Consider the following 54319-nt stretch of genomic DNA (forward strand, 5'->3'; position numbering starts at 1 on the left):
CTCATTCCCACGACCCTGCTCACCGGCTGCGCCGCCGTCCTCCTCGCGGGGGTGCTGCTGCCACGTCAGGAGGAGGCCCTGGAGGCGGCGGCGGCCGCCGCGGCGGGGACCGGTCCCCGCCCCGCGCACGACCGGCGCGACGGCGCCCGGCTGGCCCTGCTCACCGGTGTCTTCAACCTGCTCTGGGCCACGGTCACCGTTCTGATGATCATCAGGCCCGGATCCACCACGGGAGCGTGAGAGCGCCGCAGCTCCCGTACCGGGATCGTCGCTCGGGGGACCGGCGGGGCGGTGGCCGAGGAGAGGAGCACCGGATCACCGGTCGGGCCCGCCCGACTCCCGCGGACTTCCCGCACCCCGGCCCCGCACGGGCCGGTCGCCCCATCCGGCCCGCGCGATCAGGTCGTACCAGTCGGGCAGCGCCCCCGGCGGCAGATGGCGGCGGACCAGTTGCCCCGGGAACGAGAGCGGAACGGCCGTGCGCGGATTCTCCAGACACCGGTCCACGATCGCGCCGGTCAGCGCGTACGCCAGATTCTCGCGCGGCAGTTCCCGGTGGACCCGGTCCGCGAAGCCCGGGGGCAGCAGGTCCCTGTCCTTCCCCAGGACGTCGGCGGCGATCCCGGCATGGCAGAGCATGACCTCCGGTCCCTTGCGGGCACCGATACCGTCGAAGGTGTGCAGCGCGACCGCGTCCCAGACGAGGGCGACCCGGTCCTTTGGCATTCCGCGCTCGCGCAGGAACCGGGCGGCCAGATCGGCGCCGGCGATCTCGAACCGATCGTCGCCGCTGTCACCGACGCCGAGGTCGTGCAGCACACTCGCCACGAACATCAGCTCGTCGTCGTAGTCGCCGCCCGCCGTCAGACCACGTGCCCCGCCGAGCGCCCGCCCGAACAGATAACCGCGCAGGCAGTGCCGGAAGACGACGGGATCGGTGTGTTCCCGGGCATGGTCCAGGGCCGCGACGGCCAGTTCAGTGCCCGGAAGCCCGAGACCGGCGTACGACAGGGGAGACGGAGTTGGCACAGCGATACGTCCTTACCGTGAAGTGCCCCGGGACCCGGCCGGGGCGAGGGACCGACACGCCGATCCTGTCGCCCGCGGCCACCCCTCGACAGTGGCCCGAATGACGGTATGCGCTAGGTTCTGGCCATGACTGTTGTGGCGATCCTGGCACTCGACGGCGTCGTACCGTTCGAGCTGTCCGTACCCGGGCAGATCTTCGGCACGGCCAACGAGGTCGCGGGCCGGAACCACTACGTGATACGTGTCTGCGCGCCCGGCCGGAGAGTGGCGACGGCCGACGGCTACGGAGGGCTCCGGCTCAGCACGCCCTGGGGGCTCGACGGTCTCACGGACGCCGATGTCGTCGTGGTCCCCGGCCATGCGAACTTCCTGGGCGAGCACCCCGCCCCCGTACTCACCGCCCTCCGTGCGGCGGCCGGACGCGGAGCCCGGATCGCGTCCGTCTGTGTCGGCGCTTTCACCCTGGCCGCCGCAGGGCTGCTGGACGGCCACCGCGCCACCACGCACTGGCACCACGCGGCCGAACTCGCCCGCCGTCACCCCGCCGTGCACGTCGACCGCGACAGTCTCTACATCGACAACGGAGCCCTGATCACTTCGGCGGGTGTCGCCGCCGCCCTCGACCTCTGCCTCCATCTGGTCCGCCGCGACCTGGGCGCCGCGCTCGCCGCCACCACGGCCCGTCACACGGTGATGCCGCTGCAGCGCGACGGCGGCCAGAGCCAGTACATCGAACACCCCGCCCCCGACGGCGCCGACACAACCATCCAACCCACCCTGAACTGGATGGAGGCCCATCTCCATCAGCAACTCACCCTCGACGACATCGCCCGCCGCGCCGCGATGAGTGTCCGCAGCCTCAACCGTCACTTCCGTGCACAGACCGGTACCACTCCGCTCCAATGGCTGCTACGGGCCCGGGTCCACCGCGCCCAGGAGCTGCTGGAGACCACACTCATGCCGGTGGAACGCATCGCCGACGAAGTCGGGTTCGGCTCGCCCGCCGCCTTCCGCCAGCACTTCGCCCGCCGGGCCGGGGTCTCGCCCCAGGCATACCGCGCCGCCTTCGGCGCCACCGCGCATCTCACGGCGACCGGGCGGGCCGGCTGATCTCACGGCGGCCCGCGACCGTCGAGCCCGATGCCCCGCCCCGGGCCGCCACCGCGAACTCAGCCGTCCCGCCGGTACACGGCGCGGGGGCCGACGGACGAGCCGCCCGCCCGGGCGACCCGCTCCCGCAGCCCCCGGTCCGCCGTCACCACCACACAGGGCCGCAGCCCCGACTCTGCGGCCACCAGCTCCGCGATCCGGTCGTCGCCGCTGCCGGGTGCCTCGTCGACCCGGACGCCCGGCACCGCGGCGACCCCGCGGGCCGCGCCCTCCACGACCAGCACCACCTCCAGCGGCCCCGGACGGCCCGCCACGCCCTCGGCGGCGTACCGGACCAGCCGGTCCCGCAGCCGTTCGGCGGCGCCGCGCCGGTCGCGCCACCAGCCGTCGGGCACCGAACCCACGACATTCGCGCCGTCGACGATCAGCAGAGTCACCATGCGGGTCCCATCGGGATCGGGAAAGGGGCCGTACGGAGAGTCTCCGTACGGCCCCTTGGTACACCACGTCAGGCGGGGACGCTCGCCACTCCCGGAGCCAGGAACGGCTTGCCGTTGACCCGCTCGGAGACGCCCGCGCGGTCCAGATACGGGGTGATACCGCCCAGGTGGAACGGCCAGCCCGCACCCGTGATCAGACACAGGTCGACGTCCTGCGCCTCGGCCACCACGCCCTCGTCGAGCATCAGCCCGATCTCCTGGGCGACGGCCGCCAGCACCCGGTCCCGTACCTGCTCCTCGGTCAGCACCGAGTCGCCCTGCACCAGCAGCGCCGCGACCTCCGGGTCCAGCTCCGGCTTCCCGGAGTCGTAGACGTAGAAGCCCCGCTTGCCCGCCGCGACCACGGCCGCCAGGTTCGGCGAGACCGTGAAGCGGTCCGGGAACGCGCGGTTCAGGGTCTCGGAGACATGCAGCCCGATCGCCGGGCCGACCAGCTCCAGCAGGACCAGCGGCGACATCGGCAGACCCAGCGGCTCCACCGCCTTCTCGGCGACCGGGACCGGGGTGCCCTCGTCGATCACATTCTGGATCTCGCCCATGAAGCGGGTCAGGATCCGGTTGACCACGAACGCCGGGGCGTCCTTGACCAGGACGGCCGTCTTCCTCAGCTGCTTCGCCACCGCGAACGCGGTCGCCAGCGACGCGTCGTCCGTCCGCTCACCGCGGACGATCTCCAGCAGCGGCAGGATCGCCACCGGGTTGAAGAAGTGGAAGCCGACGACCCGCTCCGGGTGCTTCAGCTCGGCCGCCATCTCGGAGACCGAGAGGGAGGAGGTGTTGGTCGCCAGGATCGCGTGGGCCGGGGCGACCGCCTCCACCTCCGCGAAGACCTGCCGCTTGACGCCCATCTCCTCGAAGACGGCCTCGATCACGAAGTCCGCGTCGGCGAAACCTTCCGCCTTGTCGAGGACACCGGTCACCAGGGCCTTCAGCCGGTTGGCCTTGTCCTGGTTGATCCGGCCCTTGCCGAGCAGCTTCTCGATCTCGGCATGGACATACCCCACACCCTTGTCGATCCGCTCCTGGTCGATGTCGGTCAGCACGACCGGCACCTCCAGACGGCGCAGGAACAGCAGCGCCAGCTGCGACGCCATCAGACCGGCACCCACCACACCGACCTTGGTGACCGGCCGGGCCAGGGACTTGTCCGGCGCGCCCACCGGGCGCTTGCCCCGCTTCTGCACCAGATTGAAGGCGTAGAGACCGCTGCGCAGCTCACCGCCCATGATCAGATCGGCCAGCGCCCGGTCCTCGGCGTCGAACCCGGCCTGGACGTCGCCGTCCTTCGCGGCGGCCAGGATGTCCAGCGCGCGATACGCGGCGGGGGCGGCGCCGTGCACCTTGGCGTCGGCGATCGCCCGGCCCTTGGCCACGGCCGCGTCCCACGCCTCGCCCCGGTCGACCTCGGCGCGCTCCACCACGGTGTCGCCCTTGAGCACCGAAGCCGTCCAGAGCAGCGACTGCTCCAGGAAGTCGGCCCCGTCGAAGATCGCGTCGGCGATCCCCAGCTCGAAGACCTGCGGGCCCTTCAGCTGCCGGTTCTGGTTGAGCGCGTTCTCGATGATCACCTTCACCGCGCGGTCGGCGCCGATCAGATTCGGCAGCAGCGCGCAGCCGCCCCAGCCGGGCACCAGACCGAGGAAGACCTCGGGCAGCGAGAAGGCCGGGATCGCCCGGGAGACCGTACGGTACGAACAGTGCAGACCGACCTCGACACCGCCGCCCATCGCCGCGCCGTTGTAGTAGGCGAAGGTGGGGACGGCGAGCCCGGCGAGCCGCTTGAAGACGTCGTGGCCGCTCTTCCCGATCGCCAGCGCGTCCTCGTGGCGGCGCAGCAGCTCGACACCCTTGAGGTCGGCGCCGACGGCGAAGATGAACGGCTTGCCGGTCAGCCCGGCACCGACGATGGAACCCGCCGCCGCCTCGGCCTCGACCTGGTCGATCGCCGCGTCCAGATTGGCCAGCGACCGGGGACCGAAGGTGGTCGGCTTGGTGTGGTCCAGCCCGTTGTCCAGGGTGATCAGGGCGAACCGCCCGGCGCCGTACGGCAGCTCCAGATGGCGTACGTGCGCGCTGGTGACGACCTCGTCCGGGAACAACTCGGCCGCGCCCTTCAACAGTTCGGCGGTGGTGCTCACTTGTCCCCCTCGAAGTGCGGGTTCTCCCAGATGACGGTCGCGCCCATGCCGAAGCCGACGCACATGGTGGTGAGGCCGTAACGGACCTCGGGCCGCTCCTCGAACTGCCGGGCCAGCTGCGTCATCAGCCGGACACCGGAAGAGGCCAGCGGGTGCCCGAACGCGATCGCGCCGCCGTACTGGTTGACCCTCGGATCGTCGTCGGCGATGCCGTAGTGCTCCAGAAACGCCAGTACCTGGACCGCGAACGCCTCATTGATCTCGAAGAGACCGATGTCCTCGATCGACAGACCCGCCTGGGCCAGCGCCTTCTCGGTGGCCGGGATCGGGCCGTAGCCCATTACCTCCGGCTCCACCCCGGCGAAGGAGTACGCCACCAGACGCATCCTCACCGGCAGCCCGTGCTCCCGGGCGAAGTCCTCCGACGCGACGATCGCGGCGGTGGCACCGTCGTTGAGCCCGGCGGCGTTGCCCGCGGTGACCCGGCCGTGGGTCCGGAACGGGGTCTTCAGCCCGGCCAGGTTCTCCAGGGTCGTCCCCGGACGCATCGGCTCGTCCTCGGTCGCCAGCCCCCAGCCGGTCTCCCCGCCCTCGGGGCTGGTCCGGCGGATCGCGATCGGCACCAGATCCTGCTGGATCTTCCCGTCCGCGTACGCCTTGGCCGCCTTCTCCTGCGACCGTACGGCGTACTCGTCGGCCCGCCGCTTGGTGATCGACGGGTAGCGGTCGTGCAGGTTCTCCGCCGTCATCCCCATGAAGAGGGCGGACTCGTCCACCAGCTTCTCCGAGACGAACCGCGGATTGGGGTCGACGCCCTCACCCATCGGATGCCGCCCCATGTGCTCCACACCGCCCGCGATGACGGCATCGTACGCGCCGAAGGCGATCGACCCGGCGGTCGTCGTCACCGCGGTCAGCGCCCCCGCGCACATCCGGTCCACCGAATACCCCGGCACGGACGCCGGCAGCCCGGCGAGGATCCCCGCGGTCCGGCCGATCGTCAGACCCTGGTCACCGATCTGCGTCGTGGCCGCGATGGCGACCTCGTCGACCTTCGCCGGATCGAGGGCGGGATTCCGGCGCAGCAGCTCCCGGATGGCCTTCACGACCAGGTCGTCGGCGCGGGTCTCGTGGTAAATGCCCTTGGGGCCCGCCTTGCCGAACGGGGTGCGGACGCCGTCGACGAAGACGACGTCCCTGAGGCTACGAGGCACGATGGCTCTCCTCCAGGTGCGGGATGGCACTGCTGCGGGGCGCGCGACTGAGCGTGCGCTTGGGCCCCATGCTACTTGCGGGTAACTCAAGTGCCCAGCCCCTGCCCTGCGAGCGGCGTCACATTCCCCCGAAGCGCCGACGGCCTGCGGCCCGCCTGTGGTTGTTCGCGCGGTTTCTGCCCCCCTGTGGCTTCGGCGGTGGGGGACCCCCAGCGCCCTTGGCCCTCCGGGTGGGACCCGCCACTACCGGGCCGCGCCCGGCGCCCTGGTGTTGTTTGCGGTCTGCGGACCGTGGCTGGCTTGTCGCGCGGTTCTGCCCCCTATGCCTTCGGCAATGGGGGACCCCCAGCGCCACCTGGTGGCTTTCCCGACCGTCCTCGGGACGAGTGACGCCCTCCGGGCGGGATGGGTAGTGCTTCCTCCGGAGGAGTTTCGACCGCGCGCTGTCGTGGGCTTGTCGCGCAGTTCCCCGCGCCCCTAAGTGCTCTCCCCCTCGCCGCCCCTGTGGAGGAGACGGGCCCTTCTTGGGGGCGCGGGGAACTGCGCGACAAGCCACCCACCCAGACGCGGGAGGACCGACAACACCAGGCCGCACCCATCCCCTCCCCGGGACGGGCTCCGGCCCCAGGAGACAAGACCAGTCGGCGTGGTCGGGGGGTGCAGGGTCGCCCCCGCAACGGATGGCGGAAAAGAGACGGGTCTGCCTCCCAGGAAACCCCACTTCCGCCGTCCGTGAGGAGGTGAGCCCGGAGGCCACCGACCCTCCCGCCACAAGACAAGACCGCCCGCATACCGCTGGAGCAACGGTCACAACTTCAACAGCCCCTTGGGGGTCCCCCCAAAGGCAGCTTTGGGGGAGCCTGAGGCGCGAAGACCCCCGCACGCAACGGGGAGCCCCACACCAGGCGCCCGGGGCGCGAGCCGCGAACGGCCCCGCACGCCGCGGGAAACCCCGCACCAGGCGGGGACCCCACAGCGGGAGGCGTTCGTCAGGGCGAGGTGAGCGCCGTGGTGAGCGGAGGAGTGACCAGCGTCGTCTGCCAGGGCCGCGCGCCCAGTGCCGTCAACGCCGCCGCGACCGTCTCCGGGGTGATCTCCCGCGGCGGCTCCCAGCAGACCCGCCGTACCGTGTCCGGTGAGATCAGGTTCTCCTGCGGCAGGTTCAGTTCCTCGGCCAGCGCCGTGATCGCGGTGCGCGCGGCGGAGAGCCGGGCGGCCGCCGCCGGGTCCTTGTCGGCCCAGGCCCTCGGCGGCGGGGGGCCCGCGAGCTGCTGGCCGGGCTGCGGGAGTTCGGAGTCGGGGAGGGCGCGGGCCCGGTCGACGGCGGACTGCCACTGTTCGAGCTGGCGTCGGCTCATCCGGCTGCCGAAGCCCGCGACCCCGGCGAGGGCGTGGGCGTTCGGCGGCAGGGCGAGTGCCGCTTCGACGATGGCGGCGTCGCCGAGGACCTTGCCGGGGGATACGTCGCGTCGCTGGGCGATCCGGTCCCGGGTGTTCCAGAGTTCCCGTACGACGGCCATCTGGCGGCGGCGCCGTACCTTGTGCATTCCGGAGGTCCGGCGCCAGGGGTCCTTGCGCGGCGGGGGCGGCGGTGCCGTGGCGATGGCGTGGAATTCCTGGTGGGCCCAGTCGAGCTTGCCCTGCCGGTCGAGTTCTTTCTCCAGGGCGTCGCGGAGGTCGATCAGCAGTTCGACGTCGAGGGCGGCGTACCGCAGCCAGGGCTCGGGGAGCGGCCGGGTGGACCAGTCGACGGCGGAGTGGCCCTTCTCCAGGGCGTACCCGAGGACGGATTCGACCATGGCGCCGAGTCCGACCCGGGGGAATCCGGCGAGCCGGCCCGCCAGCTCGGTGTCGAAGAGGCTGGTGGGGACCATGCCTATCTCGCGCAGGCAGGGCAGGTCCTGGGTGGCGGCGTGCAGGATCCACTCGGTGCCGGAGAGTGCCGTGCCGAGTACGGAGAGGTCGGGGCAGCCGACGGGGTCGATCAGGGCGCTGCCCGCGCCTTCGCGGCGCAGCTGGACGAGGTAGGCCCGCTGTCCGTAGCGGTAGCCGGACGCCCGCTCGGCGTCGACGGCGACGGGGCCCGTCCCGGCCGAGAACGCGGCCACGACGGCCGCGAGCGCGTCGGCGTCGGCGACCACCGGGGGGATGCCCTCGCGGGGCTCCAGCAAGGGGGTGGGCGTCTCTCGGGGGTCTTGCTCGGCTGCGACGCCGGCGTCCGGGGGAGCGCCCCCGGCGGTTCGCAGTGCGGTCTCTGCTGCGGGGTTATGGGCGTCGGTCACGTGTCAAGGGTATCCGTGAACGCGGCGAGCCTGTCGCCGGAAACGATCCGTCGACAGGCGCGCGCGGGAGTGAAGGGGTCAGTGGATGATGCCCGTGCGCAGGGCGACCGCCACCATGCCCGCCCGGTCGCCGGTGCCGAGCTTGCGGGCGATCCGGGCCAGGTGGCTTTTGACGGTGAGGGCGGACAGGCCCATGGAGACGCCGATGGCCTTGTTCGACTGGCCCTCCGCAACCAGCCGCAGGACCTCGACCTCGCGGCCGGACAGTTCGCGGTAGCCCCCGGGGTGGCTGGGGGCGCCCGGCGGGCGGCGGTGCCCGAGCCTGGCGGCGGCGGCGCCGATGGGCGCTGCCCCGGGCCGGGTGGGGTGGCCGATGTTGGTCCGGGTGCCGGTGACGACGTAGCCCTTGACGCCACCCGCGAGGGCGTTGCGTACGGCGCCGATGTCGTCGGCGGCGGAGAGCGCGAGGCCGTTGGGCCAGCCCGCGGCGCGGGTCTCGGAGAGCAGGGTGAGGCCGGAGCCGTCGGGCAGGTGGACGTCGGCGACGCAGATGTCGCGGGGGTTGCCGATCCGGGGGCGGGCCTCGGCGATGGACGACGCCTCGATGACGTCCCGGACTCCGAGCGCCCACAGGTGGCGGGTGACGGTGGACCGGACGCGGGGGTCGGCCACCACGACCATCGCGGTCGGCTTGTTCGGACGGTAGGCGACCAGGCTGGCGGGCTGCTCGAGAAGGACGGACACCGGGCTCCTCCTGGGGGGAAGGTGCAGGGACGGGGCCGGCTCGGGGATATAGCCGGGGCGTTCCGTGAAGTTAGGGTCATTGACCTCTTCGGCAGCCCGTCCGGTGTCCTTTAGGAAATGATCACGATCCAGTGAGTAAATTGGTGCAATTCGGACGGGCGTCCGATCGTGAACGGGGGCGATGCGCCGTGGCCTCCGGCGCGCCGCGTGCGGGCTGCGCCCGGCGATCGGGTGTTGTCGGAGGTCTGTGGCTCGTCGCGCAGTCCGGCCCTCTCCGGCTGAACGCCATACCCCGGAGCCTGTGGGGGCTCGCCCTCCCATGCCGACCGCGCGCCGTCTGTGGCTTGTCGCGCAGTTCCGCCCCCTATGCCTTCGGCAATGGGGGGACCCCCAGCGCCTTGGCCCTCCACCTGAACGCCTCACCCCGGAGCCTGTGGGCGGTCCCCACCCACCATTGCCGACCGCGCCACCGTCGTGGTTGTTCGCGCAGTTCCCCGCGCCCCTGAATGCCCTCCCGGGCATCGCCCCCGGGAACGGGGCCCGGCTCTCCGCAAGGGCGGCGAGGAGGGCAACCCAGGGGCGCGGGGAACTGCGCGACCAGCCGCGCACGGTCCGCAGACCGCCAACGGCCCGGGGTCGCAGAGCGGAGCCCGGGTTGTCGGGCGATGCCGGGAGGGGCAAGGCGCTGCGGCCCCCGGGCAAGGCGCGTCAGCGGTGCTGGGGTCCCCGGCGCTGGGGGAGCGTCACCACGCCCGTGACCGTCTCCGCCCCGCCCACCGGCACCGGCGGCAGGCCCGCGATCTGGCAGAGCAGGTCGCACCAGGCCGCCAGGTGCGCCCGGGTGTCCGGTACGCCGCCCGTGCCCTCGCGGGGGGTCCAGGACGCCCGGATCTCGATCTGGGTCGCGGGGCGGCGCTCGGAGAGTCCGCCGAAGTAGTGGGATCCGGCCCGGGTGACGGTGCCGCTGGGTTCCCCGTACGAGAGGCCCCGCGCGTCGAGCGCGCCCGTCAGCCACGACCAGCAGACCTCGGGGAGCAGCGGGTCCGCCGCCATCTCCGGTTCGAGTTCGGCCCGGACGAGTGTGACCAGGCGGAACGTGCCCTGCCAGGCGTCGTGGCCCGCCGGGTCGTGGAGCAGGACCAGCCGGCCGTCGGCCAGGTCGTCGCCGTCGTCCACGACGGCCGCCTCCAGGGCGTAGGCGTGCGGGGCGAGCCGCTGCGGGGGCCGGGCGGGGTCCACCTCGATCTCCGGGCGCGGCCGGGCCGCCCGCAGTGCCTCGACGGCGAGCCGGAACGCCCGCGGGACGGTGTCGTCCTCCGCGCCGTCCCCGGTCCCCGCGCCGTCCGGATGTGAATGTTCAGCATGATCGGAAAAACGTCCCTGAGCCGCAGCCATGCGGGGAAGACTAGGCGGAACGCGGCCCCCTCGCAGGGAAGGACACCCGGCGGGGCCGCCGGTTTTCCGGGCCGTGCGAAGATTTGGGGCGTGAGCGCCAACGACCGCCCCTCGGGCCAGCCGCCGAAGACGTACGATTCCGCCTTTCTGAGGGCCTGCCGCCGGGAGCCGGTGCCGCACACCCCCGTCTGGTTCATGCGGCAGGCGGGGCGGTCCCTGCCCGAGTATCTGAAGCTCCGTGAGGGCATTCCGATGCTGGAGTCCTGCATGCGGCCCGAGCTGGTCAAGGAGATCACTCTCCAGCCGGTGCGGCGGCACGGCGTCGACGCGGCGATCTACTTCAGCGACATCGTGGTCCCCCTGAAGGCGATCGGGATCGATCTCGACATCAAGCCCGGGGTGGGCCCGGTCGTCGCCGAGCCGATCCGGACCCGGGCCGATCTGGCCCGGCTGCGCGATCTGACGCCGGACGACGTGGCGTATGTCACGGAGGCCATCGGGCTGCTCACCGAGGAACTGGGCGGCACGCCGCTGATCGGTTTCGCGGGCGCCCCGTTCACCCTCGCCAGCTATCTCGTCGAGGGCGGCCCGTCCCGGAACCACGAGCACACCAAGGCGCTGATGTACGGCGACCCGGAGCTGTGGGCGGAGCTGCTGGACCGGCTCGCGGAGATCACCTCCGCCTTCCTGAAGGTCCAGATCGAGGCCGGGGCGAGCGCCGTCCAGCTCTTCGACTCCTGGGTCGGCGCGCTGGCCCCCGCCGACTACCGCCGTTCGGTCATGCCCGCTTCCGCGAAGGTCTTCGACGCGGTCGCCGGTTACGGGGTGCCCCGGATCCACTTCGGTGTCGGTACGGGCGAACTGCTCGGCCTGCTCGGCGAGGCCGGGGCGGATGTCGTCGGGGTCGACTGGCGCGTCCCCCTCGACGAGGCGGCCCGCCGGGTCGGCCCCGGCAAGGCGCTCCAGGGCAATCTGGACCCCGCCGTGCTGTTCGCCCCGCGCGAGGCCGTCGAGACGAAGGCCCGGGAGGTGCTGGCCGCCGCGGAGGGGCTGGAGGGCCATGTCTTCAACCTGGGCCACGGGGTGCTGCCCACCACGGACCCGGACGCGCTGACCCGGCTGGTGGAGTTCGTCCACACCCAGACCGCCCGCTGACCGCCCCCGGCCAGGGGACGCGAGGACCGGCCGGTACGGGGACGCCCCGTACCGGCCGTACGCCTTACCGGGACTCCACGGCCCGGACCGCCTTGCGGGCCGCGACCAGGACCGGGTCCCAGACGGGCGAGAACGGCGGGGCGTACCCCAGGTCGAGCTGGGTCATCCGCTCGACCGTCATTCCGGCGGTCAGGGCCACGGCCGCCACGTCGACCCGTTTCGCGGCGCCGTCACGGCCCACGATCTGGAGCCCCAGCAGCCGTCCCGAACCGCGTTCCGCCAGGATCTTCACGGTCATGGGGGCGGCGCCCGGGTAGTACCCGGCCCGGCTGGTGGACTCGACGGTCGCCGTGACGTACTGGAGCCCGACCGCCTTCGCGTCCTTCTCCCGCAGTCCGGTCCTGGCGATCTCCAGATCGCAGACCTTGCTGACGGCCGTGCCCACGACGCCGGGGAACGTGCCGTAGCCGCCGCCGATGTTCGCGCCGATGATCTGGCCGTGCTTGTTGGCGTGGGTGCCGAGCGGGATGTGCCGCTCCCGGCCGGAGACCAGGTCCAGCACCTCGACGCAGTCGCCGCCCGCCCAGATCGCGTCCTCGCCCCGGACCCGCATCGACAGATCGGTCAGCAGTCCGCCGTACGCCCCGGTCGGCAGCCCCGCCGCCCGGGCCAGCGCCGTCTCCGGCTCCACCCCGATGCCGAGGACCACCACATCCGCCGGATACTCGGCGTCCGCCGTCGCCACCGCCCGGACCCGGCCGTCGGCGCCGGTCAGGACCTCGGTGACCTCGGCCCCGTTGACCGTGGTGATGCCGAGGCCGTCCATCGCCTCGTGCACCAGCCGCCCCATGTCGGGGTCGAGGGTGGCCATCGGCTGCTCGCCCCGGTTGAGCACGGTGACGTCGAAGCCGCGCAGCAGCATGGCCTCCGCCATCTCCACCCCGATATAGCCCGCGCCCACCACCACCGCGCGCCGTGACCGGCCGCCTTCGCCGGGGCCGAGGGCGCGCAGGGTGTCGAGGAGGGCCTGGCCGTCGCCGAGGTTCTGGACGCCGTGGACCCCGGGCGCCTCGATCCCGGGGATCGGCGGCCGGACCGGCCGCGCCCCGGTGGCGATCACCAGCCGGTCCCAGCCGGTCCAGGACTCCGTACCGTCGTCGAGGTCCCGGGTCCTGACCCGGCCCCGGTCGGTGTCGATCTCGGTGACCTCGGTCCGCGTCCGCAGCTCGATCGCCCGGGCCCGGTGCTCCTCGGGCGTTCTGGCGATCAGTTCGTCGCGTTCCCCGACCTGCCCCCCGATCCAGTACGGGATCCCGCACGCCGAGTAGGAGGTGAACCGGCCGCGCTCGAAGGCGACGATCTCCAGCTCCTGCGGCGGGCGGAACCTGCGCGCCTGCGACGCGGCGGACATACCCGCCGCGTCGCCCCCGATGACCACCAGTCGTTCCGTTGTCATGGGCCACACGCTACGCGGGGGTCCGGCCGGACCCGGCGGCCCCGTGCCCGTCGGGTCCGGCCGGACCGGTCACGGGCGGGCCGTGGTGCCGGGATCTCCCGGAACCTCCTGATCCGGGCCGGTAGCGGCGCCCTTCGGTCCGGCCTGATCACCGGCCCGGCCACCGGCGGGACCGGCCGCGGCCCGGGACTCCGTACCGCCGTCGACCCCGGCCGACCCGTCGCCGCCGCCGCCGTCCCGGTCCGGGCCCGCGGCCCAGTACGTGGCGCTCCTCCTGGGCACGGCCCCGCGCCGCAGGGCACGCCGCCGCAGCGCCCACCAGATCGCGGCGCCCAGCCCCAGCGGCAGCAGGAACGGCAGTACGGCCCCGATCACGACCGCCGTCCAGCGGACCGTGGACACCAGCGCGTCCCAGCCGCCTTCCACCGCGTCCCCGACGCCCGGACCGTCGTCGTCCTTCGGCTCCGCCGGCCGCTCCTTCGGCGCCCGGTAGTCGAGCGTGATCGTCGACATCGCCGACCGGTTCCGCAGCGACGACCGCTGGGCCAGCAGTGACTCCAGATCGGCCTGCCTGCGGCCCAGTTCGGACTCCAGTGTCACGATGTCCGACAGCTTCTCCGCCCGGTCCATCAGCTCCCGGACCCGGGCCACGCTCGCCCGCTGGCTGGCGATCCGGCTCTCCACGTCCACGACCTGGTCGGTGACGTCCTTGGCGTCCGTCTTGCGGGAGAGGACCTTGCCGCCGCGCGCCAGCGCCGTGAGGGTGGCCTCGTACCGCTCCTGCGGTACCCGGATCGTCAGCACCGACCCGCCGGACGCGATATCGCCATCGCCGGTCGTCCTGGTGGGGTCGGGCTCCCGGGCGAACCCCGAGGACTCCTCGCCGACGTAGCCGCCCTGCGCCGCCGTGATCCGGCGGGCCTCGGCGACCGCCTTCGCCACATCGGCGACCTCGATCCGCAGTTCGGCGGTTCTGATCACATGGACCGCCGCCGCCGGGAGCGGTTTGCTCGTACCGCTCGCGTTCGCCCCGCCGGTGCCCGGTGTCGAGGCGGGCGGTGCCGCCTTCCTGGTGCCGGTCTCCCGGTCCGCCTGCTCACCGGTGTCCGGTTCCCGCGCGGTGTCCCCGGCTCCCGCGCCGTCGTCCGGGGCCGCCCTGTCCCCGTCGGTTTTGGTGCCCGCCTGCGCCGCTTCCGACGACGCCTTGTCGCCGTCGCCGCCCGCACTGCAGCCCGCCAGGGTCAGCCCCCCGGCCAGTACGAGCGCCGCCCAGGCCCGCCGGGTCCTCGCAGCACGCATCTCCGTCACCCCCCTCGGCGCGGTACCGGTCGCCGGTGCCGCGCGCGGTGTTCTCGGTCGTCCGTCGTCACTTGGACGCACCGGAGCCGCGTACCGTTTGCCGCGCGCGGTTCCGAACCGGTCACGTTCGGGACTCGGAACGGCGTTTGAGAGAGTGGGGACATGGATTCAGCGCACTCCGGCGCAGTCGCCGACCCCGACCCACGTCCCACCGCCGACCGCGGCACCGCCCCGGGAGGCCCCCCGGGCCGTGCCGTCGTCGTCGGCGGCGGTATCTCCGGCCTCGCCGCCGCACACCGGCTGACCGCCGAGGGCTGGCGGGTGACCCTGCTGGAGGCCGCCGCCCGGGTCGGCGGCAAACTCCACGCGGGCGAGCTCGCGGGCGTCCCCGTCGACCTGGGCGCCGAGTCCGTGCTCGCCCGCCGCCCCGAGGCCGTCGAACTGGCCCGGGCCGTGGGACTCGGCGACCGGCTCCAGCCGCCCGCCACCGCCACCGCCGCAGTCTGGACCGCGGGAGCCCTGCGGCCGATGCCCAAGGGCCATGTGATGGGCGTCCCGGCCGGCTCCGCGTCCCTCGCCGGACTGCTCAGCGCCGAGGGTCTGGCCCGGATCGACCGCGAGCGGGAATTGCCCCCCGCCGACCTCGGCGAGGACGTCGCCGTCGGCCGCTACGTCGCCGACCGCCTCGGCCCCGAGGTCGTGGACCGGCTGGTGGAGCCGCTGCTCGGCGGGGTCTACGCGGGGGACGCGTACCGGATCTCGATGCGCGCCGCCGTACCCCGGCTGTTCGACTTCGCCCGCCGTACCCCGTCCCTGCTGGACGCCGTGCGCGCCGTCCAGGACGAGGCCCGGGACCGGCGGCAGGACGGGCCCGTCTTCCTCGGCGTCGACGGCGGGGTCGGCACACTGGCCACCGCCGTCGCCGACGCCGTCCGCGCGGCCGGCGGCGAACTGCGGACCGGTACCCGCGCCCTCGGCCTGGCCAGGACCGCCGACGGCTGGCGGGTCCGTACCGACCGTGACGAGACGCTCACCGCCGACGCGGTCGTCCTCGCCACCCCCGCCTGGTCGACCGCCGAACTGCTGGCCGCCGAGTGCCCGGCCGCCGCGGCCGAGATCGGCCGGATCGAGTACGCCTCCATGGCCCTGATCACCCTCGCCTTCCGCCGGGCCGACGTCGAGGGCGTCCTGCCCGGCGGCAGCGGCTTCCTCGTCCCCTCCGCCGACGCCCCCACCATCAAGGCGTCCACCTTCTCGTCCCGCAAGTGGCGCTGGGTGGACGAGGCGTCCGCCGCCGACGGCCTCTTTCTGCTCCGTACCTCCGTCGGCCGCTACGGCGACGAGGACCACATCCACCGCGAGGACGGCGAACTCGTCGACGTCTCCCTGCGCGACCTCGGCACCGTCACCGGGCTCGCCGCCCGGCCCGTGGCGAGCACCGTGACCCGCTGGATCGGCGGACTGCCGCAGTACCCGGTGGGCCATCCCGCCCGGACCGCCCGGATCCGTGCCGAGATCGCGAAACTCCCCGGCCTGGAGCTGTGCGGAGCCGCCTACGACGGCGTCGGCATCCCCGCCTGCATCGCCGACGGACGGCGCGCCGCCGACGCGATCACCGCGATGCCGACCCGGGCGCGGGCCGCCGGTGAGGACGCGGGACAATAGCCTCATGAGTGCGCCAGAAAAGATCCCCAACGCCGGCAAGAAGGCCAAGGACCTCAACGAGGTCATCCGCTACACGCTGTGGTCGGTCTTCAAGCTGCGCGACGTGCTGCCCGAGGACCGCTCCGGCTGGGCCGAAGAGGTCCAGGAGCTGTTCGACAAGCTCGCCGCCGAGGACGTCACGATCCGCGGTACGTACGACCTCTCCGGGCTCCGGGCCGACGCCGATCTGATGATCTGGTGGCACGCGGAGACCGCGGACGAGCTGCAGAACGCGTACAACCTGTTCCGCCGGACCCGGTTCGGCCGGACGCTGGAGCCGGTGTGGTCCAACATGGCGCTGCACCGCCCCGCCGAGTTCAACAAATCGCACATCCCGGCGTTCCTGGCGGACGAGCGGGCCCGCGACTACGTCAGCGTCTACCCGTTCGTACGGTCGTACGACTGGTATCTCCTCGCCGACGAGGACCGCCGCCGGATGCTCGCCGACCACGGCAAGATGGCCCGCGGCTACCCCGACGTCCGGGCCAACACGGTCGCCTCGTTCTCCCTCGGCGACTACGAGTGGATCCTCGCCTTCGAGGCCGACGAACTCCACCGCATCGTCGACCTGATGCGCCATCTGCGCGCCTCCGAGGCGCGGATGCACGTCCGCGAGGAGGTCCCGTTCTACACCGGCCGCCGCAAGTCCGTGGCGGAGCTGGTGGCGGACCTCGCCTGACGAACTCGGCCCGGAAAGGCGGTCGCCGTCACGGTGACCGCCTTTCCTCTGAGAAGATTCTCCGCGGAGGAGGTCCGGGGGCCGCGTCGTCCCCGGCAGTGAACCGGAGGCGGGTCCGCGCGGGCCGCCTCCGTTGGCCCGGAAGATCAGAGGGCGGGACGCGGCAGCACCGGCTGCGGCAACCGTCGCTCCAGCGACACCGGGTCGGGCTCCGGGTGCGGCGCGCACGACGCGCGCCGCACCGGCGCCTCGCCGCGCACCAGATAGTCCTCCAGATACGCGTTGACGCAGTCGTTCGAGCCGCCGCCGATGCCGTGGGTGCCCGCGTCCTCCTCGGTGATCAGGACCGCGCCCTTCAGCCGCCGCGCCAACTCCTTCGCCCCCTCGTACGGGGTCGCCGCGTCCCGCTCCGCGGCCAGGATCAGTACCGGCGGCAGCGCGCCCCAGCGGGTCCGCACTTCCAGTGGCCGCTGCCGGGGCGGCGCCCAGAACGCGCACGGCAGATTCATCCAGGCGTTGTCCCAGGTCTCGAACGGCGCCTCGCGGGCCAGGGCGTCGTTGTCCCGCTCCCAGACCGCCCAGTCGGTGGGCCAGGGCGCGTCGTTGCAGAGGTTCGCCGTGTAGACGGCCCGGGAGTTCTCCGACTCCGCCGCCCACTCCCTCTTCGGCGCCGCCTGCTGGACCAGCGGCTTCTCGTTGCCCCGCAGATACTCGGAGAGCGCCTTCGCCCGCGCGGGCCAGTAGTCGTCGTAGTAACCGGCGCCCAGGAAGGCCGACTGGAGCTGCGCCGGGCCGACCAGACCGCCCGCCGGTTCCTTCGCGAGCCGGGCCTTCACCTCGTCGTAGCGGCGGGCCACCGCCCCGGGCGTGGTGCCCAGGCCGAAGACGTCGTCGTGCCGGGCGACCCAGGCCCGGAAGTCCGCCCAGCGGGCCTCGAACGCGAACGACTGGTCGAGATTGCTGCGGTACCAGATCTTCTCCACGCCCGGGTGCACCGCCGAGTCGAAGACCATCCGGCGGACGTGCGAGGGGAACATCGTGGCGTACAGGGCGCCGAAGTAGGTGCCGTAGGAGGCGCCCATGAACGTCAGCCGCTCCTGGCCGAGCGCCGCCCGCAACACATCCAGATCGCGGGCGTTGTTGAGGGACGTGTAGTGGCGCAGCGCCGGGCCCGAGCGGCGGACACAGCCCTCCGCGTACGCCCTGGCCTCCGCGACCCGCTCCCGCTTGAACGCCCGGGAGGGGTACGTCTCCGAAGCCGACGGGGCCTTGATGTGCGCCGACGGCTCCTCGCAGGAGATCGGCGCCGACCGGGCCACCCCCCTCGGGGCGTAGCCGACCAGGTCGTAGGCGCGGGCGATGCCCTTGAACGCGTCCAACTGGCCGACCAGCGGGAAGAACATACCGGAGCCGCCGGGGCCGCCCGGGTTGTAGACCAGCGCGCCCTGGTGCTCGGCTGGTTCACCGGCGGCGGCGATCCGGCTGACGGTCAGGGAGATCCGGGTGCCGTCCGGGTCGGCGTAGTCGAGGGGGACCTCGACCGTGCCGCAGCCGACGGTCTCCGGCAGGCCCTCGGAGTCCGGGCACGGCCCGAACACGATGCCCTTCGCGGCGGCCCGTTCGGCGGCGACCGCGGTGCCCAGGGTCTCCGGGTCCGGCGGGCCGACCCGGAGACCGGCGGCGGGCCCGGTGGCCGTACCACTCGCGGCCGGAACCGTCAGCGCCGACAGGGCCAGCGACCCCAGGGCTGCCACCAGCCCGTATCCCACCCCTCGTGTCCTCACGTCCGGTATCCCTCTCCGCCGACGGTGTATGACATACGGTCAAGGGATTTTTCGGGGTATGTGTCGAGCTGTAAAGCACCTTTGTCCGGTGTCGCGGCCAATGACCCCGATGCGCCGTACGGTGCGCCGCGCGCCCCTACCTGCCGCCGTCGAGCGCCCGGCGCAGCAGCGGATCGTCGAGGGTGCCGGGGCCGCCGACGGCGAGCGCCGTGAGCCGCTCCCGCTCGGCGCCCTCCGGTGCGGCGATCGGCCCCGAAAGCGCCGTCCGGCCCTCGGGGGACGCCCAGTCGAGATAGGGCCGTACCTCGATCCGGCCGATCAGCAGGGCGCTGAGGGTGAGCAGCAGCGGCAGGGCGAACCAGGCCAGCACCGCGGGTCCGGGCGGCCCGCCGCCGCCCGGCAGCGCCAACGCGGTCACCGCGAGGGCCGGTACGGCGAAGGCGGCGGTGCGGATGCCCCGTACCGCCGCGGCCGAGCGGGTCCTGGCGGTGTCGGGGACGGCCAGTCCGGCGCCCGTCAGCCGGTCGGCGATGGCGCGCACGGCGTCGGCGGATCCGGCGGCCCGGCGGACGGCGTCCGTCCTGGCCTGGTGACCCGCCGGTCCTATCGCCCGGATCACCGAACGCTCCAGTACGTCGTCGGTCCTGGCGTCGACGACGGTGGCCCAGCCGGTATGGGCGAGCAGCAGCGCCCGGCGGCGGTGCATCGCGACCAGGGTGACGTCCATGACCCGGCCGGGGCCGCCGGAGAGGAAGGCGGCCTCGTGGAGGGTGAGCGCCCGCGGCGGGCGGAGGGCCCGGCGGGCCGGGGTCCGGGCGGCGGCCACGGCGGCGGCGCACAGCCGGGTACAGGCCACCGCGGCGGTGGCCCAGGCGGCGACGAGCAGAAGGATCCGGAGCATTGGCGTGTTGTACGCGACGAGGGGCCGGGGTCGCCACGGGTTTTCACCCAGTGGACGCCTCGGCTTCAGACGCTCACGGAGGCGCAGGCGGAGCCGCCGCCGCCCCCGCCGCAGGAGGAACCTCCGCCGCCGGACGACGAGCCGCCGCAGGAGAATCCGCCGCCGCCACTGCTGCCGCCGCACGAGGACCCGCCGCCTCCGCCGCCACTGCCGCCTCCGCAGGCCGAGCCGCCTCCGCCGCAGGAACTCCCGCCGCACCCCGAGTCTCCGGTGTCACCGCCGCACCAGTTGACCTCGCCCGCGCCGCCGCCACCGGATGCCCCCGCGTCGACGGCGACCCCGGCGATGGGGACGGCCGCGGCGGCCACCATCGAACTCCGGATGGTGGAGCCGGCCGCGCGGGGTCCGTTCAGCGCCACCCCGGCTCGTCGGCCGAGGCCGGGCTCGCGGACGTACCTTCGCAGCGCCCGGCGCCCGGCGGGGGTGATCCTGCCGCGGGTCAGCACCGCGCAGCGATGGGCGACTATGGCCGCCGGAATGAGGACGGGCAGCGTCAGAAAGAGGAACGGTACGCCCGCGATCTCCATACCGAAGGCGGTGACGAAGGTCAGGACGAACGAGACGGGAAGGCAGCACAGCAGCCCGGCGTGCTGAAGCCGGGCCCAGCGATTCACGACGCGGCGGGCCCGTGACGGGCGGGCCAGGAGTCCTCGGGCGGCGAGGTCGTCGCCGATGGCCTGGACGGCCGGGGAGAGCGCGACGGAGCGGCGCAACGCGGCGAGGGGCAAAGTCTCGGCGCCGTCGGCCTGTTCGAGGACGGCCCGGGTCACGGGATGCGAGAGTCGCCTCTTGCGCCGGACGGCGATCCCCGGTGGGGCGATATCGATGATGCCGGGGTGCAGGGCGTCGATGGCGGTATCGGCCACCCGGGCGGGGCCGCCGCTGAGGAAGGCCACTTCGTAGACGTCGGTGACCCGCCGGTTTGCGCCCCGGGCCCACCCTGCCCCGAGACGGCGGGTCACCGCCGACGCGACCACCAGCAGCAGGGTGAGGGCGGTGATGACCTTGAGGGCAGGGACCATGAACGGGATGTCCCGGTACCACTGGGCAATGATGTCGTTCATACGCCTCCTCCTCCGCAGCCGCCGCCTCCACCGCACGACGAACCCCCGCAGGAGCCCCCGCTTCCCCCGCCGCCACCGTCGCCGCCTCCACCGGCCGAGCCGCCACAGCCCCCACCGCCGCCCGAGTCGGACGAGCACCAGGTGACGGGGCCGTTCGGGCCGCCGGTGTAGAAGCTCTGGCCCGTCGTGGCGAAGTACGGCACCCCTGCCGCGCCCATCATGAGCCTTCTGACGATCGGGTCCTCGACCGACTTCGGTCCCTTGACGGCCATCAGGACCCCGGGGTTCACGGTCCGGTTGTGCCGGCCCGCGTACAGCCGCAAGGCGGAGCGACCCTCGGGGGAGATCCTGGTCCGCGCCCGGGCCCTGGCGAACCGGGCGAGCAGCACACCGATGAGGAGGAGCGGGGGGAGGACGATCAGAGGTATCGCGGCGGCGGAATCGAAGAAGAAGGCGACGAGACCGAGGGAGACCGGGACACCGGCGCTGAAGGCGAGGTACTGGATTCCGGCCCAGCGGTTCACGGCCTCGCGCGCCCGGCTGGGACGGATCAGGAGCCCGCGGCCGGCGAGTTCGTCGCCGAGCCCCTGGACGGCGGGTGAGGTGGCGACCTGGTTCCGCAGCGCGCCGATCGCGCCGCTCTCGGCGGTCCGGACGGTGTCGAGCACGGTCCGCGGGATCTCCCCGGCGACGGTGGTGTCCGTGCGGCTCGGGGTGATCACACCGGGGTGGGCGACGGTGAGCATCCCGTCGGTGTGGAGCCGGATGATCGCGGTGTCCGCGACCCGGCCCGGCCCGCCGCTGAGGAAGGCCGCTTCGTAGAGGTCGTCGATATCGGCCCGCCCGCCCTTGACGGGCCGCCTGGCGGTGACCACGGCGGAGCCGGTCACGGCCGCCGAGAGCGCGGCGATGAGCGCTGCGGCCGAGACGGCCGCCAAGGTGCCGATGTCCATGTCGATGTTCATGGGGTGCCTCCTGTCGGCCGCTCCGAAAGGCTCGGGCGGGTCGGTCCGGACCCGCCCGAGCACCGTGCGGGGCGAGATGACGCCGATACGGGAAGACGACCGCGCGGGTGCTCAGCCCCCGCCGCCGCCTCCGCCTCCGCAGGACGAGCCGCCGCCTCCGCCGCAGGAGGAACCGCCCCCGCCTCCGCCGCAGGAGGAGCCGCCACCGCCTCCACACGACGAACCCCCGCCGCCTCCGCAGGAGGAGCCTCCGCCGCTTCCGCCGTACGAGGAGTCCCCGGCGGAGCCGCTGCCGCACCAGACGGTTGCCGTGACCCCGCCCCCACCGGCCGCGACGGGCAGTGCGATCGGCACCGCCGCGGCGGCGAGCAGCACTTCACGGGTCCGGTCGTCGGCGGCGCCGCGGGGACCGCGCAGGGCGACCCCGACACCGGGCAGGGTCGTGGACGAGTACTGGAGCCGGTAGGCGAGTACCGCCTTCCGCCCGGCGTTGGTCGTTCGCGGCGGGAGCGTGGCCATGACGAAGGCGGCCACTATCAGACAGGGGATGATCAGCGGGACGACCATCGCGGCCAGGGGTATGCCGCCGTCGTAGCCGAAGACCGTCCACAGGACGACCGCCGGGATGGCCGCGGCCAGCAGGATCACCTGGGCGATCGCCCAGCGGCGGACGGTGCGGCGGCCGGACCCGGGCCGGGCCAGCAGCCCGCCGCGAGCCAGCCGGTCGCCGATCTCCTGGACCACGGGGGAGAGTGCCACCTCGCGCCGTACGTCTCCCAGTGCCCCGCTGCCCGAACCGCCCAGCGCCGTGACGACGGCCTGCTGTACGGGGTCGGCGGGGGCCTCGCCGGTGACGGCGACGAGGCCGGGGACGACGACCCGCAGCCGTCCGGTGGCGATCATGTCCGCCACGGCGGCGTCCACGACCCGGGCCGGACCGCCCGTCAGAAAGGCGGCCTCGTAGTGGTCGGGATCTCGCCGCCGGGGCTCCGTGGCCCGGGGCCGGATGGCGAACGCGCTGATGACGAGGGCCGCCGTGAGGACGACCAGGACCCCGTCGAGGAGGAGTGCTGTTGACACGGTGCTCATGGGGCACCTCCTGACTCGAATTCATAGGGATGGAGCGGTGAACAGGGTGTTGTAAGGCCCGCGAGGCCGTGACCGGGTACGCCGGTACGTCCGCGGGGGGTGTCGACGGGTGTACTGAGCACCCGGAGGGACGGGAATCCCTTCGGGTGGACAGCGGGGGACCAGGTCACGACGCGACGATCCGGCGACCCGGCTACGCGCACGGCACGGCCATCGGCGTACGGCGATCGCCTCGGGACGCGCGGTCGACGGCGCGTCCCGACGACGCGCGGCGCCGGAACCGCTACGGCTTCAGCTACAGGTAGGGGGTACGGGTACCGTACGGGCCCCGATCGGCCCGTGCGCCGGGAATGTCGTTATCACGGCGGGATCAGCCGCCACATCCTCCGCAACCGCCGCAGCCGCCACCACAGCCGCCGTCACCACCACCCCCGCCGTCGCCGCCGCAGCTCGCACCGCCCCGGTTGTCGACGCTTCCGCCGCAGCTCTTGGCCGCGTCGCCGCCGCACCAGGACTCCCCGGCGGATTCACCAGAGCCCACCGACTCACCGGAGCCCCCGGCGGCGACCGCCGGCCCCGCGGCGAGCGCGACGACTCCCACGGCGGCGGCGGCCACCATCAGCGTGCGTACCGTGCTGTCCTGGACCCCGCCGAGCCCCAGGACGGCGACCCGCCCGGCCGGTGTCTCCGGCTCCTTGTGCCGCGTCCGGTACGCGTCGAGGACCCGTACCCCGTTACCGGTCAGCCGGTCGCTCGCCTTGTCCGCGACCAGGGCCGACACGATCAGACCGACCAGCAGCCCGGGGCCCACGTACAGCACGAACGGGCCGTTCACACCGTCCCAGTCGCGGAGATAGCTCACCACCGTGACCGCGATCGAGCCGAGGATGCCCCAGAAGAACAGCCCCGCCTGGAAACCGCCCCAGCCGCGGATCACCCGGCGGTCCCGGGCGGGCGGAACCATCAGCCCCTTGTCCGCGAGGCCGGAACCGATCCGCTGCACCACGGACGAACGCGCCGCCGTGTGCCGCAGGGTGTTCAGCGCGCCGTCCGGTACCACGTCGGCGGCGTCCAGCACCGCGCGCTCCACCGGATCGTGGGCCTCCGCCCGCTCGACGGTGACGATGCCGGGCTCGGCGATCCGGATCCGGCCGTCGGCGCTCATCGTGGCGAGCGCGGCGTCCACGGCCCGCAGCGGGCCGCCGCCGAGGAACGCCGCGTCGTACGCGTCCTCCACGACGACCTTCGTCCCGTGGCCGCGCCGGTGGCGGCGGTGCGTGGTGATCCCCTCGACGAGGATCCAGACCGTCAGAACGCCGACGACGACGTTCACCAGGACGGAAACGGTACCCAGTTCCACAGGGTCACCTCCTGACGAGCACGGCACGCGCCGCGCGGAAGATCCGGTCCGTACGGCGGCGCGGACGGACGCCCGCCCGCTCCTGCCACCAGCGCGTCAGCCGCTCCCGGGCCGCCGGATCCCCGGGACGCCCCTCGACCAGCAGATGCTCGGCGAACGACATGGCGTCCCGCCGGTAACCCGACCGCATGGGCCGGTTCCTGGCATAGGCGAGGAACGCCGCCCGGTACTCCCGGCCCAGGATCTCCGGCAGCTCCGGCGCGATCTTCGCCACCACCCGCGACCGCTTCACCGCCAGCGCCCGGCTCTGCACCCGCAGCCTGCGCTGATCGAACTCCTCCGGCGCGGGAGTCCCGGCGACCAGCGCCGACAGCAGCGCGGCCTGGGCGATGCCCAGCCGCTCCCGCGCGGCCTCGTCCGCCGCCGGGGCGGCAGTCCGGGCGGCCGGGGGCACGGACTCCGGCTCCGGCCCGTCCGGCCGCGACCCGTCCGGCTGCGACCCGGGAGCCGGATTCCGCTTCGGCGGGCGCGACGACTCCAGCACCGAGCGGATCGTGGCCAGCTCGGACGCCAGCTCGGCCTCCGGCGGGAAGTCGTCGTCCCGCTCCAGCAGCACCCCCGGCGGCGCGACCCGCGACGTCAGCTCACGCAGTACGTCGAGGACCTGCTCCGGCACCGGATGCGCGTGAGTGTCGTGCCAGACCCCGTCCCGCTCGACCCCGCCCGCGACATGGACGTACGCGATCGCCTCCACCGGCAGCTCCGCCAGCGCCTTCGCCGGATCCTCGCCCCGGTTGACGAAGTTGGTATGCAGATTGGCGACATCGATCAGCAGCTGTACGCCGGTCCGCTCCACCAGCTCCGCCAGGAACCGCCCCTCCGACATCTCCTCGCCCGGCCAGGCGATCAACGCGGCGATGTTCTCCAGCGCCAGCGGCACCGGCAGCGAGTCCTGGGCGATCCTGACGTTCTCGCAGAGCACCGCGAGGGCGTCCCTGGTCCGGGGCACCGGCAGCAGATGACCCGCCTCCAAGTGCTGCGAAGCGGTCAGCGGACCGCCCGCGCGGACGAACGCGATGTGCTCAGTCACCAGCGGCGAACCCAGCGCCTCCGCCCGCTCGGCGAGATCCTTGAGCCGCCGCTCGTCGGGCCGGTCGGCCCCGCCGAGCCCCAGGGACACCCCGTGCGGGACGACGGTCACGCCCCGGGCGCGCAGCCGCTCGACGGACTCGGGGAGATGGCCGGGGCAGACGTTCTCCGCCACCACCTCGACCCAGTCGACGCCCGGCAGGCGCTCCACCGTCTCCGCGATCTCGGGCCGCCAGCCGATGCCGGTGCCGAGTATGCCGTGCCGCATCGTTTCCTCCCCCTGGTCCCTGAACGTTACGCCCCCGCGTATGTGTACGAACTATGGCCCCACCGGGCGGCGGTGAACCCCGCAACTGGGACGTTCAGAGCTGGAATTGAGGTTCCCGCGCGCGGGGCGCATCTTTGCCGCGACACCGGGTCCGCTATCCGACCGCGCTCCGCCGCCGGTCGCTCGCGCAGCCGTTTCGTGTCCGGGGCGCCGCCCGTCTGTGGCTTGTCTCGCAGTTCCCCGAGCCCCTAAATGCCTCTCCCGAGCGCCGCCCTGAAAAAGAGGGGCCGCCTCTCGTCGAGGGCGGTCAGGAGGGCAACCCAGGGGCGCGGGGAACTGCGCGAACAGCCACGGTGGTGGTGCGGACCGTCGACAACGTCAGGTCGCCGGGCGGGAATCGGGTAGTTCGGGCGGTGCCCCGAAGGGTCGAGGCGCTGGGGGTCCCCCCATTGCCGAAGGCATAGGGAGCGGAACTGCGCGAACGGCCCACGACGGCGCGCGGTCGGCAACGACGAGTGGGGACCGCTCACAGGCTCCGGGGTCCCCCCTGTCGCCGAAGGGCGTCGGGGGTCAGGGGTGGAGTGCCGGGTGGGAGGCCACCACCGTGGGGGAGTTCGCGGGGATCTCCGTGAAGCCCGCGTCCCTGACCACCGGCAACCCCGCCGCCACCAGCGAGTCCCAGTGGTCCTTCGGGGCCGTACGGACCGCGAGGGCGAAGCCGTTCTCCGCCCATGCCGCGCGCTCCGCGTCGCCCAGCTCCCACCACGCGAGCTGCGCCCCGTGCCCGGCCTGGGCCATCGCCTTGCCCGCGGACATCTCGACCGCCGGATTGAGCCAGAGGACGGGGATCCCGGCGGCGGGCGGTCCCGGGGGCTCGGGGTCGGCCAGCTCCGTACCGGAGACCTGGAGTTTGGCCAGCTCCTTCGGCCAGCCGTCGAGCGGTACCGGCGGATAGACGCGGACCTCGGCCGTCTCGCCGGTGACCGTGATCCCGGGCAGCTCCGACGCCCGCCGCCACTCCGCGCCGCGCGCCCGGCGCACCACCTTGCGGATCCGGGCGTCCTGCCAGTCGCGCATCGCGCGGGCCCATTCACCGTCGCCGTGGGACCGCTCGTCGGCGAGGATCGTCAGCACGGCGCGGGCGGCCGTCTCCAGCGCGTCGGTACGGGTGGGCGGCGCGGCCTTCTCGATCCGGGCGAGCAGCGGCAGCACGAACTGCCGGGCTTCGTCGCGGTCGGTCTCCTCGTGCCGGAACGGCGAGGTGGACGGCGGCACCGGCGGCGGTACGGGCGGCGGAACGGCGGAAGACGCCGGGGGAGTCGGGGCCGTACCGGAAGGGGTCGAATCGCTGCTCACCCCGTCCAGTCTGCCAGCCCCGGTACCCCGCCCGGCTCTGCCGCCCGCCCGCCGCCCGTCCCCCCGCCCGATCCGGTCACCCGGACCGCCCGGCGAACCCACATGTCCACGCGTACACGATTCTTGGCGTAAACCGCCCGTCCGGGTGAGGATGCCCGGTATGAAAAGTGACCTCTTCTCCACCGAGAACATGGCTCAGCCCGCGACGCAGCCGGGCCTGACCCAGCAGAACGCCAAATCGGTCAAGTACGCCGTCAACGGCGAGATGCACGCCCGCCAGGGCTCGATGGTCGCCTACCGGGGCAATCTCCAGTTCGAGCGGAAGAGCCAGGGCCTGGGCGGCATGCTGAAGCGTGCCGTCACCGGTGAGGGTCTGCCGCTGATGGTGGTCAAGGGGCAGGGCGAGGCATGGTTCGCCCACGAGGCCGCGAACTGCTTCATCGTCGAGATCGAGCACGGTGACGCGCTCACCATCAACGGCCGCAACGTCCTCTGTTTCGACGCCACGCTCTCGTACGAGATCAAGACGGTGAAGGGCGCCGGTATGACCGGTGGCGGCCTCTTCAACAGTGTCTTCACCGGATACGGCAAGCTCGCCGTGATCTGTGAGGGCAATCCGATCGTCATTCCGGTCTCGGCCCAGCAGCCGGTGTACGTGGACACCGACGCGGTCGTCGGCTGGAGCGCCAACCTGGACACCTCGTTGCACCGCTCCCAGTCCGTCGGTTCCATGATCCGCGGCGGCTCCGGCGAGGCGGTACAGCTGGTGCTGTCGGGCGAGGGCTTCGTCATCGTCCGCCCGAGCGAGCTGGTTCCGCAGAAGACCGGCAACTGACACCGGGCGCGGTGGCCGCCGCGCCCCGGATGCCCGCGCCCGGGGCCCGGTGCCGTACGCGGTGCCGGGCCCCGGGCGTATGCCCGGTCGTATCCTCGGAGGTATGGACACCTCGTCGTACTGCGACAGCGGACCGTCGGCGCCCGGGGGCCGGGAGGCCGGAACGCCGGAAGCCGGGGGACCGCCGTTCGCGGAGTGCGTGCTGTGCCGGGAGCCGACCGAGTATCCGGAGTCGGCCAAGGGCGCCACGCTCTGCCCGGTCTGCGAGTGGCAGGAGGCACAGCGCACGGCCTGTTCCGGCTGAGCCCGCCCGGGGAGGCGGAGCGCCCGCGGCTCAGCGCGCCGAGCGCATCAGCTCGGAGACCTTCACCATGCGGTAGCCCCTGCGCCGCAGCTCGGGGACGATCTTCCTGATCGCCGCCTCCGTCGTCGGCGCGGCGCTGCGAGTGCAGTGCAGGACCACCACCGAACCGGGCCGCACCCCCGCCAGGACCTGCTCGGCCACCGCGTCCGCGTCCGTCGCGAAGGCGTCGCCGCCGACCACGTCCCACTGCACCGCCGTCACCCCGGCCGGGCCGATCGCGCGCAGCGCCGCCGTGTCGTGGCAGCCGCCGGGGAAGCGGAAGTACGGTACGACGTTCCGCGCGCCCGCGGCCCGGAACGCGGCGAAGGCCCGGTCCACGTCGCTCCGCATGTCCTTCGCCGCCACGGCGGGCAGCCCGTAGCAGGGGGAGGCGAAGGCGTGGTGGCTGTAGGAGTGGTTGGCCACCTCGAAGCGGGGATCCGTGCCGATCGCCCGTGCCTGGTCCGGATACTCCTCCGCCCAGCGGCCCGTCATGAAGACCGTGGCCGGGACGTCGAGGGTGCGGAGCGCGTCGATGAGTCCGGGGTTGTCGAAGCGTTCGCCGCGGGCCGCGCGCGGCCCCTGGTCGGCGGTCATATCGGCGTCGAAGGTGAGGGCGACGGTCTTCTCCGCCCGGTCGGCGGGGACGGCCGACCGGTTGAAGACCGGGGCGGAGCCGCCGGGGCCCGGTGCCAGTCGCGGGACTGCCTGGGCGGGGGCCGCGGTCGCCTTCTCCCGCGCCTTCGCCGGGGGCGGGGCGGGGCGGGCCGGAGCGCCGGAGTCCCCGGCACACCCGGCCAGGAGGGCGCCCGCCACGGCCACGGACACGGCTGCGGACACCGCCGAACGTACGTTCATCATCACGGAAGGAAAATAAATGATCATCGGGATGGTGGACGGTCCTGTTGCGGCCGTGTCGTGAACCGGGCCAGGCTGTCCACCCGAGCGGGTGCCCCGGGCACCCGTACGGTCCGTGACAACGGCTCAGGAGGTTCCCCGATGTCCGCGCGTCCCACGGCGTCCCCCGCCGGAGAACCCGTCCGCCCCAACGATCCCGATCCCGGCGCCGCCGAGCCCGCCGAATCCGCCCCGTCCACCTCGCCCCGGGACGAGGGCGGCGAAGCGGCCTGTCTGCTCAGCCGGATCTGTCCCGGCTGCGACCGCCCCGCCGAGCACATCGGCGCCCGGTTCTGCTCCCGCTGCGGTACGGCCCTGCCGGTGGCGTGACGGACCGGACCTCCGGGACCCGGCCAGCCCAAGGGCCGGGTCCCGGAGGTCCGGGGAGCCGTCAGTCGTGCCAGGGGCCGGTGACGGCGAAGGTCGTACCGGGGCGGTAGCAGTTGACGAACATCGTCTCGCGGTCCGGCGAGAAGACCACCCCGGCGAACTCGCCCCACTTGGGAAGTTCGGGCGTGCCGATGTTCTGCCGGTTGCGGGCCATCTCGTAGATCTCGCCCCGCCGCGAGACCCCGTACACGTGCTGGGCGCCGCCGCCGTCCTCGCAGACCATCAGATTGCCGCCGGGGGCCAGACAGATGTTGTCGGGGGACTCGCCGGGGGTCTGGACGTCATGCCCCGGACCGAAGATCACGACGAGGGTGAGCCGCCGCCGGTGCGGCTCGTACTTCCACACCTGGCCGAAGTGGTCGGCGGCCGAGCCCTGGCTGCTGCGGGCGTAGCTGGAGACGAAGTACACCGAACGGCCGCCCCACCAGGCCCCTTCCAGCTTCTGGGCCCGGGTGATGCCACCGGGGCCGTAGTCCTGGGCGCGTACGGAGGTGGTGACGGCCTGGCTGTCGGGCACCGGCACCCATTCGACCCGGTCGAACGACTCTCCCGGCTCGGTGACCGCCGAGAGATCGGCGAGACCGGGGACCCGCATCGCCTCCAGTCTGCCGCCCGCGCGGAGGGAACCCGGCCCGCCGAGGGGCCGGTCGGGGAGGAAGCGGAAGAAGAGGCCGAAGGGGCGCCTGGCGTCCTCGGTCTGGTAGACGACTCCCGTCCTGGGGTCGACCGCGACGGCCTCGTGCTGGAACCGGCCCATCGCGGTCAGCGGTACGGCGCCGGATCTGTGCGGGTCGGCGCCGTCGACCTCGAAGACGAAGCCGTGGTCCTTGGTGTAGCCGTCCTCACCGGCCCGACTCTCGTCCTCCTCGCAGGTGAGCCAGGTGTTCCAGGGGGTGGGGCCGCCCGCGCAGTTCACCGCGGTTCCGGCGATCGCGACCCGCTCCGAGAGCACCCGGTGGTCGTCGTCGAGTTCGAGGACCGTACAGCCGCCGGTGGCGGCCGGGTCGTAGGTCAGCCCCGGCACCGTCGGTACGGGCAGCGGGTCGTTGGCGTCGTTCTCATGGTTGCGGACGAGATACGTCCGGCCGCCGCGTCCGGCGAAGGCGGCCATGCCGTCGTGGCTGCTCGGTACCGGCCCCTCCCCGGAGCGCATCGGCTGCCCTTCCCGGGAGAGCACCGTATAGCGGAAGCCCCTGGGCAGATCGAGGAGTCCGGCCGGGTCGGGGACGAGTGGGCCGTAGCCCGCCCGGCCGTGGGCGGCGGCCGTACCGGCGAAGAGTTCGGTGAGCGCTCCGGCGAAGGCTATCGACGCGCCCAGCGCGCCGGTTCCGGCGAGAACGTCACGACGTGTGGTTTCCGACATGAGGCAACTCCCTGTGGCGGACAGGAAAACGACTGACGGAGATCCGCGGCGACGCGGAGTCGTACGGAGACATGCGGGGACGTACGGGCCCGCCGAGCCGGCCGCGGTCCGTACGGCCGGGGCCTGTCCGGGGCGGGGACGGGGATCGAACGGGGCGGGGACGTGGGTGAAGACGGTGGTCAGGGCGGGGAGAACAGGGCGGAAGTGATCCGGGACGCAAAAAGTGACCCGCACGTATGTAACACGCACCTGGTGGGTGCGTGAACCGTGCGGGTCACCGGTACGGCTGTGAAGTCTGAAACTTGATGTTCTCCGGGTGATCTTCAGCCGTTCCCCGGACGCCGGAATCAGGCCAGTTCGGCGGTGAGGGTGATGGTGGTGCCGGTCAGGGCCTGGCTCACCGGGCAGTTCTTCTTGGCGTTCTCGGCGGCGGCGGCGAAGCCCTCCGCGTCGATCCCCGGAACCTCGCCGCGGACGGTGAGGTGGATACCGGTGATGCCCTCACCCGGCTGGAAGGTGACGTCGGCCTTGGTCTCCAGCCGGTTGGGCGGGGTGCCCGCCCCGGCCAGGCCGTGCGAGAGCGCCATCGAGAAGCAGCTGGAGTGGGCCGCGGCGATCAGTTCCTCGGGGCTGGTCTTGCCATTGGCCTGCTCGGCGCGGGACGGCCAGGAGACCGGCTGCGTACCGATACCGGACGAGTCGAAGGTGACCTCACCCGAGCCCTTCAGCAGATCGCCTTCCCAGACCGTGTGCGCCGTGCGAGTCGTGGCCATGGTGTGAAATCCCTTCTGATGGATCACTGGTTGCGCCCTTGAACCTACTGGTCGGGGCGGTGCGCGGGAAAACCGGCCGGGCCGTGGCGGGCCGGTATCCGGCCGCTTTCGGCGCCGTCCGCCCCGTACCGGGCGCCGGTTCGGGGGCGGACGGCCGGCTTCCGGGGCCGCCGCCGTACGGCCGGGACCCGGCGGCCGGGGCGTCCGGCGGACTCAGCCGCCGGCCCCCTTGGCGTCGCGGGCGAGCGCCGTGAGCCGGGAGATCGCCCGGAAGTACTTCTTGCGGTAGCCGCCGTTGAGCATCTCTTCGCCGAACAGCTGGTCGAAGGGGACCCCGGAGGCCACCACGGGTACCTCGGCGTCGTAGAGCCGGTCGGCGAGTACGACCAGCCGGAGCGCCGTCGACTGGTCGGGCACGGGCTCGACCCCGGTCAGACAGACCAGCTCGACGCCCTCGATCAGCCTCCCGTAGCGGCTGGGGTGGATCTGGGAGAGATGCCCCAGCAGATGGGGGAAGTGGTCCAGGGTCGCCCCGGCCGTGGTCCGCGCGGTCTTGGTGACGACCTCGTCGGCGTACGGGGGCGGAGCCTCGGGCAGCCCCCGGTGGCGGTAGTCCTCGCCGTCGATCCGCAGCGGCTGGAAGTGCGCGGAGAGGCCCTGGATCTCCCGCAGGAAGTCGGCGGCGGCGAACCGGCCCTCGCCCAGCTTCCCCGGCAGCGTGTTGGAGGTGGCGGCCAGCGACACCCCGGCCGTCACCAGCTTCGACAGCAGGGACGAGACGAGGACGGTGTCGCCCGGGTCGTCGAGTTCGAATTCGTCGATACAGAGCAGCCGGTAGTCGCCGAGTACCCGGACCGTCTCCTGGAACCCCAGGGCGCCGACCAGGTTCGTCAGCTCCACGAAGGTGCAGAACGCCTTGCGGTGGCTCGGGACGGGCGCCGCGTGCCACACCGAGGCCAGCAGATGGGTCTTGCCGACGCCGTAGCCGCCGTCGAGATAGATACCGAGCGGGCCGGTGGGCGCGGCGGGCTTACGGGCGAACCAGCGCCGCGGCCCCTTGCCGTCCGCTCCTCCCCGGCCGACCCCGGCGGCGAAGGCGGCCAGTCGGGTGACGGCCTCGGCCTGGCTGGGGTGGTTCGGGTCCGGGATGTAGGTATCGAAGCGGACCGTGTCGAAGCGCCACGGCGGCTCCAGCGCGTCCACCAGCAGCTCGACGGAGATATGGGGGCGGCGCGCGGCCAGCGAAGGCGGGCCGGCGGCTATGGGGCTGGTGGGAGGGGTCGGCACAGTTCACCACTGTAAGCGCCGTGCGAGACTGCACGGCATGCGACGCCTGCTCCCTGTGACCGATCAGACACCCGACGACGACCGGGAGTGGTCGCTGGACGAACTGGCTGATCTCTATGCGTATCCGACCCTGATCGGAGAGGGCGAGGCGCCCGCCCCGGCCGCCGGAGCCGCTGATTCCGCGGAGGCGGCCCGAGCCGTCGGAGCCGTACCGCCTGGTGAGGCGAATGGGACCCGTGAGGCCGGTGGGACCGGCGGGATCAGTGGAACCGACGGCACCGGCGGGGCGCCCGGCCGGTGGCTGCGGGCGAACATGGTGTCGTCGCTGGACGGCGCTGCCCAGCACGGGGGAGCGTCGCAGCCGCTCTCGGGACCGGCCGATATGCGGATCTTCGGGGTACTGCGGGCGCTGAGCGATGTGGTGATCGCGGGGGCCGAGACGGTACGCCGCGAGGGGTACCGGCCCGCCAGGGCGCGGGAGGCTTTCGCGGCCCGCCGGGCCGCTGCCGGACAGGCGCCCGCCCCGGCGATCGCGGTGGTCAGCGCATCGCTCGACCTCGATTTCACGGCGCCCCTCTTCACCGAGCCGCTGGTGCCGACGCTGATCCTGACCGGTGCGGGGGCGGCGCCGGAGCGGGTACGGGCCGCCGAGCGGGCGGGCGCCGAGGTCGTGGTCGCGGGTGACGGGCCCGGGGCCGACCCGGCGCTGGCGGTGGCGGCACTGGCGGACCGTGGGCTGACCCGGCAGCTCACCGAGGGCGGCCCCAGGCTGCTGGGCGGGTTCGTGGCCGCCGGTGTCCTGGACGAACTGTGTCTTTCGGTGGCGCCCGTACTGACCGCGGGCGACGCCCAGCGGATCACCAACGGCCCCGGTGTGACCGTTCCCGAGAGGTTCGCACTGGTGTCCGTGCTGGAGGAGGCGGGGTTCCTGTTCACCCGTTACCGTCGCATCTGACAATCAGCGGAATTTCCCGTTCCGGTTAGCTTCGGCTGGGCAGACTTACTCTCGCAGACCCCGTGCGGTCACGGGGAAGGATGGTTTCCGCAGAAGGGCCCTTGAACGTGTTCACAAGCGTACTGATGATCGAGAAGCCCCTGACGTCCGTCGATGTGGATTTTGTGACAACCCTCCATGGGGACGAGGCCGTCTCGTTCGTCGTGCTGATGCAGCCCCGCGGTGCCCAGGCCGACGTACTGCTCCGGGCGATCGACGATGTGGCGCTCGGCGAACTGAAGGACGCCGTGCGCGAGGGCGACGTACCCGAGGGCGAGGCCGCCGTCGCCCCCGCCGAGCTGGCCCTGGAACACTCCCTGCGCGCCCTGCGGGCCGCCGGGTCCCAGGCCGTCGGCCAGGTCGTCGAGGACCACCCCCTCGACATGCTGAGGACCGTGGTCGACGACTCCAACGCCGACGAGGTCATCGTGCTGACCGCCCCGCACTACGTGGAGGAGTTCTTCCACCGGGACTGGGCCTCCCGGGCCCGCCACAAGGTCGGCGTCCCGGTGCTCAAGCTCTTCGCCCACAGCGAATAGGGTGGTCCCAGGCCGGAGAGCGACCGGCCGAAGACCCGAACCGGAAGGCAGAGACACGCATGGCATCCGCCATCCCCACCGCCATGGAACGGCCCCACTTCATCGGCATCGGCGGTGCCGGGATGTCCGGCATCGCGAAGATCCTCGCCCGCCGCGGCGCGAAGGTGGCGGGCAGCGACGCCAAGGAGTCGGACACGGCGGATGCCCTGCGTGCCCTCGGCGCCACCGTCCACATCGGACACGCGGCGGCCCATCTCGCCGACGACGCCAGCTGTGTCGTGGTCTCCAGCGCCATCCGCGCCGACAACCCCGAGCTGCTGCGCGCCGCCGAGCTCTCGGTACCGGTGGTCCACCGTTCGGACGCGCTGGCGTCCCTGATGGACGGGCTCCGCCCGATCGCCGTCGCCGGTACCCACGGCAAGACCACCACCACGTCCATGCTGGCCGTCGCCCTCTCCGAGCTGGGCCTCGACCCCTCGTACGCGATCGGCGGCGATCTGGCCGGACCCGGCACCAACGCCCGGCACGGCGAGGGCGAGATCTTCGTCGCCGAGGCCGACGAGAGCGACCGCAGCTTCCACAAGTACGCCCCCGAGGTCGCGATCGTCCTCAACGTGGAGCTGGACCACCACGCGAACTACGCCTCCATGGCCGAGATCCACGAATCCTTCGACACCTTCACCGGCCGGATCGTCCCCGGCGGCACCCTGGTGATCTCCGCCGACCAGTCCGGCGCGGTCGAGCTGACCGAGCGGGTCCGCGGCCGGGACGGGCTGAACGTGATCGGCTACGGAGAGTCCGAGACGGCCGACGTCCGGGTGCACAAGATCACCCCGCGCGGGCTGACCAGTGAAGTCACCGTCCTCCTCGACGGCCGCTTGCTGACCTTCACCGTCTCGGTACCCGGCCGGCACTACGCGCTCAACGCGGTCGCCGCACTCGCCGCGGGCGTCGCCCTCGGCATCCCGGCGCACAACCTCGCCTCCGCCCTCGGCAAGTACACCGGCGTCGGCCGCAGGCTCCAGCTCAAGGGCGAGGCCGACGGGGTCCGGGTGATCGACTCCTACGCCCACCACCCCACCGAGATGACCGCCGACCTGGAGGCCATGCGGGGCGCCGCGGCCGACGCCCGGCTGCTCGTCGTCTTCCAGCCGCACCTCTTCTCCCGCACCCGCGAGCTGGGCAAGGAGATGGGCGAGGCGCTCGCCCTCGCCGACGCCTCCGTCGTCCTGGACATCTATCCGGCCCGGGAGGACCCGATCCCCGGCATCACCAGCGCCCTGATCGTCGACGCGGCCCGCGCGGCGGGCGCCGACGTCACCCCCGTCCACGACCGGGAGACCGTGGCCGACGCGATCGCGGGAATGGCCCGCCCCGGCGATCTCGTTCTCACCATGGGCGCCGGGGACGTCACCGACCTCGGCCCCGTCATCCTGGACCGGCTCTCCGGCCGGACCCGCCCGACCAGCTGAGGAGGCGGCCCCCATGGCGTACGAGATCGAGAAGCCGGACGAGGAATGGCGCGCGGAGCTGAGCCCCGCGGAGTACCAGGTCCTGCGGCAGGCGGGCACCGAACCCGCCTTCACCGGCGAGTACACCGACACCGCCACCGAAGGTGTGTACTCCTGTCGCGCCTGCGGGGCGGAACTGTTCCGCTCCGACACCAAGTTCGCCTCCCACTGCGGCTGGCCCTCCTTCTACGACCCCAAGGACTCCGACGCGGTCGAACTGCTCTCGGACCGCTCGCACGGGATGGTCCGTACGGAGGTACGGTGCGCCAGGTGCGGATCGCATCTCGGCCATGTGTTCGAAGGTGAGGGCTATCCGACGCCGACGGACCAGCGCTACTGCATCAACAGCATCTCCCTCCGGCTGACCCCGACGGACGCCGAGAGCTGACCGCGCGGGGCGCCGCGCGCCGCCTCGGCCCTCCGGGTGAGCTCCACGCCCCGGGCCGCGCCCGGCGACCTGATGCTGTCGCCGGTCCGCGGACCGCATGTGGCTGGTCGCGCAGTTCCCCGCGCCCCTGGTTGCCTGTCTCCTGGCCCTTGTCAGGGCAACGCCCTGACTGGGAGCCCGTCTCCCACCTGTGCGGCGCCGGGGAGAGTATTTAGGGGCGCGGGGAACTGCGCGAACGGCCCACGACGGCGCGCAGTCGCCTGACTGGCTTGCCTGGCTGGGCGGGTGGCGTGGCCTCACCCGGAGGGCCGAGGCGCTGGGGGTCCCCCCATTGCCGAAGGCATAGGGGGCGGAACTGCGCGACCAGCCACGGACGACGCGCGGTCGCCTGACTGGCTTGCCCGGCTGGGCGGGTGGCGTGGGCCTCACGCGGAGGGCCGAGGCGCCACGGACGGCGCGCGGACGGCAACGAGGCACCCGCCCCGACGGGCCCGCGCCACGTCACCCGAACACCCCCGGTGGGAGAATGCGGTCATGTCCCCGACCGAACCCGACAGCGCCCCGTTCGCGTCCCTGGCCGACCGTGCCCGTGGGCTCGCCGTGCCCGGGCGGCGGCGGATCCTGGGGATCGCCGGGGCGCCCGGCGCCGGGAAGTCGACCCTCGCGGCCCGGCTCGTGGCCGCCCTCGGCGAGGGCCGGACCGCCGCCCTCGTGCCCATGGACGGCTTCCACCTCGCCCGGGCCGAGCTGCGACGACTGGGCCGCGAGCACCGCAAGGGCGCTCCCGACACCTTCGACGCCGACGGCTATCTCGCCCTGCTGACCCGGCTGCGGGCCGCCGAACCCGGGGTCACCGTGTACGCGCCCGCTTTCGACCGGGCCCTGGAGGAGCCGATTGCCGGGGCCGTGCCCGTACCTCCCGCTGTGCCCCTCGTCGTCACCGAGGGCAACTATCTGCTGCACGACGAAGGGCCGTGGCGCCGGGTCGGGCCGCTGCTGGACGAGATCTGGTACGTGGAGACCGCCGAGGACGTCCGGCTGAGCCGGCTCGTCGCCCGGCATGTCGCCCACGGCCGGGAACTCGACGCGGCCCGGCGCTGGGTGCGCGACTCCGACCAGCCCAACGCGCTGCTCGTGGCACGCGGCCGGACCCGTGCCGACCTGGTCGTATCCCTGCCCTGACCCAGGTCGGGGCTCCGGCAGGGACCGGTGCGCCGATCTGTTGAACGGATCTTTGCCGGTACGGGCGACCGGGGTGGGTAGTCTCGGTGACCTAATCGGGCGGGTCGAGTGGGAGGCGGTTGACGTGGGGTTGTTCCGGCGGGGGGCGAAGCGCGACCGCAGCGACGCGCCGAGGGATCCCGAGTTCTCGTACCTCTCCGCCGGTGAGGGCACCCGGTTCCGCTCCCAGGTCCGGGAGGCGTTCGCGGAGATGGGCCTGGAGGTGACCGTCTACGCGGATGTCGTCACCGACAGCGCCGGACGCCAGTTCGGGCTCGCCAATCTCGCCGCCGTACTCCACAACGACGACCGGGGCCCCCGGGCCTGGCCCGAACTCGTCCGGCGGCATGTCGGGATGGTGCTGCGGACCATGGACGCGCCGTCCGCCCTCGACACCCTCTCCACCGAACAGATCAGGGCCCAGCTCTACCCCCGGGTCCTGGGCGCCGAGGGATTCGATCCGGAGAACTTCGGCTACGCCCGCCGGATCGCGCCCGGACTCTACGAGATCATCGCCCTCGATCTGCCGGAGAGCGTCATGATGCTCACCGATGACGCCCTCGAACCCCTCGGCGACCTGCCCTACCTCCGCCAGCAGGCCCTCTACAACCTGCGCGGACTGCCGCTGGAGGGCCATGAGACCGTCAAGGGCGGCGACGGCCTCCGGTTCGAGGTGGTGATCGGCGACTCCTTCTACACCGCGAGCCGGGTACTGACCCTGGAGAGCGTCGTCCGCGAGGTGACCGGGGAGACCATGACGCCCGACGGCGCGCTGGTCGCCTTCCCGTTCCGGCATCAGCTCGCCTTCCATGTCATCCGCGACGCCGGACTGATCCCGGCGCTCAACGCGATGACGTCGTTCGCGGCGTCCGGTTTCGCGGACACGCCCGGGGCCATCTCGCCGTATGTCTACTGGTGGCGCGACGGCACCCTGACCCAGCTCAGCGCCCATGACGAGGACGGCGAGGGGCTGCGGATCGTGGTGGGGGAGGAGTTCCAGGAGCTGCTGGAACGCCTCGTCGGCGACGACGACGCATAGCCCGGAGCCCGGAGCCCGGAGCCCGGGGTCCTCGGCCCGTGGTGGGCCGGTCGCCCGGCGCCTCACCGCGCGGCGCCCGTCGTCAGGGGGCGAGGACCACCGCACACGACTCCGGTCCCAGCGTCAGCCCCCCGGTCGCGTCCGGCCCGTCCGGCGGATCCCACGCCGCCAGCACCCGGGCCCCGGTACCGACCGCGAACCGGGCCGGTGACCCCGCCGGGTTGAACAGGATCCGCAGCTCCCCCCGGCGTACGGCGAATCCGCCGTCACCGCCCTCACCCCGGTCCGCGGAGTACGCCAGCCCCACCGAGGCCAGATCCGGATCCGTCAGATCGGGCTGCTCCCGGCGGAGCGCGATCAGCTCCCGGTACCAGGACAACAGCCGGGCATGCGGCTCACGGGCCCGCTCGGACCGGTCCAGACACGACCGGCGCCGGGTCTCCGGATCCTGCGGATCGGGTACGGCCGCCGGATCCCAGCCGTGCGCCGCGAACTCCTCCCGCCGCCCCGCCCGCACCAGGTCCGCGACCGCCGGATCGGTGTGGTCGGTGAAGTACTGCCACGGTGTGCCCGCGCCCCACTCCTCGCCCATGAAGAGCATCGGGGTGAAAGGACCGGTCAGCACCAGGGCCGCCGCACACGCCAGCAGCCCGGGCGAGAGCAGGGCGGAGAGCCGGTCACCGGCCGCCCGGTTGCCGATCTGGTCATGGGACTGGGCGAAGCCGATGAACCGCCCGGCGGGCGTGATCGCCGGATCCACCGGACGGCCGTGCGTCCGGCCCCGGAACGAGGAGTACGTACCGTCGTGGAACCAGACCCGGGTCAGCGACCGCGCCAGCGCGCCCCGGGGACCGCCGTCGGGGAAGGCGGCGAAATCCCGGTAATAGCCGTGGGACTCGCCCGTGAGCAGGGTGTGCAGCGCGTGATGGAAGTCGTCGTTCCACTGGGCGTGCACACCGAGGCCGCCCGCCGCGCGCGGGGTCGTGGTCCCGGGGTCGTTCCGGTCGGACTCGGCGATCAGGAAGAGCGGACGGCGCAGCTCGTCCGCGAGCCGGTCGACCGAGGCCGACAACTCCTCCAGGAAGGTCAGCGCCCGGTCGTCGGCGAGGGCGTGCACCGCGTCGAGCCGCAGCCCGTCCAGCCGGTACTCGCGCAGCCACATCGACGCGCTCTCCAGCAGAAAGGCCCGTACCTCGTCCGAACCGGGTCCGTCGAGGTTGACGGCCGCGCCCCACGGGGTGCGCCGGGTCTCCGTCAGATACGGGCCGAAGGCGGGCAGTACGTTCCCCGACGGGCCGAAGTGGTTGTGGACCACATCCAGCACCACCCCGAGCCCGTGCCCGTGGGCGGCGTCCACGAACCGCTTCAGCGCCGCCGGGCCGCCGTACGGCTCGTGCACGGCCCACGGGGCCACGCCGTCGTACCCCCAGCCGTGCGTCCCGGGGAACGGACAGAGCGGCATCAGCTCCACATGGCTGATCCCCAGCTCCGCCAGCTCACCCAGGTGCGCGACGGCGGCGTCGAGGGTGCCCTCGGCGGTCCAGGTGCCGATATGCAGCTCGTACAGCACCGCGCCGGGCAGCCCCCGGCCCGGCCAGTCGTGCCGCCAGACATGGGTGTCGGGGAGGACCACGGCCGCCGGTCCGCCGGGCCCGTCCGGAAGCCGGCGGGCGCGGGGGTCGGGGAGCGGCGGCCCGCCGTCGATCGCGAAGGCGTACCGGGTGCCGTCACCGGCCTCGGCCTCCGCCGTCCACCAGCCGGTACGGTCCGGATCCCGGGCCAGCTCGACAGCCGGGGCGCCGTCGGGGCCGGGGCCGTCGTGACCGTCGGCGGTTCCGCCGCTGTCGTTGCCGTCAGCGTCATCGCCGTCATCGCCGCCGAGCCGCAGCGTGACCCGCTCGCGCGCCGTCGGCGCCCACACCTCGAACAGCACCGCACACCCCGTCCGTCGTCGGCTCCCGGCCTCCTGCCGTCCATCCTGGCAAGACCGGGCCCCGGCCGGGCGGTCCGTACCGCCGTTGAGGTCAAACCCCGGCGATCAGTCCCACCAGAAGTACCACTCCTGCATGCCGTCGAGCGCCTCCGCGTACGCCTCGAGGGTGCCCGCGCCCTGCCATATGTTGTCGGGGCAGAAGGCGAAGTGCTCTGCCGCGACCGCCAGGGCCGCCTCCCGACCGAAAGGCGGCGCGGCGACACTCAGCCGCAGGGTGGCGAAGCCGACCGACACCAGACGGGCGCCGAACCGGGACTCCCAGTCGCCGAGCACCGAGGAGAAGGCGGCGATGTCCCCGCTCATATTGACCGGCCCCGACCACCCCGCGACGGTGAGCGCGGCGGCGGCCGACGGAGCGGCGACAAGCCCCAGCCGCAGCCACGGCGACATGGCGAGCAGCTCCCGCGCGAACGCGTCGGCGAGCAGCCCGGGGTCCCCGTCCACCGTCCCGGCGGGCGCGCGGCCCGGCCAGCCGGTCCCGAAGGGCGCGAAGACCTCCGAGAACCGCTCGTCCTCGTCCTTCTCGTCCTCCCCGTCGGTCACCCCGGTCTGCTCACCCCACCACTGGGCGAGCACGGCCTCGGGGTCCCGCTCGCCGACGGGCCCCTCCGGCGGGAACAGCTCCCCGCCCGCCCACGGCCGGAACTCCTCGTCGTCCGGATCGAGCGCGTCCAGCAGCAGCGGATACAGCCCCGACCGGCCGTGATCGGCCCGGAACCGGGCGTACTCCCGGGCGTTCGTCGGCCCGTCCCCGAGCCAGAGCACGGGCGGCCCGTCCGCCCGCTCATCGGCCCGTACGACCCGCCCGGCGGGAAGCTCCACGGACAACTGCCGCTGTTCGGCCTCCTCGGGCGGGAAGAGGAGACGCAGTTCGGGATCAAGTGCTCGAAGATTCACACCGAGCACGCTAGAACACACCACTGACATCGCCCGAGCCCCGGACGTAGTAGTCCTCGGCATCCTCCTGGTAGCCGGTCATCAGGGCGGCGAGTGCCCCGGGTTCGTCGGCGCCGAGGAAGTAGGGGCCGGTGTGGTGGAGATAGAAGAAGCGGCCCGTGTCGTCCAGCAGGACGATCCCGTTCTCGGCGGTTTCCCAGCCGACGGGGAAGAGACGACGGCCCAGGCTCTCCGCGAGTTCGGTGATCGATTCGGAGTCCCCCGCGTATCCGAAGGTGGGGTCGGCCCGGAACCTGCGCTCCGGCGCCAGGGGCACGGGGAACTCCAGGCCGACGTAGGACGCGACGAACCGGCGTACCCCGTCCCAGGGGAGGAGGGGGAACCCCTCGGCGGCGGAGCGGCGGACGCGTACCTCGATCAGCCGGTCGGCCCGGGCCCGGTTCCCGGGTTCGTCCTCCCGGCCCGGGCGCCGGCCGTGGGCCAGCAGCCAGGCGTTCACCTCTTCGGGGGTCCTGCGGAGCGGCATCATATGACCTTCGCGCCGGTCGGCGGGTCAGAGGTAGTAGTCCTCGGCGTCCTCGTAATCCGCGCTCTGCCAGCCGATGATGCCGCCGTACTTCCCCTGCCCCAGGTAGTAGTTTCCGCTCCAGTGCAGGTAGAAGAACCGGTCCGACGGGTCGACGACGACCACGGCACCGTCGTAGGTGTCCAGGGCGACCGGGAAGAGTTCCGTCCTGAGGTGACCGGCCAGCTCCGCGAGTTCCTCGGCGTCGCCCGCGTTGGTGAGCCAGGGGGTGAAGACGGCGAACTCCTCGGGTTCCGTGCCGATGAGCGCCTTGAGGTCCAGGTATTCACGGAGGAAGGCGAGGGCGGGCGCCGAGGGGGTGAGTTCGAGGCCCTGGGCCCGGTACTGGTCCACCACCTTGGTGACGGCCTCGGCGACCGCCTGGTCACCGACGTCGCGGCCCGGGTGCCAACCCGCCCCGGTGAGCCAGGCATCGACCTCTTCGACTGTCTTCAGAATGGGCATTCGTCGCTCTCGCTCTACTTGTGTGCCTTGACGCCGATCAGGGGGAGGACTTCCGTGCAGGATCTGCACGGAGGTTTGTACTCACCGTGTGTCTTGAACCCCGTGGGGTCCTCCTGCTCACCGATCTGGAGCGAGTAGACGAGGGAGCCGTCCATGGCCCGGCGAACATCCTCCGGGGTGCTGATGGTGACTCCGTCCCGCTGCTCGATGTGTTTCAGCCGGTCGGAGACGAGGGCCATCTCGGCGCACTTCCCGTGGCCGCCGCCCGGCCGGTCGCCCTTCGACTCCATATCGGCCTTCACCTTGTCCAGGATGCCCTGGAGCACCGGGTGATTGGTGAGAGCCGTCTGCCCGTGCTTCTTCGAGGAACTGGTGTGGGTCGTCAGCGTCCCCTCGTGCAGCAGACCCCCGGCGCAGGCTTTGACGATACGGTCCTTGCCCACCGAGTCGTGTCGGCCCGGCTCCTGGTTCTTGGCGTCGTTGGCCAGTTGCAGGGTCTCCCGTTCCAGGGCCGCCCGTTGCTGTTCCGGGGTCAGGCCGTTGACGTCGAGGGCGTCGCGGCGGTGGTGCTTCATCTTTCCGGCGCTCTCGCCGTGCCAGTTGGGCTGGGGGTCCAGCGGGCGGCCGTTCGGGTGGGAGCCGCCGCCGTTACCGCCGTTGCCTCCGCCACCACCGCCCCCGCCTCCACCACCGGAGGAGCCCCGGCCGCCGCCCGGGTCGGCGCCGTCGACCTTGGTGACCTTTCTGACGTTGTCGCGGGCTTCCTGGTCCTTGCCGCGGTGGATCTTGGAGCCTTGGCCGATCGCGTCGGGGATCTCTTTGCCGACGTGTTTGCCGAGGTGGCCGTGGCCCTTGACCAGTTTCTCCACCACGCCTTCGATGGCGGTGTCGAGGACTGCCGTGAGGGAGTCCTTGCCTTTCGCCCGGCCGTGGTGGTTCTTCGCGTTCTGGATCTTGGTCTTCGCCCGGGTCTCCATCGTGACCTGGACGTTCGCCAGCTTCCCGCCCGTGCTGCCGTGCGCGTCGTGGTCGATCCGCGGGCCGCCGCCCGGACCGGGGCTCCCGCCCGCGGAGTTGAGCTGGAGACCGTTCTTGCCCGCCTGCACGGTCTGTGCGGTGTTGATGCCGTCCTGGTCGCCGGTGATGTTCATCGCCGTCTGGATCACCAGATCCGTGACGATCGACTCCAGCGCCTGCACCGCGGGCTGCATCAGGATCGCGGTGATCTCCGCGACCGCCGCCTCCGCCATCTCCTTCATGATCGCCTTGAACGCGATCCGGGTCGCCGCGATCTTCCCGCCCGCCAGCAGCGCCGTCAGACCCGCGGTGAACGGCGCGGCGGCCAGCGCGATCCCCACCGTCGCCGCCAGATCTGCCAGTTCGGCCACGGCGGCGATCTTCCGCGCCACGATGATGTCCGCGACCCGGTCCAACGCGGTCGCGATGATCCGCGCCGCTCCCGCCAGGTCCTTGTTCTTGCCCTGGACCTTCTTCCAGTGCTCGTCCAGCGCCGTCAGCGACTCACTCGACCCCGTCGACAACAACCGCTGCACATGACCGTGCGCCGAACCCGCGTCCTCGTCCGCGTCGGCCGCGAACTCCCGCAACGCCGTCGCCATATCGCGATAGGCGTCCTCGTCCACATTCGGCCAGCCCACACCCACGATGTCGAGCATGGTGTCGACACCCTCGGGAATCGTGTAACCCACGACCCACCAACCCCCGTTAGTCGGTTCGTTCCGTCCCATCAATCAGCCAACAGCATGTCATGAGACATGATTTTCGGCCTCGGCCACCTGGCTCGGCCGCCGGTGGCGGGCCCTTCACCGGGCCCGCCACCGGCGCGGGGCTCACGCCCCGTGAACGAAGTCGATCCGCTCCTGGATCACCGGGAAGCCCGCCCGGGCGAAGTGCTTGGCCATCGGGACATTGGACTGGTCCGTCGCCCCGAGCACCGATTCCGCGCCGTGTTCCACCAGGAAGTGCAGGCACTCGGTCAGCAGGTCGTAGGCGTAGCCGTGGCCCCGGGCCTCGGGGACGACACCGATGAAGTCGACACAGGGGCCGGCCGGGACATGGGCCGGGATGTGCAGACCCACCAGCTCGCCCTCGGGCGTCTCGGCGACCCGCCACCACTCGCGCGGCGACGGGCACCAGTGGAAGAACTCCAGCTCCTCACGGGCCGCCTGGTCGATGCCGCCCTGTTCGATCGCGCGCAGGGCATGGGCGTCGAGGGTGGTCGAGTGGACCCGGCGCAGGATGTCGAGGATCACCTCGTCGTCCGGTTCGGGTCGGTACACCAGCCGGGCCCGGCGCTCTGGGAGGCCGTTCCCGGGGGTCCAGCGGTAGCGGAAGCGCTCCACGAGAATCCGCATCCCGGCGGCCTCCGCCGCCCGGATCCGGGCCTCGCCCGCGGCCCTGAGCGCGCTGTCGTCGCGCCAGCCGGGCGGCAGCAGCAGTTCGTAGTCCACCTGGTGGGGCGCGGTGCGCAGCAGTTCGGCGCCCGCCTCCTCCTCGCCCTCGGCGACGTCGAACCAGTTGACGTTGACGGGGGAGGTGTCGTTCTCACCGCCCCACCAGGCGGCCCGGGCGACGACCCGGCCGTCGCGCAGGGCGACCCGCTGCCATTCGGGCCGGTGGGTGACATGGGAGAGAGCCCGGCCGATACCCAGCGGGTCGGGCAGGGTGTGGAAGAGATCGGCGTCGCTCTCGGAGAGCGCGCGGATGACCGTCTCGGTCATAAGAGGTGTTCCTCCGGAAAGAAATGCGGATGGCTGCTCCGCGCTCCCGGGGATCAGTCGACGAACGCCCGGCGGACAGGGAGGGAGCGCGGATGGTGGTGGAACTGCACGGCACTCGCCTCCTTCCGGTTCGTTAAGCGGCGTCGTGGCTACGTTATCCGGACGGCCCGGCGGACGTCCAGGGGGTTTTCGTGCGGGGGCGGATCAGCCGTCGCCCCGGTCGGCCCACCGCGCGACAGCGGCGAAGGCCCGGCCGGGCGCATCCTCTCGGAGGATGACCCCGCTTCCGCCGCCCGGCGGGTCGGACGGCCCGGGGCTCGTACCGGCGGCTCGCACAGGTGCGCCTCACAGGCTGACGAAGTGCGGCGGAGGGCGTCCGAGGATGATCCGTATGAGCCTTCACCCGTCCTCCCCCTCCCCCTCTGCGGATTCCCCGACTTCCCCGGCTTCCGGGTCCGCCCCGTCCGCGTTGGAGCCGCCGCCCCGTTGGGCGGTCCGGGCCGCACACCTCACCACGTTGGTGGTCCTGCCCAGCGGGTTGTGGCGGATCGCCATGGTGTTCGGATACCCCAGCGGTCACACGGAGGCAGGTTTCGAGAGCTTCGAGACGTTCGGGGCCAAGATGTGGATGCTGGCGCTCAGCGTACTCAGCGAACTCGTCGCCGTGCTGACGGTCGGCCTGGTGCGGCCGTGGGGCGAGGTCGTGCCGCGGTGGATACCGTTCATCGGCGGGCGAAGGGTCCGTCCCATGGCGGTCGTCGTCCCCGCCGCCCTCGGCTCGTTGGTCCTCACCCTGCTGTGGGCCAACGTCCCCTGGTGGTGGACGTATCCGAACGAGGACATGACGTCCACCGGACACCTGGTCGTCGGCATCCTCTACCAGCCGCTGATCCTCTGGGGCCCGCTGACGGCGGCCGTCACCTTCTCCTACTACCGCCGCCACCGCGCCGCGCGGCGCCGGGGGCAGGCCGCCTGACCGAGTAACCCCGGTGCCCGCCGGGCGCTTTGGACGACGGGCTCACGGTGCCGGAACCGGTGCCGGAAACGGAGCCGGGAGCCGTCGTGCCACCGCCGTACCGGCCGGGCGGAAACACCGTCGCGCCGACTGTGCCGAAGCTGTGCCGGAATTGTAGCTTCCATGCAGGTCAGGCCGGGTACGGAGGTGATCGCGCGGTCGGCTTTCTGGACACCCCGCCGCCCCCGGGCCGACAATTACCGGGTGACCTCCTCCCTGCCGTCCCCACCACCCGGGCTCCCCGGACAGCCCGTTCCACTGCGGCCGTCCGACGCCGAACGGGATCTGGCCGTGGACGTGCTCAGGGAAGGCGCGGCGGCGGGCCGGATCTCGCACGACACGTTCGTCCGCCGGATGGAGCTGGCCCTCGCCGCCCGCAGCCCGGAGGAGTTGAAGGTCCTCACCGCCGATCTCCGCTCCGACGACGGGATCTCCGGGCGGGTGGTCCGTTCGGTGAGCGGGGTCTCCGCGTTCCTGGTCCGGCTGCGCCGGGCCTGGGCCGCCGAGAAACTGCCCCCGCTGCTGCTCCCCGAGCCGGGGCCGCATCCGCTGCGGATAGGCCGCGACCCGGGGAACGGACTGCGGCTGACCCATGAGAGCGTCTCCCGGCTGCACGCCGAGCTGATTCCGCACGGGCCCGGCTGGTTTCTGCGCGACCTCGGGTCGATGAACGGGACGACCGTGAACGGGCTGCGGGTGACCGGCTCGGTGGCCGTACGCGACGGTGACGTGGTCTCCTTCGGCCAGATCGCCTTCCGGCTCACCAAACGCTGACCCGGCGCCCGCGCCCCCGCCTCCCGCTGACCCGGCAGCCGCATCCCCCCGCCTCCCGGCCGCTCCGCCCGCCGACCGCCGCGCCCCCGCCCGTTCACGGGCCCGCCGTCCCCTCCCGGACCAGCAGCGCCACCGGGCCGTCCAGGAACAGTTCCGCCGCCGTGACCTCGCCGCCCCGTACCGTACGGCCCGACAGCACGTCCGACCACGAGCCCTCCGGCAGCCCGGCCCGGGTATCGCGCCAGCCGCCCGCCTCCGCGAGCCGCAGCGACAGCCGGGTGACGGCCGCGACGACCTCACCGGTCCGGCAGTACGCCACACAGTGGCCGGCCGCCGGGCCCGACACCGTCAGCGGGACGTACGTCCCCGCCGGGCCGAAGACCTCAGGACGCTCCCGGCGCAGCCGCAGCGCCGCCCGGGTCAGCGCCGTACGATCCGTCGCCGGGCCCTCCTCGAACGGCGCCCGGTTGTCCGGGTCGACCAGGGCCCGGTACTCCCGTTCCGTGCCCTGGTAGAGGTCCGGCACGCCCGGCATCGTCAGCTGGAGCAGCGCCGCGCCCAGCGCCTCCGCCCGGACGTACGGCTCCAGTTCGCGGGCGAACCGGGCCACCGCGTGCAGCCCGGGACCCGCCGGGCCCGCCGCCACGAAGGCCGCGAGGGCCCGCTCGTACGCCTCGTCCGGCTCGGACCAGCCTGTCCGTACGCCCGCCTCCCGCGCGCCCTTCAGCAGGGCCGCCGCCAGCCGGTCCCCGTAGGGAAAGCCGAAGCCGACCGCCGTCTGCCAGGCCGTCCACGCGGTATGCGGATCCGGCGCCCGGCCGCCGTCCCGCCCTGCGGTCTCGTCGGTGACCTCCCGGAGGAAGGCCGCCCACCGCTCCGGGCACTGCGCCAGGACCGCGATGGCGGCCCGGACGTCGGCGCTCCGTTTGGTGTCGTGCGTGGTCAGCACCGTCCCGGTGGCGGGCAGCTCGCGGGCGATCCGCGCCGCGTGGGCGTGGAACTCCGCCGGGGAGACCGCCGGGCGCGCGGGATCCCCGCCGACCTCGTTCGCGCTCAGCAGCGGTGTGTAGCGGTAGTACGAGGTGTCCTCCACGGACTTGGCCCGTACCGCCGACGCGGTCTGCGCGAACCGGGCCCGGAACGCCTCGTGGTCCGGCCCTTCGCCGCGCCGCCCCAGCGCCAGCTCCCGTACCGCGTCCACGGCCGCGGACTCAGCCGCCACCGGGAAGACGCCCTTCGCGGCAGCCGCGGCGGCCAGGGTGAGCGCCTCGTCACCGGTGTCGCCGGGGTAGGGACGGTAGACCGGCAGCCGGACCAGGAGTTCGCGGATCGCGACCGCCAGCGCCCACGGCGCGTGGTCCCGCAGCTCCGGGTCCCCGGCGCAGATCCGGGCCGCGAGCCGGGTCAGCGCCGCGGTCTCGGCGGCCAGCTCGTACGTCACCATCCGGTACGCGGCGCGCAGCCGGGTCGGCTCCCACCGGCCGCCGAGATCCGTCGGCACCCGGGTGAACTCCCGGTAGATCCCGGCCAGTTCCGCCGCGCCCGCCGGGTCGGTGAAGAGTCCGTCGATCCGGTACAGCGCGTCGTAGCCGGTCGTCCCGGCCACCGGCCAGGAGTGCGGCAGCCGCTCGTCACCGGTGAGGATCTTCTCCACCACCGTCCAGCACTCCCCGCCGGTGGCCTCCGCGAGCCGCCGCAGATAGCCCTCGGGGTCGGCGAGCCCGTCCGGATGGTCGACCCGCAACCCCGACACCACCCCGTCCCGGACCAGCTCCAGGATCTTGGCGTGGGTGGCGTCGAAGACCTCGGGATCCTCGACCCGGACCCCGATCAGGTCCGTGACGGTGAAGAACCGGCGGTACGTCAGCTCCGTCCTGGCCAGCCGCCACCAGCCCAGCCGGTACCACTGGGCGTCCAGGACGGCGACGAGATCGACGTCCGGCCCCCCGGGGACGGTGCCCGGCCGCAGGGGAAAGCGCCGCTCCCCGTACTCCAGGACGTCCCCGCTGACCCGCAGCCGCCCCAGCTCCGCGCCGAACGGACCGGCCAGGACCGGCAGCAGCACCCGCCCGCCGCCCGCCTCCCAGTCGATCGCGAACCAGCGGGCGTACGGCGAGTCGGGGCCGTTGCGCAGTACGTCCCGGATCGCCGGGCCGTGCTCCGGGGCCAGCGCCATGTGATTGGGCACGATGTCCACGACCAGGCCCATGCCGTGCGCACGTGCCGTGTCGGCCAGTGACCGCAGCCCGGCCTCGCCGCCCAGCTCCTCGCGGACCCGGGTGGGGTCGGTGACGTCGTAGCCGTGGGTCGAACCCGGGACCGCCTCCAGGACCGGCGACAGATGGAGATGGGTCACCCCGAGCCCGGCGAGATACGGCACCACGGCGGCGGCCCGGGCGAACGGGAAGGCGGGCTGGAGCTGGAGCCGGTAGGTCGCGCCGGGGACGGCGGGTACGGGGCCGGGCGGAGGGGCGGGGGAGGTGCTCATGGAGGCGTACGTACCCGTCGAGCGGGCGTTCCTGTCACCGGACCCCGCCCGGTCCGGACCGGCGCTGGGCCGGACGGGGGAACGCCGCCCGATCCGCCCGATCGCCCGTCCGGGGACCCTGGCCGGGGTGCCTGGGCCGCTCGCCGTGAGGGCCGGGGTCAGGCCGGGCGGCGCAGCACCGTCAGACTGTGGCACGGCAGCCGCAGCCGGGCCCCCGCCGACACCTTCGCCCCGCCGCCCGGCGGCACACCCCCGGGCCGGGCGGTGTCCACGACCACCCGCCAGTGGCGGCCGTGCCGGGCCGGGACGGTGAAGTCGAGATCCCTCGGGCCCGCGTTGAACATCAGCAGAAACGAGTCGTCGGCGATCCGCTCACCGCGCGGCCCCGGCTCCGAGATCGCGTCCCCGTTGAGGAAGACCGACAGCGCCCCGGGCCGGGACGCCTGCCAGTCCCGCTGGGTCATCGGATCGCCCTCCGGGGTGAACCAGGCGATGTCGGTGAGCGCCCCGGGCGGCCCGCCGGGCCCCTCGGCGTCGAGGGGGAGGCCCCGGAAGAACCGGCGGCGCCGGAAGACCGGATGGTCCCGCCGCAGCCACACCATGGTCCGTACGAAGTCGAGCAGCGACTGCTCACCGGGCGCCGTGACCTCGCCCGGCTTGGGCCAGCGCACCCAGGACAGCTCGTTGTCCTGGCAGTAGGCGTTGTTGTTGCCCCGCTGGGTGCGGCCGAACTCGTCGCCGTGGCTCAGCATCGGCACCCCCTGCGACAGCATCAGGGTGGCGATCAGATTCCGGGTCTGACGGTCCCGCAGCTCCAGGACCGCCGGATCGTCCGTCTCGCCCTCCGCCCCGCAGTTCCACGACCGGTTGTGGCTCTCGCCGTCCCGGTTGCCCTCCCCGTTGGCCTCGTTGTGCTTGGTCTCGTACGACACCAGATCCCGCAGGGTGAAGCCGTCGTGGCAGGTGACGAAGTTGATGGAGGCCAGCGGGCGGCGGCCGTCGCACTGGTAGAGGTCCGACGAGCCGGTCAGCCGGGACGCGAACTCGGCCAGTGTCCTCGGCTCGCCGCGCCACAGATCGCGGACCGTGTCCCGGTACTTGCCGTTCCACTCCGTCCACAGCGGGGGGAAGTTCCCCACCTGATAGCCGCCCTCGCCGACGTCCCACGGCTCGGCGATCAGCTTCACCTGGCTCACCACCGGATCCTGCTGCACCAGATCGAAGAACGACGACAGCCGGTCCACCTCGTGGAACTGGCGGGCCAGGGTCGCCGCCAGATCGAACCGGAAGCCGTCGACATGCATCTCCGTCACCCAGTACCGCAGCGAGTCCATGATCAGCTGAAGTACGTGCGGGGACCGCATCAGCAGCGAGTTACCGGTACCGGTGGTGTCCGTGTAATGGCGGCGGTCCTCCCCGAGCCGGTAGTACGAGGCGTTGTCCAGCCCCCGGAAGGAGAGCGTCGGGCCCAGATGGTTCCCCTCGGCCGTGTGGTTGTAGACCACGTCGAGGATCACCTCGATCCCCGCCCGGTGCAGCGCCCGGACCGCGTGCTTGAACTCCAGCACCTGCTCGCCCCGCTCCCCCCAGGAGGCATAGGCGTTGTGCGGGGCGAAGAAGCCGATCGTGTTGTAGCCCCAGTAGTTCCGCAGCCCCGCGTCCACCAGCCGGTGATCGTGCACGAACTGATGGACCGGCATCAGCTCCAGCGTCGTCACACCCAGCTCGGTCAGATGCGAGATCACCGCCGGATGGGCCAGCCCCGCATAGGTGCCGCGCAGCTCCGGCGGCAGCTCCGGATGGAGCATCGTCAGACCCTTCACATGGGCCTCGTAGATCACCGTTCGGTGGTACTCCGTCCGGGGCGACCGGTCGTCCCCCCAGTCGAAGTACGGATTCACCACCACGGACGCCGGGGTGTGCCCGGCCGAGTCCAGGTCGTTCCGGGACTCGGGGCGGCCGAAGTGATAGCCGTAGACCGGCTCGCCCCAGGTCACCCCGCCGCTCAGGGCCCGGGCATACGGATCGACCAGCAGCTTCGACGCGTTGCACCGCTGCCCCTGCTCGGGGGCGTAGGGGCCGTGGACCCGGAAGCCGTACCGCTGACCCGGCATCACCCCCGGCAGATAGGCGTGCCGGACGAACGCGTCCGCCTCCCGCAGCTCGACCCGCTCCTCCGATCCGTCGTCGGCCAGCAGACACAGCTCGATCCGCCGTGCCGCCTCGGAGAAGACCGCGAAATTGGTGCCGGCGCCGTCGAATGTGGCACCGAGGGGATATGCCTGCCCCGGCCAGACCTGCATGGAGGAACTCCGCCCCTTCCGATCCGGGTGGGTGGGGGAAAGGGCGCCCGGATCCCGCTCGAACGTACCGTGACCGCCCCCGGCGCGCCCGGCCGGACGACGCCGCGTCAACAACGCGAGAACGACCGTCACCCGGACGGCGGAACGGTGGGGCGGGTGCCCTGGGGCGCCGGGCGGCCCGGCGCGCGCGCCCGGACCCGGCCCGGCGCGCACGGCGGCCGTGAGCGGCGGGGAACGTACGGCGGCGGCGCGGTGGGCGGTCCGACGGGCCCGGCGGCGGTCCCGGCCGCCGGGACGGGTCCGGGGCGGCGCGGTACGCCCGTACCGCCGTACGGGCTACGGTGCCGCGCCCGCCCGGCGCCGGGGGATCCGCCGCGCGGTGACGGCGGTACGCCCGCCGGGCACCCGGCGGCTGTCGGCGGCCGGCGGTGGCGCCCTCCGGGGCGGATCCGGCGCGGACCAAAGGCGCCACGGCGGCCGATCCGCTATGAAACCGCTCACTCCACCCCCTGTCGGCGGCCGGAACACGCCGGATCGGGACGGCAGTTGGGAAAGCGGCCCGACGATCCGGCTGCACCCCGTCCCGCTCCCGGAGTAGTCTGCGTTGATCTTTGGTGGGGGACGGGAAGGGGACGCGGGTGAGTGCGGGAGGGCTGGAGCTACCCCCCGGTGACGGCGGTCACGAGGGGGACTCGGCCGACGTCCCGCCGGGGGCGGTGTCCCTCGCCAGACCGCTGGAGATCGGAGCCGAACTCGACTGGGACGCCGAATCCTGGATCGAGGTCCGGACCCGGGCCCAGCGCGCGGGCCGGGCGTACATCTGGCTCAATCTGGTCGAGCAGCGGCTGCGCGCGGTGGTCGCCGCCGTACTCCGCCCCGTGTACGAACCCGTACACGGCGACGACTGGGTGGTCGCGGCGGCGGGCCCGGCCGGGCAGGAATGGGTCCAGCGGGCCGTCGCCGTCCGGGAGGTCTCCCGCCGCAAGGGCTATCTCCTCGACCCCGCCGACGACAACGTCCTCTCCTTCCTCACCCTCCCGCAGCTGCGGGAGCTGATGGTCCAGCACTGGCCCTGCTTCGAGCCCTATCTCGACGACCGGCGCGATGTCGAACTGGCCCTGGACGAACTGGAAGTCGCGCGGAACGTGGTCTCCCGCAACCGGGCGCTCAACGAGGCCGTACTCGCCCAGGCGGAACGGGCCTCCGCCCGGCTGCTGGACATACTCGGCAGCGGAACCGGCTCCCGCTCGGCGGACCGGCTCCCCGTCGACGCCGTCGAGGACCTCGTCGGCGACCGGTACGCGGATGTGGTCTCCGTCCACCCCGACCGGGTCAGACTCCAGCGCCAGCTCCCCGCCGAGGACCTCTTCGGCGGTGCCCGGCGGCTCGACGCCATCGGCATCGGACTCAATCTCCTGGTCCAGAACTTCTCCGGCCGCAGACTCGTCCGGCTCGCCGAAGGCGGCGCCCGGGTCCGGCTGGCCTTCCTCAACCCCGCCAGCAGCGCCGTCAAACGGCGCGAACGCGAACTCGGCCTCCGCAAAGGCGAACTCAGCCGCACCGTGGAGATGAACATCCTCCACATGCGGCGGGTCCGCTCCCGGCTCCGTGACCCCGGCGCCTTCGAGATCCAGGTCTTCGACGAGACCCCCCGCTTCACCGCCTACCTCGTCGACGGCGACGGGCCCGACGGGGTCGCCGTCGTCCAGACCTATCTCCGCAAGGCGCGCGGCATAGAGTCGCCCGTCCTCGTCCTGCGCGGCGGCGGACGGCGGTCCGTGGTCCGCTCAGGACAGCCCGGCGACCCGGCCGACCCCGGCGAACACGGCCTCTTCCAGACCTACCGCGAGGAATTCGAGTCGATGTGGGCCGACTCCCGTCCCGTCTCATGAGTGTCAGTGGCACGTGACAAGGTGAGGACATCAGGGGGAACAGCACCACAGAGGAGGGGGTCCACCATGACCTGGCACACGGAAGAACTCGTCGGCTTCGACCTGGAGACGACGGGCACGGAGCCCCGGGAAGCCCGGATCGTCACTGCGGCGGTCGTCAGGACCGGCCCCGGCGGAGTCCTCGACCGCCGGGTCTGGCTCGCCGACCCCGGGATCCGCATCCCCGAACAGGCCGCGGCGATCCACGGCATCACCACCGAACGCGCCACCGCGGAGGGCCGCCCGGCCCCCGAGGTCGCCGACGAAGTCGCGGCGGCGCTCTGCGGCCACTGGGCGCGGGGGGTGCCCGTCGTGGCCTACAACGCCCCGTTCGACCTGACGCTCCTCGGCGCCGAACTCGCCCGCCACGGCCTGCCGTCCCTCGCCGACCGGCTGGACGGCGCGGCCCCCGGCCCGGTGATCGACCCCCTCACCGTCGACCGGGCCGTCGACCGCTACCGCCGAGGCAAGCGCACCCTGGAGGCCGCCGCCGCGGAATACGGCGTCGCGCTCGCCGACGCGCACGACGCCACGGCCGACGCGGAGGCGGCGGTCGCCGTCGCCCGCGCGCTGGCGACCCGCCACGGCGCGGTGGCGGCGATCACCGCCACCGAACTCCACGAACGCCAGATCCGCTGGTACGCGGCGTGGGCCAAGGACTTCGAGTCCTTCCTCCGCCGCAAGGGCGACGCGTCCGCGGTGGTCGACGCGACGTGGCCCTTCCACGAGCCCGCGGACGCGCGCGCCTAGCCCTCCGGGGCGCCGCCCCGAACTACCCGGGCCGCGCCCGGCGACCGGGCGTTGTCGGCGGTCTGCGACCCGTCTGTGGCTTGTCGCGCAGTTCCCCGCGCCCCTGGGTTGCCCTCCTCGTCGCCCTCGTAGGAAGGCGGGCCCCTTACTTCCCAGGGGCGGGGCCGGGGAGAGGC

46 protein-coding genes and 1 pseudogene are annotated in these 54319 nt (G+C 73.0%); 18 read left to right on the plus strand and 29 right to left on the minus strand.

Annotated features, from left to right (window positions below; translation table 11 throughout):
- Positions 1 to 240, plus strand: a pseudogene (locus tag AB0G74_RS27095) (hypothetical protein); the annotation flags it as partial.
- A 75-nt stretch (positions 241 to 315) separates the two neighbouring features.
- Here the strand turns inward: AB0G74_RS27095 and AB0G74_RS27100 are convergent.
- Complete coding sequence (locus tag AB0G74_RS27100; protein ID WP_361151134.1) at positions 316 to 1029, minus strand: HD domain-containing protein; 714 nt, start codon at positions 1027 to 1029, stop codon at positions 316 to 318.
- A 126-nt stretch (positions 1030 to 1155) separates the two neighbouring features.
- Here AB0G74_RS27100 and AB0G74_RS27105 point away from each other — a divergent pair, with 126 nt between their 5' ends.
- Positions 1156 to 2139, plus strand: coding sequence for a helix-turn-helix domain-containing protein (locus tag AB0G74_RS27105; RefSeq protein ID WP_361151137.1), 984 nt, complete (start codon positions 1156 to 1158; stop codon positions 2137 to 2139).
- A 59-nt stretch (positions 2140 to 2198) separates the two neighbouring features.
- Here AB0G74_RS27105 and AB0G74_RS27110 read toward each other — a convergent pair whose 3' ends face one another.
- From AB0G74_RS27110 to AB0G74_RS27135, 6 genes are all read right to left on the minus strand, one after another.
- Positions 2199 to 2579, minus strand: coding sequence for an NTP pyrophosphohydrolase (locus AB0G74_RS27110; protein ID WP_361151140.1), 381 nt, complete (start codon positions 2577 to 2579; stop codon positions 2199 to 2201).
- A gap of 68 nt (positions 2580 to 2647) precedes the next feature.
- On the minus strand, positions 2648 to 4777 hold the full coding sequence (locus AB0G74_RS27115; RefSeq protein ID WP_361151143.1) for a 3-hydroxyacyl-CoA dehydrogenase NAD-binding domain-containing protein: 2130 nt from the start codon (positions 4775 to 4777) through the stop codon (positions 2648 to 2650).
- Positions 4774 to 5991 carry an acetyl-CoA C-acyltransferase gene (locus AB0G74_RS27120; RefSeq protein WP_361151146.1) on the minus strand — a complete coding sequence of 406 codons (1218 nt, stop codon included), beginning with the start codon at positions 5989 to 5991 and terminating at the stop codon, positions 4774 to 4776. The genes AB0G74_RS27115 and AB0G74_RS27120 overlap by 4 nt, the downstream gene beginning before the upstream one ends.
- A gap of 989 nt (positions 5992 to 6980) precedes the next feature.
- Entirely contained in the window at positions 6981 to 8273 is a 1293-nt protein-coding gene (locus tag AB0G74_RS27125; RefSeq protein ID WP_361151149.1) for a ribonuclease D, read from the minus strand.
- Positions 8274 to 8351: 78 nt separating this feature from the next.
- A complete protein-coding gene (locus AB0G74_RS27130) occupies positions 8352 to 9017 on the minus strand; it encodes a response regulator transcription factor (RefSeq protein WP_006345827.1) in 666 nt (221 codons plus the stop codon).
- A 708-nt stretch (positions 9018 to 9725) separates the two neighbouring features.
- Positions 9726 to 10412 (minus strand): DUF3000 domain-containing protein, encoded by a 687-nt coding sequence (locus AB0G74_RS27135; RefSeq protein WP_361151153.1) that lies wholly within the window; start codon positions 10410 to 10412, stop codon positions 9726 to 9728.
- Between the two features lie 90 nt (positions 10413 to 10502).
- On the opposite strand from AB0G74_RS27135, the gene hemE reads away from it, so the two are divergent.
- Positions 10503 to 11567, plus strand: a complete 1065-nt coding sequence (gene hemE / locus AB0G74_RS27140) for a uroporphyrinogen decarboxylase (protein WP_361151156.1) — start codon at positions 10503 to 10505, stop codon at positions 11565 to 11567.
- Between the two features lie 64 nt (positions 11568 to 11631).
- On the opposite strand, the gene AB0G74_RS27145 is transcribed toward hemE, so the two are convergent.
- Together AB0G74_RS27145 and AB0G74_RS27150 are read right to left on the minus strand one after the other, a co-directional pair.
- On the minus strand, positions 11632 to 13023 hold the full coding sequence (locus tag AB0G74_RS27145) for an FAD-dependent oxidoreductase (protein ID WP_361151159.1): 1392 nt from the start codon (positions 13021 to 13023) through the stop codon (positions 11632 to 11634).
- A 69-nt stretch (positions 13024 to 13092) separates the two neighbouring features.
- Positions 13093 to 14322, minus strand: a complete 1230-nt coding sequence (locus AB0G74_RS27150) for a DUF4349 domain-containing protein (RefSeq protein WP_361151162.1) — start codon at positions 14320 to 14322, stop codon at positions 13093 to 13095.
- A 162-nt stretch (positions 14323 to 14484) separates the two neighbouring features.
- Here AB0G74_RS27150 and hemG point away from each other — a divergent pair, with 162 nt between their 5' ends.
- Both hemG and hemQ read left to right on the plus strand, forming a co-directional pair.
- Entirely contained in the window at positions 14485 to 15987 is a 1503-nt protein-coding gene (gene hemG / locus AB0G74_RS27155) for a protoporphyrinogen oxidase (RefSeq protein ID WP_361151165.1), read from the plus strand.
- Between the two features lie 4 nt (positions 15988 to 15991).
- Positions 15992 to 16705 (plus strand): hydrogen peroxide-dependent heme synthase, encoded by a 714-nt coding sequence (gene hemQ / locus AB0G74_RS27160; protein ID WP_361151170.1) that lies wholly within the window; start codon positions 15992 to 15994, stop codon positions 16703 to 16705.
- A gap of 146 nt (positions 16706 to 16851) precedes the next feature.
- Here the strand turns inward: hemQ and AB0G74_RS27165 are convergent, their stop codons facing one another.
- The 8 genes from AB0G74_RS27165 to AB0G74_RS27200 form a co-directional block, all read right to left on the minus strand.
- On the minus strand, positions 16852 to 18489 hold the full coding sequence (locus AB0G74_RS27165) for an alpha/beta hydrolase (RefSeq protein ID WP_361151173.1): 1638 nt from the start codon (positions 18487 to 18489) through the stop codon (positions 16852 to 16854).
- A gap of 136 nt (positions 18490 to 18625) precedes the next feature.
- Positions 18626 to 19390, minus strand: a complete 765-nt coding sequence (locus tag AB0G74_RS27170; RefSeq protein WP_361151176.1) for a TIGR04222 domain-containing membrane protein — start codon at positions 19388 to 19390, stop codon at positions 18626 to 18628.
- Positions 19391 to 19455: 65 nt separating this feature from the next.
- Positions 19456 to 20514, minus strand: a complete 1059-nt coding sequence (locus AB0G74_RS27175; RefSeq protein ID WP_361151179.1) for a TIGR04222 domain-containing membrane protein — start codon at positions 20512 to 20514, stop codon at positions 19456 to 19458.
- Positions 20511 to 21479, minus strand: coding sequence for a TIGR04222 domain-containing membrane protein (locus tag AB0G74_RS27180; protein WP_361151182.1), 969 nt, complete (start codon positions 21477 to 21479; stop codon positions 20511 to 20513). Before AB0G74_RS27180 ends, AB0G74_RS27175 begins: the two co-directional genes overlap by 4 nt.
- A gap of 111 nt (positions 21480 to 21590) precedes the next feature.
- Complete coding sequence (locus tag AB0G74_RS27185) at positions 21591 to 22568, minus strand: TIGR04222 domain-containing membrane protein (RefSeq protein ID WP_361151185.1); 978 nt, start codon at positions 22566 to 22568, stop codon at positions 21591 to 21593.
- A gap of 370 nt (positions 22569 to 22938) precedes the next feature.
- A complete protein-coding gene (locus AB0G74_RS27190) occupies positions 22939 to 23928 on the minus strand; it encodes a TIGR04222 domain-containing membrane protein (RefSeq protein ID WP_361151188.1) in 990 nt (329 codons plus the stop codon).
- Positions 23929 to 23932: 4 nt separating this feature from the next.
- Entirely contained in the window at positions 23933 to 25285 is a 1353-nt protein-coding gene (locus tag AB0G74_RS27195; protein WP_361151191.1) for a DUF692 domain-containing protein, read from the minus strand.
- Positions 25286 to 25855: 570 nt separating this feature from the next.
- The gene (locus AB0G74_RS27200) at positions 25856 to 26560 is read right to left on the minus strand and encodes a peptidyl-tRNA hydrolase (RefSeq protein ID WP_361151252.1); all 705 of its coding nucleotides are present in this window, start codon (positions 26558 to 26560) and stop codon (positions 25856 to 25858) included.
- A 241-nt stretch (positions 26561 to 26801) separates the two neighbouring features.
- Here AB0G74_RS27200 and AB0G74_RS27205 point away from each other — a divergent pair, with 241 nt between their 5' ends.
- Together AB0G74_RS27205 and AB0G74_RS27210 are read left to right on the plus strand one after the other, a co-directional pair.
- Positions 26802 to 27476 (plus strand): AIM24 family protein, encoded by a 675-nt coding sequence (locus tag AB0G74_RS27205; protein WP_361151194.1) that lies wholly within the window; start codon positions 26802 to 26804, stop codon positions 27474 to 27476.
- A 103-nt stretch (positions 27477 to 27579) separates the two neighbouring features.
- Complete coding sequence (locus AB0G74_RS27210) at positions 27580 to 27780, plus strand: hypothetical protein (protein ID WP_361151197.1); 201 nt, start codon at positions 27580 to 27582, stop codon at positions 27778 to 27780.
- A 30-nt stretch (positions 27781 to 27810) separates the two neighbouring features.
- On the opposite strand, the gene AB0G74_RS27215 is transcribed toward AB0G74_RS27210, so the two are convergent.
- The gene (locus AB0G74_RS27215; protein WP_361151255.1) at positions 27811 to 28677 is read right to left on the minus strand and encodes a polysaccharide deacetylase family protein; all 867 of its coding nucleotides are present in this window, start codon (positions 28675 to 28677) and stop codon (positions 27811 to 27813) included.
- A 141-nt stretch (positions 28678 to 28818) separates the two neighbouring features.
- Here AB0G74_RS27215 and AB0G74_RS27220 point away from each other — a divergent pair, with 141 nt between their 5' ends.
- Entirely contained in the window at positions 28819 to 29046 is a 228-nt protein-coding gene (locus AB0G74_RS27220) for a 4-Cys prefix domain-containing protein (protein ID WP_361151200.1), read from the plus strand.
- Between the two features lie 61 nt (positions 29047 to 29107).
- On the opposite strand, the gene AB0G74_RS27225 is transcribed toward AB0G74_RS27220, so the two are convergent.
- The 3 genes from AB0G74_RS27225 to zapE all read right to left on the minus strand — a co-directional run bounded on the left by AB0G74_RS27225 (position 29108) and on the right by zapE (position 32529).
- Positions 29108 to 30469 carry an alkaline phosphatase PhoX gene (locus AB0G74_RS27225; RefSeq protein WP_361151203.1) on the minus strand — a complete coding sequence of 454 codons (1362 nt, stop codon included), beginning with the start codon at positions 30467 to 30469 and terminating at the stop codon, positions 29108 to 29110.
- Between the two features lie 347 nt (positions 30470 to 30816).
- On the minus strand, positions 30817 to 31242 hold the full coding sequence (locus AB0G74_RS27230; protein WP_361151206.1) for an OsmC family protein: 426 nt from the start codon (positions 31240 to 31242) through the stop codon (positions 30817 to 30819).
- A 213-nt stretch (positions 31243 to 31455) separates the two neighbouring features.
- A complete protein-coding gene (gene zapE / locus AB0G74_RS27235) occupies positions 31456 to 32529 on the minus strand; it encodes a cell division protein ZapE (protein WP_361151209.1) in 1074 nt (357 codons plus the stop codon).
- A 37-nt stretch (positions 32530 to 32566) separates the two neighbouring features.
- Here zapE and AB0G74_RS27240 point away from each other — a divergent pair, with 37 nt between their 5' ends.
- The 6 genes from AB0G74_RS27240 to AB0G74_RS27265 all read left to right on the plus strand — a co-directional run bounded on the left by AB0G74_RS27240 (position 32567) and on the right by AB0G74_RS27265 (position 38221).
- A complete protein-coding gene (locus AB0G74_RS27240) occupies positions 32567 to 33484 on the plus strand; it encodes a pyrimidine reductase family protein (RefSeq protein WP_361151212.1) in 918 nt (305 codons plus the stop codon).
- Positions 33485 to 33591: 107 nt separating this feature from the next.
- On the plus strand, positions 33592 to 34062 hold the full coding sequence (locus AB0G74_RS27245) for an indole-3-glycerol phosphate synthase (protein WP_361151258.1): 471 nt from the start codon (positions 33592 to 33594) through the stop codon (positions 34060 to 34062).
- A gap of 59 nt (positions 34063 to 34121) precedes the next feature.
- Positions 34122 to 35534, plus strand: coding sequence for a UDP-N-acetylmuramate--L-alanine ligase (gene murC / locus AB0G74_RS27250; protein ID WP_361151215.1), 1413 nt, complete (start codon positions 34122 to 34124; stop codon positions 35532 to 35534).
- A gap of 13 nt (positions 35535 to 35547) precedes the next feature.
- Positions 35548 to 35961 (plus strand): peptide-methionine (R)-S-oxide reductase MsrB, encoded by a 414-nt coding sequence (gene msrB, locus AB0G74_RS27255; RefSeq protein ID WP_361151218.1) that lies wholly within the window; start codon positions 35548 to 35550, stop codon positions 35959 to 35961.
- A 534-nt stretch (positions 35962 to 36495) separates the two neighbouring features.
- On the plus strand, positions 36496 to 37143 hold the full coding sequence (locus AB0G74_RS27260) for a nucleoside/nucleotide kinase family protein (RefSeq protein WP_361151220.1): 648 nt from the start codon (positions 36496 to 36498) through the stop codon (positions 37141 to 37143).
- A gap of 124 nt (positions 37144 to 37267) precedes the next feature.
- Positions 37268 to 38221 carry a hypothetical protein gene (locus tag AB0G74_RS27265; RefSeq protein WP_361151222.1) on the plus strand — a complete coding sequence of 318 codons (954 nt, stop codon included), beginning with the start codon at positions 37268 to 37270 and terminating at the stop codon, positions 38219 to 38221.
- A gap of 82 nt (positions 38222 to 38303) precedes the next feature.
- Here the strand turns inward: AB0G74_RS27265 and treZ are convergent, their stop codons facing one another.
- From treZ to AB0G74_RS27295, 6 genes are all read right to left on the minus strand, one after another.
- The gene (gene treZ, locus AB0G74_RS27270) at positions 38304 to 40154 is read right to left on the minus strand and encodes a malto-oligosyltrehalose trehalohydrolase (protein ID WP_361151225.1); all 1851 of its coding nucleotides are present in this window, start codon (positions 40152 to 40154) and stop codon (positions 38304 to 38306) included.
- Positions 40155 to 40259: 105 nt separating this feature from the next.
- Positions 40260 to 41111, minus strand: coding sequence for a DUF4253 domain-containing protein (locus tag AB0G74_RS27275; RefSeq protein WP_361151228.1), 852 nt, complete (start codon positions 41109 to 41111; stop codon positions 40260 to 40262).
- 10 nt (positions 41112 to 41121) lie between these two features.
- The gene (locus AB0G74_RS27280; protein ID WP_361151231.1) at positions 41122 to 41637 is read right to left on the minus strand and encodes an SUKH-3 domain-containing protein; all 516 of its coding nucleotides are present in this window, start codon (positions 41635 to 41637) and stop codon (positions 41122 to 41124) included.
- A gap of 27 nt (positions 41638 to 41664) precedes the next feature.
- Positions 41665 to 42141 carry an SUKH-3 domain-containing protein gene (locus AB0G74_RS27285; protein ID WP_361151234.1) on the minus strand — a complete coding sequence of 159 codons (477 nt, stop codon included), beginning with the start codon at positions 42139 to 42141 and terminating at the stop codon, positions 41665 to 41667.
- Positions 42142 to 42155: 14 nt separating this feature from the next.
- Positions 42156 to 43850, minus strand: coding sequence for a YwqJ-related putative deaminase (locus AB0G74_RS27290; RefSeq protein ID WP_361151236.1), 1695 nt, complete (start codon positions 43848 to 43850; stop codon positions 42156 to 42158).
- A 141-nt stretch (positions 43851 to 43991) separates the two neighbouring features.
- Positions 43992 to 44882, minus strand: coding sequence for a GNAT family N-acetyltransferase (locus tag AB0G74_RS27295; protein WP_361151238.1), 891 nt, complete (start codon positions 44880 to 44882; stop codon positions 43992 to 43994).
- Positions 44883 to 45402: 520 nt separating this feature from the next.
- On the opposite strand from AB0G74_RS27295, the gene AB0G74_RS27300 reads away from it, so the two are divergent.
- Both AB0G74_RS27300 and AB0G74_RS27305 read left to right on the plus strand, forming a co-directional pair.
- Positions 45403 to 45858 carry a hypothetical protein gene (locus AB0G74_RS27300; RefSeq protein WP_361151261.1) on the plus strand — a complete coding sequence of 152 codons (456 nt, stop codon included), beginning with the start codon at positions 45403 to 45405 and terminating at the stop codon, positions 45856 to 45858.
- Positions 45859 to 46020: 162 nt separating this feature from the next.
- Positions 46021 to 46671 carry a DUF1707 and FHA domain-containing protein gene (locus AB0G74_RS27305; protein ID WP_361151240.1) on the plus strand — a complete coding sequence of 217 codons (651 nt, stop codon included), beginning with the start codon at positions 46021 to 46023 and terminating at the stop codon, positions 46669 to 46671.
- Between the two features lie 94 nt (positions 46672 to 46765).
- Here the strand turns inward: AB0G74_RS27305 and treY are convergent, their stop codons facing one another.
- Positions 46766 to 49159 carry a malto-oligosyltrehalose synthase gene (gene treY, locus AB0G74_RS27310; protein ID WP_361151242.1) on the minus strand — a complete coding sequence of 798 codons (2394 nt, stop codon included), beginning with the start codon at positions 49157 to 49159 and terminating at the stop codon, positions 46766 to 46768.
- 158 nt (positions 49160 to 49317) lie between these two features.
- On the minus strand, positions 49318 to 51462 hold the full coding sequence (glgX, locus tag AB0G74_RS27315; RefSeq protein ID WP_361151244.1) for a glycogen debranching protein GlgX: 2145 nt from the start codon (positions 51460 to 51462) through the stop codon (positions 49318 to 49320).
- A 638-nt stretch (positions 51463 to 52100) separates the two neighbouring features.
- Here glgX and AB0G74_RS27320 point away from each other — a divergent pair.
- Together AB0G74_RS27320 and AB0G74_RS27325 are read left to right on the plus strand one after the other, a co-directional pair.
- Positions 52101 to 53354 (plus strand): SAV2148 family HEPN domain-containing protein, encoded by a 1254-nt coding sequence (locus AB0G74_RS27320; protein ID WP_361151246.1) that lies wholly within the window; start codon positions 52101 to 52103, stop codon positions 53352 to 53354.
- 66 nt (positions 53355 to 53420) lie between these two features.
- Complete coding sequence (locus AB0G74_RS27325) at positions 53421 to 54143, plus strand: exonuclease domain-containing protein (protein ID WP_361151249.1); 723 nt, start codon at positions 53421 to 53423, stop codon at positions 54141 to 54143.
- Positions 54144 to 54319: the final 176 nt, after the last annotated feature.

This window comes from Streptomyces sp. NPDC020875, from assembly GCF_040641415.1.
GTDB lineage: Bacteria > Actinomycetota > Actinomycetes > Streptomycetales > Streptomycetaceae > Streptomyces.

Bases quoted from the DNA above. Each gene is read 5' to 3' on its own strand.
- AB0G74_RS27105 (WP_361151137.1), top strand. From the start codon at position 1,156: ATGACTGTTGTGGCGATCCTGGCACTCGACGGCGTCGTACCGTTCGAG.
- AB0G74_RS27110 (WP_361151140.1), bottom strand. From the start codon at position 2,579: ATGGTGACTCTGCTGATCGTCGACGGCGCGAATGTCGTGGGTTCGGTG.
- AB0G74_RS27135 (WP_361151153.1), bottom strand. From the start codon at position 10,412: ATGGCTGCGGCTCAGGGACGTTTTTCCGATCATGCTGAACATTCACAT.
- AB0G74_RS27145 (WP_361151159.1), bottom strand. From the start codon at position 13,023: ATGACAACGGAACGACTGGTGGTCATCGGGGGCGACGCGGCGGGTATG.
- AB0G74_RS27150 (WP_361151162.1), bottom strand. From the start codon at position 14,322: ATGCGTGCTGCGAGGACCCGGCGGGCCTGGGCGGCGCTCGTACTGGCC.
- hemG (WP_361151165.1), top strand. From the start codon at position 14,485: ATGGATTCAGCGCACTCCGGCGCAGTCGCCGACCCCGACCCACGTCCC.
- hemQ (WP_361151170.1), top strand. From the start codon at position 15,992: ATGAGTGCGCCAGAAAAGATCCCCAACGCCGGCAAGAAGGCCAAGGAC.
- AB0G74_RS27170 (WP_361151176.1), bottom strand. From the start codon at position 19,390: ATGCTCCGGATCCTTCTGCTCGTCGCCGCCTGGGCCACCGCCGCGGTG.
- AB0G74_RS27175 (WP_361151179.1), bottom strand. From the start codon at position 20,514: ATGAACGACATCATTGCCCAGTGGTACCGGGACATCCCGTTCATGGTC.
- AB0G74_RS27180 (WP_361151182.1), bottom strand. From the start codon at position 21,479: ATGAACATCGACATGGACATCGGCACCTTGGCGGCCGTCTCGGCCGCA.
- AB0G74_RS27185 (WP_361151185.1), bottom strand. From the start codon at position 22,568: ATGAGCACCGTGTCAACAGCACTCCTCCTCGACGGGGTCCTGGTCGTC.
- AB0G74_RS27195 (WP_361151191.1), bottom strand. From the start codon at position 25,285: ATGCGGCACGGCATACTCGGCACCGGCATCGGCTGGCGGCCCGAGATC.
- AB0G74_RS27205 (WP_361151194.1), top strand. From the start codon at position 26,802: ATGAAAAGTGACCTCTTCTCCACCGAGAACATGGCTCAGCCCGCGACG.
- AB0G74_RS27210 (WP_361151197.1), top strand. From the start codon at position 27,580: ATGGACACCTCGTCGTACTGCGACAGCGGACCGTCGGCGCCCGGGGGC.
- AB0G74_RS27215 (WP_361151255.1), bottom strand. From the start codon at position 28,677: ATGAACGTACGTTCGGCGGTGTCCGCAGCCGTGTCCGTGGCCGTGGCG.
- AB0G74_RS27220 (WP_361151200.1), top strand. From the start codon at position 28,819: ATGTCCGCGCGTCCCACGGCGTCCCCCGCCGGAGAACCCGTCCGCCCC.
- AB0G74_RS27225 (WP_361151203.1), bottom strand. From the start codon at position 30,469: ATGTCGGAAACCACACGTCGTGACGTTCTCGCCGGAACCGGCGCGCTG.
- AB0G74_RS27230 (WP_361151206.1), bottom strand. From the start codon at position 31,242: ATGGCCACGACTCGCACGGCGCACACGGTCTGGGAAGGCGATCTGCTG.
- AB0G74_RS27240 (WP_361151212.1), top strand. From the start codon at position 32,567: ATGCGACGCCTGCTCCCTGTGACCGATCAGACACCCGACGACGACCGG.
- murC (WP_361151215.1), top strand. From the start codon at position 34,122: ATGGCATCCGCCATCCCCACCGCCATGGAACGGCCCCACTTCATCGGC.
- msrB (WP_361151218.1), top strand. From the start codon at position 35,548: ATGGCGTACGAGATCGAGAAGCCGGACGAGGAATGGCGCGCGGAGCTG.
- AB0G74_RS27260 (WP_361151220.1), top strand. From the start codon at position 36,496: ATGTCCCCGACCGAACCCGACAGCGCCCCGTTCGCGTCCCTGGCCGAC.
- AB0G74_RS27280 (WP_361151231.1), bottom strand. From the start codon at position 41,637: ATGCCGCTCCGCAGGACCCCCGAAGAGGTGAACGCCTGGCTGCTGGCC.
- AB0G74_RS27285 (WP_361151234.1), bottom strand. From the start codon at position 42,141: ATGCCCATTCTGAAGACAGTCGAAGAGGTCGATGCCTGGCTCACCGGG.
- AB0G74_RS27295 (WP_361151238.1), bottom strand. From the start codon at position 44,882: ATGACCGAGACGGTCATCCGCGCGCTCTCCGAGAGCGACGCCGATCTC.
- AB0G74_RS27305 (WP_361151240.1), top strand. From the start codon at position 46,021: ATGCAGGTCAGGCCGGGTACGGAGGTGATCGCGCGGTCGGCTTTCTGG.
- treY (WP_361151242.1), bottom strand. From the start codon at position 49,159: ATGAGCACCTCCCCCGCCCCTCCGCCCGGCCCCGTACCCGCCGTCCCC.
- glgX (WP_361151244.1), bottom strand. From the start codon at position 51,462: ATGCAGGTCTGGCCGGGGCAGGCATATCCCCTCGGTGCCACATTCGAC.
- AB0G74_RS27325 (WP_361151249.1), top strand. From the start codon at position 53,421: ATGACCTGGCACACGGAAGAACTCGTCGGCTTCGACCTGGAGACGACG.